Source organism: Salmonella sp. SJTUF15581 (assembly GCF_043356775.1).
Classification (GTDB): Bacteria; Pseudomonadota; Gammaproteobacteria; order Enterobacterales; family Enterobacteriaceae; genus Salmonella; species Salmonella enterica.
Map to the genome: position 1 here is coordinate 57672 of NZ_JBEUJY010000002.1, position 57671 is coordinate 115342.

The window sequence follows — 57671 nt, forward strand, 5'->3', positions numbered from 1 at the left end:
AAACGTTTTGGCGAAGTCAAACTGTTCATGTGGTCGACGGTCGCCTTTGCCGCGGCCTCCTGGGCCTGTGGCGTATCCAGCAGCCTGAATATGCTGATCTTCTTCCGCGTGGTGCAGGGCGTGGTCGCCGGGCCGCTGATTCCGCTCTCGCAAAGCCTGTTGCTGAATAACTATCCGCCTGCAAAGCGCTCCATTGCGCTGGCGCTCTGGTCAATGACCGTCATTGTCGCGCCGATTTGCGGCCCGATTCTGGGGGGCTACATCAGTGATAATTACCACTGGGGATGGATTTTCTTCATCAACGTGCCGATTGGCATCGCCGTCGTCCTGATGACGTTACACACGCTGCGCGGACGTGAAACGCATACCGAACGGCGACGTATTGACGCCGTCGGGCTGGCGTTACTGGTGATTGGCATCGGCAGCCTGCAAATTATGCTCGATCGCGGTAAAGAGCTGGACTGGTTCTCCTCGCAGGAAATTATCATCCTGACCGTGGTCGCCGTCATCGCCATCAGTTTCCTGATCGTCTGGGAACTGACCGACGATCACCCTATCGTCGATCTTTCTCTTTTTAAATCGCGTAACTTCACGATTGGCTGCTTGTGCATCAGCCTTGCCTATATGCTCTATTTCGGCGCCATTGTTCTACTGCCGCAGCTTTTGCAAGAGGTGTACGGCTATACCGCAACGTGGGCAGGTCTGGCGTCGGCGCCAGTCGGCATTATTCCGGTAATTTTGTCGCCGATTATCGGACGCTTCGCGCATAAACTGGATATGCGCAGGCTGGTCACGTTCAGCTTCATTATGTACGCCGTCTGTTTTTACTGGCGCGCCTGGACGTTCGAACCGGGTATGGATTTCGGCGCTTCCGCATGGCCGCAGTTTATTCAGGGATTTGCCGTCGCCTGCTTCTTTATGCCGCTGACCACCATTACGCTCTCCGGGTTACCGCCAGAACGGCTGGCGGCGGCATCAAGCCTGTCGAACTTCACGCGAACGCTGGCAGGCTCCATCGGCACCTCGATTACCACCACTATGTGGACCGATCGTGAGTCGCTACACCATGCTCAGCTCACGGAGTCGATTACGGCGTATAATCCAAACGCTCAGGCTATGTACGATAAACTGGAAGGCTTAGGGATGACGCACCAACAGGCGTCAGGCTGGATAGCCCAGCAAATCACGAATCAGGGGCTGATTATTTCCGCCAACGAAATCTTCTGGATGTCGGCGGGGATCTTCCTGGTGCTGCTCGGCCTGGTGTGGTTCGCCAAACCGCCCTTCGGTGCGGGCGGCGGCGGTGGCGGCGCGCACTAACTATCTGATAAAAGGGATCTGCGGATCCCTTTTTTAGTAGACCAACAATCAGAAGAAATATTTGAATCTCAGACGCCCGCCGTAACGCGCATCTTCACTGTTATCGCCATTATTCGGATTGGCCTCTACCCATGAAGCATAGGCGCCGAGGTAGATGTTAAAGTTTTTCATATCCATCACGTTGGGGAATAAATATGAGGCATGAATAGTGTGAATGTCATAATTGCCGGGATCGGTGATCCAGCAATCGTCCTCACAAACGGCATCGATATTAGTAGCATTGAAGGCTTCGATTTTGTTATGCGCATAGATATAACCCAGTTCAAATCGATGCCACAGCGCATTCACCCCAGCGGTAAAATCTGTCTCATCGGTCGCATCCATATAGGCGGTATTCAGGTTAATCACTGCGCCATCTTCCGGGTCAGTTTTTTGACCATTCCAGGTCATGGTAAAACCATAGCCCGTACGATCTGACTGATCGATCCACTTCCCATTCTCATAATAGCCATAGGCGTTGTTAACGACGTTACTTTCCATCGCTATCGCCGTTGAAAAACGCCCGTTTTGCCAGGCGATAACCGGACGGACGTAAGCCACGTTTTTATCGTTGGTTAAATCCATTCCGTGGTACTGCTTCTCGGTATATAACGTACTGCCATTTTCCAGCAATGTGTTAACTTCGAAATACCAGTTGTCGATGGTTTTACTCAGCAGGAAGTTACCCCCACTGTCGCTACGTCCCCGTCCTTCTTTCATCATATAGATATAGCCGTAACCGTCACTGTAAAGATCGTTCGCTGTATTCCCCGAATATTCAATAAACGTATCCTGATTCAGCGGGAACATATCGTAGGCTTCAAAACGACCAACCTTAATTTTCCAGTCATTCTCACGACCAAAGAAGAAAACGGCATCATCAAGGTTCATTTTTCCGGTCAGGTCCGCCAGAGGCTGTACAGAGAATCCGGCAAAATTACCGTTGTCCAGCCGCTGGTAGCCATCAAAGCCCAACAACAGGCGTCCGTTAATATCCCAGCGTTCATTGGTTCCTGGTGCCCAATCTTTATTCGCTGACGTTCTCGTCGATGTCAGACTACCGGAACGGCTTGCCGCATCCATATTAAATTCGACATCGCCATAGAACTTAATATCGCTGAATCCGGATAAGGTCAGCTTCGGCGGCGTTTTATCTGCTGCAATGGGCTCGGCGGACTGGACATTCACCGTCGGCGTAGCGGCGACCTGCTGCTGTTTCAGCGAGCGAATTTGCGCCTCGGCATCGGATGCCCGTTTTTCAGCATTAACAACACGTTGCTCCAGTTCAGCCAGACGCTGCTCAATAGTGATATTATTCGCTGCCCAAAGGTTATGAGAAAAGCAAGCACCGATCATCAGCGCCAAATATTTAGCCTTCATTTTTTATCCCTTAAGTTTGATGTATACCAGATAAGATTTGCTAAAAACCCCATCGACCGGCTATTAGTAGAGTCTTGTTATTACCTGGATATCTGGCGCATTCCATTATGTTTTTCTATTAATTATTTATGATTTTTAGTTTATGTGATCAATACACTCTGGCATCGTGAGTTATCCGCCTTTTCTGTTTGCCAGATCACATTTTATTATTTAACAGGCCAGGCATTACTTAATTTAAAATGTATTCTCGCCGCAAATATAATAAACGCAAATTATATTAAGAAATAAAAAACCCCGGCCATAAACCGGGGTTAATTTAAATACTGGAAACGCTTATCAATAAGACTAAATATGCAGTTCCTGCAGTTTTTCTTTCGGCAGCGCCAGCTCTTTATTGCTGTTCACGCGCACATCACGCTCCAGAATATGACGGGCAATGTCCTGCGCTTCACTGAGCGAGTGCATCTGATACGTACCGCACTGGTAAACGTTCAGCTCCGGGATCTGGTTTTGATCCTGCACTTTCAGCACATCCGCCATCGCCGCTTTCCAGGCGTCGGCAACACGCTGCTCGTCCGGCGTGCCAATCAGGCTCATGTAAAAGCCGGTGCGGCAGCCCATCGGCGAGATATCGATAATCTCAACGCCGTTACCGTTGAGGTGGTCGCGCATAAAGCCAGCAAACAGATGCTCAAGCGTATGAATCCCTTTTTCCGGCATCACTTCTTTGTTCGGAATGCAAAAACGCAGATCAAACACGGTGATTGCGTCGCCATGCGGGGTGTTCATCGTTTTTGCAACCCGGACCGCCGGCGCTTGCATCCGGGTATGATCGACTGCGAAGCTATCTAATAATGGCATTTAGTCACCTCCGATAATTTTTTAAAAATAAACTGAACTCTTTGTTCCGGGGCGAGTCTGAGTATATGAAAGACGCGCATTTGTTATCATCATCCCTGTTTTCAGCGATGAAATTTTGGCCACTCCGTGAGTGGCCTTTTTCTTTTGGGTCAGGCGTGTTTCGCAAGCCACGCGGCAAACGGCTCGGTATCCGCCGCCTCAATCTCCTGCTGACGACGTACTGAAGCGTCACGTTCAGCAATAAACTCTTCTTCCTGTAAAATCTCCAGCGGCTCTTCGCGTAACAGATTACGGTAAGCCTCACCGAACGCTTTCCCGGTGCCGCCAATGCCTTCATCAATCATAGACCGTAGGATCCGGGCGGAGAATGTCAGTTCAGGATTATCAAAGCAGGCGACCAACTCATCACACACCTTTTGATACTCTTCTCCCCCGTGGATACTGTCCAGCGTTTGCGCCACGCGTTTCAGATCGCGGAAGAGATCTTTCCCGACTTTGGGCAGCGGGAACTGCGCAGTTTCACAGCCAATGCCTAACGTCAGGCCCGGCTTACGCCCTTCCAGAATAACGCGATTCCAGTTAGTACGCGTACATAACAGCTCATCGCTACTCATTTCCGGCGCATCGGCCAATACGCACCAGACCATAAACAGATCGAGGAAGCGCACCTGTTGCTCGTCTACGCCGATCGGTGAGAACGGGTTAATATCGAGAGAACGAACTTCGATGTACTCAATACCACCACGCAGAAGCGCGTCAGAAGGCGATTCGCCGCTGCGCGTCACGCGCTTGGGACGAATGGGCGCGTACAGCTCATTTTCAATTTGCAGAACGTTGCTGTTAATCTGTAGCCGCTTACCGTCTTTTTCCACACCAATCCGCGCGTACTCCTCGGAAGGGGTTTTAATCGCGCGCTTCAGACCTGCCACATACTCATGCAAATCGTTAAACGTAATTCCGAGATTGCTTTGCGACTTATTGGTATAGCCCAAATCACTCAAACGCAGAGACGTCGCATACGGCAGGTAGTACATGCCGCAGTCCGTTTTTTCAAACGGTAATGTGGTTGGCTTTCCTTGCAGGAAAGAGGAGCAAATGGCCGGAGACGCGCCAAACAGATAGGGGATGACCCAGCCAAAACGGTAATAGTTGCGAATCAGACGAAAATAGCCGGCAGAAATTTTTTCTTTTGCCGCTTCGCCTTCCGTAACGCCGCATTTCGCCTGCCAGAACGCCATCGGTAATGAAAAATTGTAATGTACGCCGGAGATGGTTTGCATCAAGGCGCCATAACGATTTTTCAGCCCTTCGCGATAGAGCGTCTTAAAGCGCCCGGTATTGGATGTGCCGTACTGCGCCAGCTCTATGTCCTGCCCTTCCGCAATATAGCAGGGCATACTTAATGGCCACATCCGCTCATCGCCCAGTTTCCTGGCCGTATACCGATGGAGATCGCGCATAAAAGTGAGCATATGCTGGATATCGCCATCGACTGGCGTAATAAACTCCAGTAGGGCTTCCGCAAAATCCGTGGTAATCCATTTATGGGTCAGCGCTGAACCTAACGCTTCAGGATGACCTGTTGTCGCCAGCGTGCCATCAGCATTGACACGCAGCGTTTCGCGCTCTAACCCGCGCTGTATCCCCTTTAACGCCTGAGGATGTTTTTCCAGCCAGGCCAGAGCCTGTGATACGTCCGGGATCAAATTGACCTCCCGCCTGTCCAAATCGTTTTAATAAGCATAACTGTAATGGCGGCCATACATGCCAAACCTACAATTATTACCACCACATCATGCCCTGAACCGTCGCCGCTGCGAGCGCAACATAGCGCAGCGCCTTACCAAGACACAAAAAAAAGATCGTCCGCCCCCACGGGATGCGCATCCATCCCGCTAACAGGCACAACAAATCACCGATGACCGGCATCCAGCTTAATAATAGTGTGGCTGCGCCATAACGCTTTAGCCAGCCAGTCGCTTTTTCCTGCCAGCGCGACGTTTTGCGCAGCGGAAAGAAACGCCCAAGAATAACGTTAGTTACCCCTCCAAGGCTATTACCCATTGTTGCTGTTAAGACTAAGACCCAGGGATGGCTGACGCCGGAGACCAGCATAGCAACCAAAACCACCTCAGAATTACCGGGTAACAGCGTCGCGCTGAGAAAACTACTGGCAAACAGAGACAGGAGCGACAGTCCGTCACTCACAATAGTCGGACATCCACGGCATCCATTCCCGCCGCCCGCGCCGCCTGTAAACCAAAATCGGCATCTTCAAATACCACGCACTGCGTCGGCATGACGCCCATCTGCTGGGCGCACAGTAGGAAGGTGTCAGGCGCAGGTTTGTGATGCTGTACGTGATCTGCCGCCACAACCGCATCAAAATAACGACGCAGCCCCAGATGCGCTAACAAGGCTTCCGCGATAGCGCTTTCGCTACCGGTACCGACCGACATGGGACGCCGCCCATGCCACGCTTTAACCACCTCAACCAGCGGCAGCGGTTCTACGCAGTCCAGCAGGATGCTTTTTACCGCGTCGGTTTTCTCACGCGCCAGTGACAGGGGATCAAGATCGGCATGGTTAAGCTCAATGATTGACTGGGCGATAAGCCAGGTTGGCGAACCGTTAAGCGCGACCATTGCCTGTTCATCAAAACGAAGACCATAGCGCCCCAAAACCTCACGCCACGCTTTGCGATGCGTGGGTTCGGTATCCAGGAGAGTACCGTCCATATCAAAAATCAAACCAGCATAACGTGCGTACATCGTGTTCTCGCAAACCGAATAACCAGACAGTACTTTATCGCAATTGGTTGATTTTGTCGCTAATAGAGATGAAGAGGTATATTCAGGATAAGGGGAAAAGCGATTGCGGGGCAGTGACGTATCCGGGAGGATTATTCGCCTTATGGGCCGTTGCTGACGCAACGTTATCCTTCTGATGCCAGCGGTGATTACCGCTATCTTATCTGCATTGCTGAAAGTACGGAGAATATGGTGCATCCGGGAGGATTCGAACCTCCGACCGCTCGGTTCGTAGCCGAGTACTCTATCCAGCTGAGCTACGGATGCATTGGAAATGATGTTTACTACAAGATTTGATGTCGCATTTACTGCCACACTAAATAAGATGGTGCATCCGGGAGGATTACTCGCCTTACGGCTCGCCCTTCGGGCCGTTGCTGACGCAACGTTATCCTTCCTGGTGCCAGCGGTGATTACCGCTATCTTATCCGTATCTTCATCACTGAAAGTACGGAGAATATGGTGCATCCGGGAGGATTCGAACCTCCGACCGCTCGGTTCGTAGCCGAGTACTCTATCCAGCTGAGCTACGGATGCATCGGAAAACTTGCTTTACTGCCGATATTGATACCGCGGTGAAAGCCGTATCAAGTAAGAGATGGTGCATCCGGGAGGATTCGAACCTCCGACCGCTCGGTTCGTAGCCGAGTACTCTATCCAGCTGAGCTACGGATGCATCGGGAAACTTACTTTACTGCAGATTTTGATACCGCGGGAAAGCCGTATCAAGTAAGAGATGGTGCATCCGGGAGGATTCGAACCTCCGACCGCTCGGTTCGTAGCCGAGTACTCTATCCAGCTGAGCTACGGATGCAAATGGCGGTGAGGCGGGGATTCGAACCCCGGATGCAGCTTTTGACCGCATACTCCCTTAGCAGGGGAGCGCCTTCAGCCTCTCGGCCACCTCACCACACGCCTCTTACGAGTGCTTCGAAGAACTTGTTCTGCTCATCGTCGCTGCGTGGCGCACATATTACTTTCTGGGACTTATAAGTCAAACAATTTTTCCAGAGCTTTTATCGTTTGCACACTTCACGCTCAATTAGTCTGTAAAAAAGCCAAAAAGAGTGTTTTATCAACAGATAATTTGATGACACGCTGGCCTCCAAAAGCGCACCATATCAACAGTGAGGTTGAAAAAAGTCATGAAGGGACAACGCGGGCGAGCGAGAAGAGAGGCTGCGCCTCACCCGAAAAGTGAGACGCGAAAACCTTAGTAACTGGACTGCTGGGATTTTTCAGCCTGGATACGCTGGTAGATCTCTTCACGATGGACAGAAACTTCTTTCGGGGCGTTCACGCCAATACGCACCTGGTTGCCCTTCACCCCTAAAACTGTCACGGTGACCTCATCGCCAATCATGAGGGTCTCACCAACTCGACGAGTCAGAATCAGCATTCTTTGCTCCTTGAAAGATTAAAAGAGTCGGGTCTCTCTGTATCCCGGCATTATCCATCATATAACGCCAAAAAGTAAGCGATGACAAACACCTTAGGTGTAAGCAGTCATGGCATTACATTCTGTTAAACCTAAGTTTAGCCGATATACAAAACTTCAACCTGACTTTATCGTTGTCGATAGCGTTGACGTAAACGCCGCAGCACGGGCTGCGGCGCCAACGAACGCTTATAATTATTGCAATTTTGCGCTGACCCAGCCTTGTACACTGGCTAACGCTGCAGGCAGAGCTGCCGCATCCGTACCACCGGCTTGCGCCATGTCCGGACGACCACCACCCTTACCGCCCACCTGCTGAGCGACCATACCAATCAATTCCCCTGCTTTAACCCGGTCGGTCACATCCTTCGACACGCCCGCAATCAGAGAAACCTTACCTTCAACAACCGTTGCCAGTACGATAACGGTAGACCCCAGTTGATTTTTCAGATCATCAACCATGGTTCGCAGCATTTTCGGCTCAATACCAGCAAGCTCGCTAACCAGGAGCTTCACGCCGTTGAGATCGACCGCTTTACTGGAAAGATTTGCACTCTCCTGCGCTGCGGCCTGGTCCTTCAACTGCTGCAACTCTTTTTCCAGCTGACGTGTACGTTCCAGCACGGCACGCACTTTGTCGCCCAGATTCTGGCTGTCGCCCTTCAGCAGATGCGCAATATCGTTTAAGCGATCGCTTTGCGCATGAACGGTGGCCATAGCGCCTTCACCGGTTACCGCCTCAATACGACGAATGCCCGCTGCGGTGCCGGACTCAGAGATAATACGGAATAGACCGATATCACCGGTACGACTGGCGTGAGTACCGCCGCACAGTTCGGTAGAGAAATCGCCCATGCTCAGAACGCGTACACGTTCGTCATATTTCTCGCCAAACAACGCCATGGCGCCTTTCGCCCTGGCCGCGTCGAGATCCATGATGTTCGTTTCAATCGGCAGGTTGCGGCGAATTTGCGCATTCACCAAATCTTCAACCTCACGAATCTCCGACGGCTTCATCGCTTCATTGTGCGAGAAGTCGAAGCGCAGCACTTTATCGCTAACCAGCGAACCTTTCTGCGCAACGTGTGTCCCAAGCACCTGGCGCAACGCCGCGTGCATCAGGTGCGTGGCGGAGTGGTTCAGACGGATACGTGCGCGGCGCGCTTCATCTACGTCAGCCTGTACCGCATCGCCCACTTTCAGAGCGCCCGCAGACAATTTGCCGAGGTGACCAATCGCCTGACCATATTTTTGCGTGTCGTCCACAGCGAAAGTAAATCCAGCGCCTTTCAGCTCGCCTTTATCGCCAACCTGACCGCCTGATTCCGCATAGAATGGGGTCTGATCCAGCACGACAACCGCTTCCTGTCCCGCGTTAATCACTTCAACCGCTTTACCATCGACAAACAGCGCGGTCACTTTGCCGTTCAGTTCCAGATGGTCATAACCTTTAAATTCAGAAGCGCTGTCAACGCGGATCATCGCGTTGTAGTCCGCGCCAAAACCGCTAGCTTCGCGCGCGCGACGGCGTTGCTCTTCCATAGCGGCTTCAAAACCGGCTTCATCGACTTTGATGTTGCGCTCACGGCAGACGTCCGCCGTTAGATCGACCGGGAAACCATAAGTATCATACAGACGGAAAGCTGTTTCGCCGTCCAGGGTGTCGCCCTGCAATTTCGCCAGCTCTTCATCCAGCAGCGCCAGACCGCGCTCCAGCGTACGGGCGAACTGCTCTTCTTCCGTTTTCAGAACCTGCTCGACCTGCGCCTGCTGACGTTTCAACTCTTCGCCTGCGGAGCCCATTACCTCAATCAGCGGCCCAACCAGCTTGTAGAAGAAGGTCTCTTTCGCGCCCAGCATGTTGCCGTGACGAACCGCGCGACGAATAATGCGACGCAGCACATAGCCACGGTTTTCATTCGACGGCAGCACGCCATCGGCAACCAGGAATGCGCAGGAACGGATGTGGTCGGCGATAACACGCAGCGATTTATTACCCAGATCGGTGGCGCCGGTGACTTTCGCTACCGCTTCAATCAACGTGCGGAACAGGTCGATGTCATAGTTAGAGTTAACGTGTTGCAGTACCGCGGCAATACGCTCCAGCCCCATACCGGTATCTACAGACGGTTTCGGCAATGGTTCCATCGTCCCGTCAGCCTGACGGTTGAACTGCATAAAGACGATGTTCCAGATCTCAATATAGCGATCGCCGTCTTCTTCCGGGCTTCCCGGAGGGCCGCCCCAGATGTGGTCGCCATGATCGTAGAAGATTTCGGTGCACGGACCGCAGGGACCGGTGTCGCCCATCTGCCAGAAGTTATCCGATGCGTATGGCGCGCCTTTATTGTCGCCGATACGGATGATACGCTCGCGCGGGATGCCGACTTCTTTTTCCCAGATCTCATAGGCTTCGTCGTCGGTTTCATAAACGGTGACCCATAAACGCTCTTTTGGCAGAGCAAACCAGTTTTCACCGGTCAGTAATTCCCATGCGAACTGAATGGCGTCGTGTTTGAAGTAATCGCCGAAGCTGAAGTTGCCCAGCATTTCGAAGAAAGTATGGTGACGTGCAGTGTATCCGACGTTTTCCAGATCGTTGTGTTTACCCCCCGCGCGTACGCAACGCTGGGAAGTGGTTGCACGGGAATAATTACGTTTATCGAGCCCAAGGAAAACATCCTTGAACTGGTTCATCCCGGCATTGGTAAACAACAGAGTGGGGTCATTGTTAGGCACCAGGGAACTGCTGGCAACTACCTGATGCCCTTTACTATGGAAAAAGTCGAGAAACGCCTGACGGATCTCAGCGGTGCTCTTGCTCATAATTATCCTGAAATCAAGCTACACTTCATCCTTCAGGCCGCCTCTGCGTTGGCTGCGAGTTTCCCGGTCACGCGTTCCCGAGGCTCACTTGCCGCTTTGATGCGGCTTGAATGATTTTGTGTATTTAAGGAATATTCGTCGCAGACGCTGTTCGCCGTTAAGCAACCCGCGTCCAGACGGAAAAAGTGGGAATAAGATAAGTTTTCTTTACCGGGAAGTAAAATCCCGTATGCGCTCAATCTGCAAAATTTCGCCATATTTGCTGGATATCGTCCATCAGATACCCGCGATAGAGCAAAAAGCGCTGTACCTTAACCTTTTCTGAAAAGTTTGAAGGGAGCGGCTCGCCATATTTGCGAACGGCCTGTTCACGTGCCATTTCACTCCAGTCAATTTCACATTCTCGCATCGCTTTTTCAGTCGATTCACGGGAAATGCCTTTCTGATTCAACTCCTGGCGAATACGCGCCGGGCCATAGCCTTTGCGGCTACGACTGGCGATAAAGCGCATCACGAAGCGCTCGTCATCAAGATAGTGATGTTCGTGGCACCAGGCGATCACGCGTTCATAATCGTCTGCCGTCGCATCAATCTCTTCCGGCCCATTTTTGCCCATCACCGGCGCGGAGAGTTTACGCCGTAATTCCTGCTCGCTGTGATCGCGGACAGCAAGAATACGTACCGCACGATCAAGGAGACGAGCATAAGCGGGACGGCGCGATGTGGGTTCACTCATAAAAAACCTTAACAGGGAGAAATGCCAAAAGGGCCGCATAAATGCAGCCCTTGATGGTAATTTAACGTTTTGCTGAATGGCGGCTTCGTTTTGCCCGACCCACCATCACCTGATGATTAAAAATCTTCGTTGGTTTCTGCAACGCCTTCGCTATCGTCAACGGCGAAATCGGGCGTGGCATTCTGATTACTCAACAGTAATTCACGAACCCTTTTCTCGATCTCTTTCGCTGTCGCCGGGTTCTCTTTCAGCCAGGTAGTCGCGTTCGCTTTGCCCTGGCCAATCTTCTCGCCGTTGTAGCTGTACCATGCGCCCGCTTTCTCGATCAGCTTCTCTTTCACGCCCAGGTCAACCAGTTCGCCATAGAAGTTGATGCCTTCACCGTAGAGGATCTGGAACTCGGCCTGCTTAAACGGCGCGGCGATTTTGTTTTTCACCACTTTCACACGCGTTTCGCTACCCACGACATTATCGCCCTCTTTCACCGCGCCAATACGACGGATATCAAGACGAACAGAGGCGTAGAATTTCAGCGCGTTACCGCCGGTGGTGGTTTCCGGGTTACCGAACATCACGCCAATCTTCATACGGATCTGGTTGATGAAAATCAACAGCGTGTTGGACTGTTTCAGGTTCCCCGCCAGCTTACGCATCGCCTGGCTCATCATACGCGCCGCGAGGCCCATGTGAGAGTCGCCAATTTCGCCTTCGATTTCCGCTTTCGGCGTTAGCGCCGCTACGGAGTCGACCACAATGACGTCCACCGCGCCTGAACGCGCCAGCGCGTCACAGATTTCCAGCGCCTGCTCGCCGGTATCCGGCTGAGAACAGAGCAGGTTATCGATATCGACGCCCAGCTTGCGTGCGTAAACAGGGTCAAGCGCGTGTTCCGCATCGATAAACGCACAGGTTTTACCTTCACGCTGCGCAGCGGCAATCACCTGCAGCGTCAGGGTCGTTTTACCGGAAGATTCCGGCCCGTAAATTTCGACGATACGCCCCATCGGCAGACCGCCCGCACCGAGTGCGATGTCCAGTGAAAGCGAACCGGTGGAGATAGTTTCCACATCCATAGAACGGTCTTCACCCAGACGCATGATGGAGCCTTTACCAAATTGCTTTTCAATTTGGCCCAGTGCTGCCGCCAACGCTTTCTGTTTGTTTTCGTCGATAGCCATTATTACTCCTGTCATGCAACTTGGTATTGAACCGGATAGTGAATTCGTACTGTTGAAGCAATTATACTGTATGCTCATACAGTATCAAGTGTTTTGTAGAAATTGTTGCCACAGGGTTTGTAGCGCGTACGTCGTCGCCTGTCGACGCACCGATTCACGGTCGCCGCTGAAGCATTCCCGACGCGTAATCCCTTCTCCGCTGACGCTGGCGAAAGCAAACCACACCGTACCAACCGGCTTTTCTTCACTGCCGCCATCCGGCCCGGCAATTCCGCTAATAGCGACAGCAAAATCGGCGCGAGCGGCCTTCAGCGCCCCGATCGCCATTTCGACCACTACGGGTTCGCTGACCGCGCCATGCTGCGCCAGAGTCTCTTCACGCACGCCAATCATCTGCGCTTTGGCATCATTACTATAGGTGACAAAGCCGCGTTCAAACCAGGCGGAGCTTCCGGCGATGTCGGTAATGGCTTTCGCCAGCCAGCCGCCGGTACAGGACTCTGCTGTCGTTACGGTCGCCCCGCGCGCTTTTAACGCCAGCCCGACCTGCTCGCTAAGCCGCATCAGTTCACTGTCAGTCATCATGACCTCTGTCAGTTAGAAATCCTGCCGCACAAGATAGCACTTTCTCACCAGAGATGGGGACGAGCAGTCGATTTTACGAGTCGGATTCCGAAAAAATGCCAGCAGGTTATTTATGCAGAATGAAATGAGGTAGCACATGACTAAATAGCAGTACCATGTCGCTAAATTTACACGCACGGAGAGAAAGCAAGGATGTCACTCAAAAAAACGGAAAGCACACAGCACAAACTGAAACAAACCTGTCAACTACGGCTGTGGTTAATTGTGGGTGGAGTATGTTCATTAGGAATGGGAGTACTGAATATATTGTCGTCAGGCTATTTTGAACCGTATGATGGCGGTCAAATTATCTTAGGCCTGGGATGTCTGGGATATAGTCTGGCACTATCAAAGAAGATATCCCACTTGCAGGCAGAGAATCAGCCCAAAAAGCCATAATAATAGCGGAGGGGGGACTCCCCTCCCTAAGCGTAAATTAGCGCACCCGCGCCAGCGCTACCGCCTGGCCCAGTTGCCAAACCGCCATCGCATAATGCGTGCTGTGGTTATATCGGGTAATGGTGTAGAAGTTCGGCAGGCCGTACCAGTACTGGTAGCCCGTACCGATATCCAGACGCAGCAGGCTGGCTTCCTGATGATTGCCCAACGATTGCTGCGGCGTTAAGCCTGCGGCGGCAAGCTGAGAGAGGCTGTATTTTGTTTTGAAACCATTCGCCAGTCCCGGCGCCTGACCATTCGCCGGCACCGCAACCGTATCGCCTTTCACCCAACCATGCGCCTTGAAGTAGTTCGCCACACTGCCGATGGCATCTACCGGATCCCACAAGTTAATGTGCCCATCGCCATTGAAATCGACCGCATATTCTTTATAGGAAGATGGCATAAACTGGCCGTAGCCCATCGCGCCCGCAAAGGAACCTTTCAGATTGAGCGGATCGTCTTGCTCATCGCGCGCCATGAGCAGGAAGGTTTCCAGCTCGCCGGAGAAATATTCCGCCCGGCGCGGATAGTTAAATGACAGCGTCGCCAGCGCATCCAGAATCCGCGTTTTCCCCATGATACGTCCCCAGCGGGTTTCCACGCCGATAATCCCCACGATGATTTCCGGCGGTACGCCGTATACCTGCCAGGCGCGGTTCAGCGCGTCTTCATACTGATTCCAGAACGCGACGCCGTTTTGCACGTTATCCGGCGTAATAAATTGTTTGCGGTAGCGCAGCCAGGCGCCATTTGGTCCGGCGGGCGGCTGAGTGGTCGGCGCTTGTCTGTCCATCAGACGCAGGACGTAATCCAGTCTTTTAGACTGCGAGAGGATCTCCTGCAGCTGCTGACGGTCGAAACCGTGTTTGCTGACCATTTTATCAATGAACTGCTGCGCATTAGGGTTGTTGGCGAAGTCGCCGCCCATTTGCATGACGTTATGCTGCGGCTCAAGCAGGAAGCCGCCGGAAGACGTGCCAGTCGTCGCTTGAGTCTCGGAAGATTTTGGCGTGCTGCTACAGGCAGCAAGCAATACGCAAAGTGGAAGTAACGCTACATAACGACGCTTGAACATGAGAGATCCATTAAACAAATTCAGCCAGGAAGAAGTATGGTAAAGCATCCCCCGCCGCACAAGGAAGCGGCACAAGAGAATAAATCACCTTTCTCCTCTTTTCAGTTTGTATCCGCTCCCCCACTCCCGCAATCTTTCAACTTAAAATATTTTTCTTTTATTTTGCGATCACAATAACACTTTTTAATCTTTCAACATGATTACAATGAACAGGAAATTAGCAAGAAAACTAAAAACCCTACAGGAGAGAACAATGATCGAAACCATTACACATGGTGCGGAGTGGTTCATCGGGTTATTCCAGAAAGGCGGAGAGGTGTTTACCGGTATGGTGACAGGTATTCTTCCGCTACTGATAAGCCTGCTGGTTATCATGAATGCGCTCATCAATTTTATCGGCCAGCAGCGTATTGAGCGTTTTGCCCAACGCTGCGCCGGAAATCCGCTATCCCGCTACCTGCTTTTACCGTTTATCGGAACGTTTGTTTTTTGTAATCCGATGACCCTGAGCCTGGGACGCTTTATGCCGGAGAAGTACAAGCCGAGCTATTACGCGGCGGCCTCCTATAGCTGTCACTCCATGAACGGTCTGTTTCCGCATATCAATCCCGGCGAACTGTTTGTTTATCTGGGTATCGCCAGCGGACTCACCACGTTAGGGCTTCCTCTCGGCCCGCTCGCGGTGAGCTATCTGCTGGTAGGTCTGGTGACGAACTTCTTCCGCGGTTGGGTAACCGATCTCACCACCGCTATTTTTGAGAAAAAAATGGGGATTCAACTTGAGCAGAAAGTTCATCTGACAGGAGCGGTATCATGACACGGGTTCGTATTGAGAAAGGCGCCGGCGGCTGGGGCGGCCCGCTTGAACTGGACGTTACGCCAGGCAAAAAGATCGTCTATATCACAGCCGGTACGCGCCCGGCGATCGTCGACAAACTGGCGCAACTAACAGGCTGGCAAGCGGTGGACGGCTTTAAAGAAGGCGAACCGCCGGAAGCGGAAATCGGCGCGGCCATTATCGACTGCGGCGGTACGCTGCGCTGCGGTATCTATCCGAAACGCCGGATTCCAACCATTAATATTCACTCGACGGGTAAGTCCGGCCCACTGGCGCAGTATATTGTTGAGGATATTTATGTCTCCGGCGTAAAAGAAGAAAACATTACTCTTGTCGGCGAAACGCCTGCCAGTCCCCAGCCTGCCAAAACGACATTAGGACGTGACTACGACACCAGCAAAAAAATCACCGAGCAGAGCGACGGGCTGCTGGCAAAAGTCGGTATGGGAATGGGCTCCGCCGTGGCGGTACTGTTCCAGTCCGGTCGCGACACCATTGATACGGTCCTGAAAACAATCCTGCCGTTTATGGCGTTCGTTTCGGCGCTGATCGGCATCATTATGGCCTCAGGTCTTGGCGACTGGATCGCCCACGGCCTGGCGCCATTAGCCAGCCATCCACTGGGGCTGGTGACGCTGGCATTGATCTGCTCTTTCCCGCTGCTGTCGCCCTTTCTCGGCCCTGGCGCGGTTATCGCTCAGGTCATTGGCGTCCTGATCGGCGTTCAGATAGGCCTGGGCAATATCCCCCCGCATCTGGCGCTTCCCGCCCTGTTCGCGATTAACGCACAGGCGGCCTGCGACTTTATCCCGGTCGGCCTGTCGCTGGCGGAAGCGAAACAAGACACCGTTCGCGTCGGCGTACCTTCTGTGCTGGTCGGACGCTTCCTGACTGGCGCGCCCACGGTACTTATCGCCTGGTTTGTTTCCGGCTTTATCTATCAATAAGAGGTTCAGACATGAGCGTGATTTATCAAACCACCATCACCCGTATCGGCCAGAGCGCGAAGGAGGCGCTCGGCGAACAGATGCTGATTACGTTTCGGGAAGGTGCGCCGGCGGATATCGAAGAATTTTGCTTCATCCATTGTCATGGCGAACTGACCGGCGCGCTGCAGCCTGGCGCGCGGTGTGAATTGGGCCAACATTGCTATCCGGTCACGGCGGTCGGCAGCGTAGCCGAGCAAAACCTGCGTGAACTGGGGCATATCACTTTGCGCTTCGATGGTCTGCGTGAAGCGGAATTTCCCGGCACCGTACACGTTGCGGGGCCTGTACCGGACGATATCGCGCCGGGCTGTATTTTGACGTTTGTCGCTTAAGGAGAAAAAACATGAATCAAGTTGCCGTTGTCATTGGCGGAGGCCAGACCCTGGGGGCATTCCTTTGCCGTGGGCTTGCAGAAGAAGGATACCGCGTGGCGGTCGTTGATATTCAAAGCGATAAAGCCGCGAATGTCGCCCAGGAAATTAACGCCGATTTTGGCGAAGGTATGGCGTACGGTTTTGGCGCCGACGCCACCAGCGAGCAGAGCGTGCTGGCGCTTTCCCGCGGCGTAGACGAGATTTTCGGGCGCGTCGATCTGCTGGTTTACAGCGCGGGTATCGCCAAAGCGGCGTTTATCAGCGATTTCCAGTTGGGCGATTTTGACCGCTCGCTACAGGTGAATCTGGTGGGCTATTTCCTCTGCGCCCGTGAGTTTTCCCGCCTGATGATCCGCGACGGCATTCAGGGGCGCATTATTCAGATTAACTCTAAATCCGGCAAAGTGGGCAGTAAACACAACTCCGGCTACAGCGCGGCGAAATTCGGTGGCGTGGGGTTAACCCAGTCTCTGGCGCTGGATCTGGCGGAATACGGCATTACCGTACACTCGTTGATGCTCGGCAACCTGTTGAAATCGCCGATGTTCCAGTCACTGCTGCCGCAATACGCCACTAAACTGGGCATTAAGCCCGACGAGGTGGAACAGTATTACATTGATAAAGTACCGCTCAAACGCGGGTGTGATTATCAGGATGTGCTGAACATGCTGCTATTTTATGCCGGCCCGAAAGCGTCTTATTGCACCGGGCAGTCGATCAACGTAACCGGCGGTCAAGTGATGTTCTGACCGTGAATTGCCGGATGGCGCCGTAGGCCGGATAAGACGGTTACGCCGCCATCAGGCAAAACAACAGGAGCACATTATGGTTTCCACTCTGATTACCGTCGCCGTTATCGCCTGGTGTGCGCAGCTGGCGCTGGGCGGCTGGCAGATTTCCCGCTTTAATCGAGCTTTCGATAAACTTAGCCAACAGGGGCGGGTCGGCGTCGGGCGCTCCGGCGGGCGTTTTAAGCCCCGGGTGGTGGTTGCCGTGGCGCTGGACGAACAGCAGCGGGTGACGGACACTTTATTGATGAAAGGCCTTACGGTATTCGCCAGACCGGTTAAAATTGCCGCAATGCAAGGAAAACATTTGCATGAATTACAGCCTGATGTGATCTTTCCCCATGATTCGCTCGCGCAGAATGCACTATCATTGGCGCTTAAACTGAAACATGGGTAATTTCGTTGTGAATGCGTATAGCTTGCGAAATTATCATTTTGCAACCAATACCCTAAATAATTCGAGTTGCAGGAAGGCGGCGACGCAGTGAATCCCAGGAGCGTACATCAGTACGTGACCGGGGTAAGCGAGGAAAGCCAACGCACATGCAGCGTGAAGTATGACGGGTAAATACATAAGTCAGGGTAATCACGCCTATGAAACCTCGTCAGCGTCAGGCCGCGATTCTGGAGCACCTGCAAAAACAGGGAAAATGCTCGGTTGAAGAACTGGCCCAGTACTTTGACACGACAGGCACCACTATCCGTAAAGATCTGGTCATTCTGGAAAATGCCGGAACCGTCATCCGCACCTATGGCGGCGTGGTGTTGAATAAAGAAGAGTCCGATCCGCCTATTGATCACAAAACGCTTATCAACACCCACAAAAAAGCGCTGATAGCCGCAGCCGCTGTGAAATATATCCATGATGGCGATTCCATTATTCTGGACGCCGGAAGTACCGTGTTACAGATGGTGCCGTTGCTTTCGCGTTTTAGCAACATCACGGTGATGACCAACAGCCTCCATATTGTTAACGCGCTATCGGAACTGGACAACGAACAAACTATCCTGATGCCCGGCGGCACCTTCCGTAAAAAATCGGCGTCGTTTCACGGTCAACTGGCGGAAAACGCCTTTGAGCAATTCAGCTTTGATAAACTGTTCATGGGAACTGACGGTATTGACCTGAATGTCGGTGTGACCACGTTCAATGAGGTTTACACCGTCAGTAACGCAATGTGCAATGCAGCACGCGAGGTGATTCTGATGGCGGACTCCTCAAAATTTGGTCGTAAAAGCCCCAATGTGGTGTGCAGTCTGGAAACCGTCGACAAACTGATCACGGACGCGGGGATCGATCCGGCATTTCGTCAGGCGCTGGAAGCAAAAGGGATTGAAGTAATCATAACCGGAGAAAGCAATGAGTGATGCACTACTAAACGCGGGCCGTCAGACCTTAATGCTGGAGCTACAGGAAGCCAGCCGTCTGCCGGAGCGTCTGGGCGATGATTTTGTCCGCGCCGCCAATATCATTATTCACTGTGAAGGCAAAGTGATCGTTTCCGGCATTGGCAAGTCAGGTCATATTGGTAAAAAAATCGCCGCGACGCTTGCCAGTACCGGTACTCCCGCTTTTTTTGTTCATCCGGCGGAAGCATTGCATGGCGATCTGGGGATGATTGAAAGCCGCGACGTGATGTTATTTATCTCCTATTCCGGCGGCGCAAAAGAACTCGACCTCATCATCCCGCGTCTGGAAGATAAATCCGTCGCGCTGCTGGCGATGACCGGTAAACCTCACTCTCCGCTGGGGCGAGCGGCAAAAGCCGTTCTGGATATTTCCGTCGAGCGTGAAGCCTGTCCGATGCATCTGGCGCCGACATCCAGTACCGTCAATACGCTGATGATGGGCGATGCGCTGGCGATGGCGGTCATGCAGGCGCGCGGTTTTAACGAAGAAGATTTCGCCCGTTCGCATCCGGCTGGCGCACTGGGCGCGCGTTTGCTCAATAATGTGCATCACCTGATGCGCCAGGGCGATGCAATACCGCAGGTGATGCTCGCCACCAGCGTGATGGATGCCATGCTGGAACTTAGCCGTACCGGGCTGGGGCTGGTGGCGGTTTGCGATGAGCAACATGTTGTGAAAGGCGTCTTTACCGACGGCGACCTGCGCCGCTGGCTGGTGGGCGGCGGCGCGCTCACCACGCCGGTAAGCGAAGCCATGACGCCCAACGGTATTACGCTCCAGGCGCAAAGCCGCGCCATTGACGCCAAAGAGCTCCTGATGAAGCGCAAAATTACCGCCGCGCCAGTGGTCGATGAAAACGGCAAACTCACCGGCGCCATTAACCTACAGGATTTCTACCAGGCGGGGATTATCTAATCCTTCAGTCCCAGACGCTTCGCCAGCCGGTGCAGGTTGGCGACGTCGGTTTCCAGCGCCCGCGCGCTGGCCGCCCAGTTGTGATTATTTTGCGCCAGCGCCTGGCGAATCATCTCTCGCTGGAAGTTCTCCGTCGATTCGCGCAAATTGCGGCAAGTCGGCAGCGCCAGAAAGCTTTCCGCAGGCGGCGCGGGTAAAACGTCCTCTGACAAGGCAAAATGCTGCGCCTCCAGTATCACCTCATCCCCTGCCCGGGTCGCTCTCGCCAGTACAACCGCACGGTGAATGGCATGTTCCAGCTCCCGGACGTTGCCCGGCCAGCCATAGTTGAGCAAATGGCGGCGCGCGCCGGGACTCAGCACCACGCGGGACAGCCCCAGCCGCAGTCGGCACTGCTCGCAAAAATAGCCCGCCAGCAGCACCACATCATCGCCGCGCTCGCGCAGCGGCGGCACAAAGAGCGGGAAAACGCTCAGGCGATGGAACAGATCGGCGCGAAAACGCCCCGCCAGCACCTCTTCACGCAGGTCACGGTTGGTCGCCGCCAACACCCGCACATCCACGCGCAGGCTACGATCGTCGCCGACGCGCTGAATATCGCCATACTGCAACACGCGAAGTAGCTTGGCCTGTAGCGCCAGCGACAGTTCGCCAATCTCATCCAGAAACAGCGTGCCGTTATCCGCCATTTCAAACTTACCGCTACGATTACTGATAGCCCCGGTAAAAGCCCCTTTTACATGACCAAACAACTCGCTCTCCGCCACGCTTTCCGGCAGCGCGGCGCAGTTGAGATAGACCAGCGGATTGACCGCTCTGGGAGAGCCCTGGTGAATAGCTTTCGCCACCAGCTCTTTACCGGTCCCCGTTTCACCGCCGATCAGCACGTTAAGATCGGAGCCCGCCACAATCTCGATCTCTTTTTTCAACTGCGTCATCGCCGGCGACAGGCCGATCATGTGCGTCTCTTTTATCGGTTCAAACACGCCTGACGACCCCGGCAGCATGTTCTGGCTTTCCAGTTGTTCAATTAACAGCGCATTACTCAATGCCCCGGCGGCCAACGCGGCGACAAGCCGTAGCTCTTCATCGCTAAATACCTCGAACTGCTCCGGCGTCATAGCATCAAGGGTCAGCGCACCGATGAGGTTCTGTCCGGCAAACAGCGGCAGACCAACACAGGCGTGGACTTTCAGGCTTTCCTGTCCGGGAATTAACCCGTCATACGGATCGGGTAAATCGCTATCAGCCGGAAAACGCACCACGTCCCCCGCGCGGGCGATGGCTTCCAGGCGCGGATGCCCTTCCAGGGTAAAACGTCTGCCGAGGACGTCCTGCGCCAGGCCATCAATCGCCAGTGGAATAAATTGTCGTGATTCATAGCGCAACAGCGCCGAGGCGTCGCACGCCAGCACCTGACGCAGCGTAGTAATCAGCCGCTGAAAACGATCCTGATGCCCAATGCCGCGTTGTAACTCAATGGCGATGCCCGCCAATACCTCCACGGAAAAACTCATGGTTACCTCATTGTCATTTTGACAACCTATAGTGTCATATTGACAGCATCATTTATAGTCTTTTTGACTATATCAAAAATACAAATCATCATAAATATATATAAATCAATAATATAAAAAGTTGGCACACTACCTGCAATAAGCAAAACAACTTTTTGTAAACGTTGAATGAATTGAGGTGGTTATGTCTATTCTGGTTAAAAATAATATTCATTGGGTTGGCCAACGCGACTGGGAAGTACGTGATTTTCACGGCACTGAATACAAAACGCTGCGTGGCAGCAGCTATAACAGCTATCTCATTCGTGAAGAAAAGAATGTGCTGATCGATACTGTGGATCATAAGTTTAGCCGTGAGTTTGTGCAAAATCTGCGCAGTGAAATCGACCTCGCGGATATCGACTACATCATCATTAACCATGCCGAGGAAGACCATGCAGGCGCGCTGACCGAACTGATGGCGCAGATCCCGGACACGCCTATCTACTGTACCGCCAACGCCATTGATTCTATCAACGGCCATCACCATCATCCGGAATGGAATTTTAAGGTGGTGAAAACCGGCGATACGCTGGATATCGGCAACGGCAAGCAGTTGATCTTCGTGGAAACGCCGATGCTGCACTGGCCGGACAGCATGATGACCTATATGACCGGCGACGCGGTGTTATTCAGCAACGACGCCTTTGGTCAGCACTACTGCGACGAGCGCCTGTTCAATGATGAAGTGGACCAAACCGAACTGTTTGAACAATGCCAGCGCTACTACGCCAATATCCTGACGCCGTTCAGCCGTCTGGTAACGCCAAAAATTACCGAAATCCTCGGCTTCAACCTGCCGGTGGATATGATTGCCACCTCACACGGCGTGGTATGGCGCGACAACCCAACGCAAATCGTGGAACTGTATCTGAAATGGGCGGCAGATTATCAGGAAGATCGTATCACTATTTTCTACGATACCATGTCGAACAATACTCGCATGATGGCGGATGCCATCGCGCAGGGTATCAACGAAGTGGACCCCAACGTGGCGGTCAAAATCTTTAACGTCGCCCGCAGCGATAAAAATGAAATATTGACCAACGTCTTCCGTTCGAAAGGCGTGCTGGTCGGCACTTCTACCATGAACAACGTGATGATGCCGAAAATCGCTGGTCTGGTGGAAGAGATGACCGGCCTGCGCTTTCGCAACAAACGCGCCAGCGCCTTCGGTTCTCATGGCTGGAGCGGCGGCGCGGTGGATCGACTGTCCACGCGCTTACAGGATGCCGGTTTTGAAATGTCCCTGAGTCTGAAAGCGAAATGGCGTCCGGATCTGGATGCGCTGGAGCTGTGCCGTCAGCACGGTCGCGACATCGCGCGTCAGTGGGCGCTTGCTCCGCTGCCGGAAACCACACAGAAAACCACGCCAGCCGAAGAAACCACAACCTGCGCCGCCGCAGACCTCGGTCCTAAAATGCAATGCAGCGTATGCCAGTGGATTTACGACCCTGCGCTGGGCGAGCCGTTGCAGGATGTCGCGCCGGGTACGCCGTGGAGCGACGTGCCGGATAACTTCCTGTGCCCGGAATGTTCATTAGGTAAAGACGTGTTCGACGTACTGGCGACGGAGGCAAAATGAGTCGGGGAATCATCATTATTGGGTCGGGCTTCGCCGCCCGCCAGCTCGTCAAAAATATCCGTAAACAAGATGCGCATGTGCCGTTAACCCTGATTGCGGCGGACAGCATGGATGAGTACAACAAGCCCGATCTCAGCCACGTTATCAGCCAGTCGCAGCGCGCCGATGATCTCACCCGCCAGTTAGCGGGGGAATTTGCTGAACAGTTTAATCTGCGACTGTTCCCGCATACCTGGGTTGCTGACATTGATGCCGATGCCCATGTGGTGAAAAGTCAGGATAAGCAGTGGCAGTACGACAAGCTGGTACTGGCGACCGGGGCGACAGCCTTTGTGCCGCCGATTGCAGGACGTGAGTTAATGCTTACTTTGAATAGCCAGCAGGAGTACCGAGCCTGTGAGACACAACTGCGCGACGCGCAGCGAGTGCTGATTGTCGGCGGCGGTCTCATTGGCAGTGAATTAGCGATGGATTTCTGCCGCGCCGGGAAAACGGTAACGCTGATGGATAACGCCGCCAGCCTTCTCGCCTCACTGATGCCACCGGAAGTGAGCAGTCGCTTACAGCATCACCTGACCGATATGGGGGTGCATCTGCTGCTGAAATCGCAGTTGCAAAAACTGGAGAAAATCGAAGCCGGTATCCGCGCTACGCTGGCAAGCCAGCGTAGTATTGAGGTCGATGCGGTGATTGCCGCCACCGGCTTACGCCCGGAAACCGCTCTGGCGCGCCGCGCTGGGGTAGTCGTCAACCGCGGCGTCTGCGTGGATAGCTATCTACAGACCAGTCACCCGGATATTTATGCGATCGGCGATTGCGCGGAGATCAACGGTCAGGTGCTGCCCTTCCTGCAACCGATCCAGTTAAGCGCGATGTACCTGGCGAAAACTCTACTTGGTGGCAACGCGCCCCTGAAGCTACCGGCGATGCTGGTCAAAGTCAAAACGCCGGAACTGCCGCTGCATCTGGCGGGAGAAACTCAGCGCCGCGATTTGAGCTGGCAGATTACCGCAGAATCTGACGGTATGATTGCCAAAGGCATGAGCGGAGAAGGCCAACTACGCGCCTTTGTGGTGAGTGAAGACCGCATGAAAGAGGCCTTTGCACTGCTGAAAACGTTGCCCGTATAAGCCTGTGATGCCGGATGGCGCCGCTTCGCGTCTTATCCGGCCTAAGAATGAGCATCTGTTTACACGCCGGATAAGGCGCAGCCGCCATCCGGTGCCCTACACTTCCCTTAATGCTCGCGCTGCGGCAATCACGCCCTGTCCAAACGACAGTCCGCCGTCGCCCGCCGGTAACCGCTGCGGAAATAACAATTTAAAATCAGAAAGATAAAAGGCAAGACGCGCGCGCAGTAAGCGGTTGTGTATCACCCCGCCGCTGAAGACCAGAGTGGTTATCCCCCGCGCCGTAGCCTGCTGGCGCATTAGCGTGGCAAACCCGCACGCCAGCGCATCATGAAAAGCCCAGGCGCGTTGCGCGGGCGTGGCCTGCCAGTTCAACCATTGCCGCCAGAAAACGGCGACGTCCAGTTGAGCGCCGTTAAGCGGCATCGTTACCGGATGCTCAACGTTAGCGCATTGAGAGGCCAGCGCCTCCAGCGCGCAGGCGGCCTCACCCTCATAGCTAAGCGATGCTGGCGCGCAGCGAAGCGCGGCAGCCACCGCGTCGAACAACCGCCCGCAGGAAGAGGCCAACGGGGCATTGACGCCGCGCTCAATGGCGCGCGCCAGGACACTCCAGTTTTGCTGTTGCAGCCCCGCTGTCTCCGGGTAATCCAGCCAGTCCGGCACAAAGCGCAGGCACTGCGCCAACAGATTACGCCACGGCTGTTTGGCAGCCAGATCGCCTCCCGGCAGCGCCACGGCGGGTAAACCGCCTAAATGTTCGCATTCGCGATAATTGACCCGCAAACATTCTCCGCCCCATAGCGCGCCATTCTCACCCATGCCGATACCGTCTACCGTCAGGGCAATCACCTCTCCGCCGTCCAGCGGCCAACCATGCTCGGCCAGGCAAGCCGCCGCATGGGCATGATGGTGTAACACCGTCTCTGTCGGCAGACGCATCTCACTGGCCCACTGACTGGAAACATAGCCCGGATGCGCATCACAGACGATACGCTCTGGCGTAAAATCGTAGATTGACTGGATCAAACGCAATGCCTCGCGCCACTGCGCCTGGATACCGTCATCGCTGAGATCGCCTAAATGTTGGCTGACAACCGCCTGTTCGCCGCGTACCAGACAGAACGTGTTTTTCAGATCCGCGCCCAGACAAAGCATCGGCGGCACATCGCGAAATCCGGGCGGCAACGCAATCGCGTCCGGCACGTATCCCCGCGAACGACGCAGCATTTCGCCGCTGTCGCGTACGACAGAGTCGTCCATGCGCTGTACAATGTCGCGATTGTGCAACAGAAAACCATCGGCAATATCGTGTAAATCGTCCAGCGCCTGTTCGTTGGTGATGGCGGGCGGTTTGCCGCTCAGGTTGCCGGATGTCATCACCAGCGGGTAATTGAGCTCCTGCAACAAGAGGTGTTGCAATGGGTTGGCTGGCAGCATCACACCCACCTCCGTAAGTCCTGGCGCGATGCCCTCACTCAGCGAAGGTACATACTGCTTATCCACCAGTACAATCGGGGCCGCTGGCGTGGTCAGCAGCGAACGCGCCGCGGTCGGCAGCGTTTGCGCCGTGGGCAACATCACCGCCAATGGTTTCGCCGGACGATGTTTACGCGCCCGCAGCATCGCCACTGCGTTAGCGTTGCGCGCATCGCAGGCCAGATGAAAACCACCCAGCCCTTTAACGGCAATAATGCCTCCGGCGTTCAGTTGGGCGACCGCCGCCTGCAAAGCCGCCTCTTTTTCCGCTCGTTCATGTTGGCTCAGCCACTCAAGATGCGGCCCGCATGACGGACAGGCAACGGGCTGGGCATGAAAACGGCGATCGTACGGATCGCGGTATTCGCTGTCGCATTCCGGACACAAGGGAAACGCCGCCATCACCGTAAATGGCCGGTCATAGGGCATAGCGCGAATAATGGTGAAGCGTGGTCCGCAGTGGGTGCAATTGATGAAAGGATAACGGTAGCGCCGCTCGCCTGGGGTATTCATCTCGGCAAGACATGCCGGGCAGGTCGCCGCATCCGGCACGATTTGCGTGTTCATCGAACCGCCTGCGCTCTGACGAATGGTGAAATCCGTCGGTGCGCGCTCCCATACCAACGACGCGTGTTCAACGCTGTCAATGCGCGCCAGCGGCGGGCAATCCTGATAGAGCGCGGCAATAAATTGCGACGGATCTTCCAGCAGCCGAACGACGACGCCGTCGCCGTCATTACACACGTCGCCGTGTAATCGCAACTGCTGCGCCAGCTGCCAGACAAAAGGACGAAAACCGACGCCCTGTACTTTGCCCCGAATGCGTAGCTGTACGCCGGAAGGTGTGTCTATCGCCATCTTATTTTCCCGCCATCATCGAACCCGGATGCCTGATGGCGCGACGCTTATCAGGCCTACAACCGCACGGACCGTAGACCGGATAAGGCATTGATGCCGCCATCCGGCAATGCTTTGTGGCGTATTCTACGCGCAATCGCAGAAATCAGAAAAGCAGCGATGCCGTTGAATCCAGCGCCGCACGACGGCGTTTTTCCGCGCTTAGCTGTTCGAGCTTATTGCGGTCCACGCAGATGAGGGCGTGCGTTGGGCAAGCGGCCATACAGGCCGGACCGGCTTCACGGTGGTGACACAGATCGCACTTGTTGGCTTCGGCTTTTTCGGCACGCACGTTCAGCCCCGCGCCGCTATTGCGAACCACCGGACGTACCACCACTTCCATGGCGCCGTAAGGACATGCCACTACGCAAGTTTTACAGCCAATGCAGCGTTCCTGCATCACATGAACAAAGCCTTTGTCACGGCTGATGGCGCCATTCGGGCAAACGTTGGCGCACGGCGCGTCTTCACACTGGCGACACAGCGTTGCCGTGGAAACATTCACGCCTTTGATGACATGGATACGAGGTAAAAAGGTTTCAGGGGTCAGCGATGCGCAATCCTGATTTTCCTGATGGGATACGACGCAAGCCACTTCACAGGTACGGCAACCAATGCACTTACTCGCGTCTGCAATGATGAAACGGTTCATCAAATTCTCCAGCAATAACAGATGATGTGCCGATATATACACGAATCGTGCCAATTTTTATTTCATTGTTATTTAAGAATATTATTTCTATTTTCGTGAGCATTTACGTGTCATCGTCACAAGTGTCGATGACACGTAATGTCGCCAGTGGTGGTCAAGATTTGCAGTGATAGCCAGTCAACTCTGCACCGCAACTGACATCAATCCTGATTAACGCCTGGCAATACGTTACCGCGTATTAAACAGCGCTGCGTAAGGGAAAGATCGTCCGTTTGCGGATTCCTTCCGGCAATAGGTTTGATAATTAATTTACGGCCAGGATAGTGATTAAAACGGGTCAGCGCCGGATAACTCAACCGGCCAAACCAGCCGTGTACGCGCTGCCAGCGGGCGTCCTTCACCTGATATAAATTGGTTATCCAGTAGCCTGAGTCAAACTGCATATCCAACAGTTGCGTGCGCCCATTGCCCTGTAAATCAAGCAAATCATCGACGCCAGTATCGGTCGCGGTATAAAACCCCCACGGTTCAAAGACGCAGGGGCGGCCATTCTTGAGAAAGGTGAAAATGATGTATTGCGCGCTCGGCGCCAGGCCCAACCCAGGATTGCCCAACCAGATAACCAGGTCCTGAATGCCGTTACGATCGAGGTCAGCACGATAAAATTGCGCATTACCCGCCAAATTAATCAGCATTCCCACCGGGACAACCCACGAATTACCGGCTCTGTCTTTTCCGCTAATCCGCCATTCGTTATCTTTTTTCGGCTCCGGCAGTAGCGTCACGCCACTGACTCCGACCTGGCGAAAATGCCAGGTCTGGTCGGGCGATACAGAATAAGGCAGGGTCAACAGCGGCTTCAGCGCACGCTTTTGCGCATATTCACCGTCGCTCATCGGCAGGTAACCGACAAAACCGGTGGCCAGTGCGCGCGCGGCGATGCAGAAAAATAGCAGTCCGCTCCATACGATAACCTTCACGTTCTTCTTACCGCCTATGCCGGGGAACACAAATCCGTCCAATGGGTACGCATTTTACGCCTCCGGCGCTTCCAGCGCGGCAAATCCGCCGTTTCCCTGCCAGCCTTCCAGGCGCTGATAGACAGTGTTTACCGCGTCCTTAATCGGTTGAGTCATCGGATAATAAAACCCGACGATATCCGGCTGGATACCAACAAAAATCACCTCGCCGACATCCTCTTTGAGCTGATCGACCAGGTAGTTGAGCGGCATATTGTGGGTGGTCATCATAAACATTTCGGCGATATCATCCGGATCGATAATGCGGATCTCGCCCGGATTAAGTCCCATATCGGTGGCGTCGACAATCAACAGACGCTGCGGGCGCAGTTCGCGAATCGCCACAATGTCGTTTTCCGGCGCGCTGCCGCCATCGATGACAACCCAGTTGCCCTTCGGCTGCGCCGCGCACATTTCCGCCAGTAACGGGCCTGCGCCGTCGTCGCCCATCATGCTGTTGCCGACACAGAGTAAAACGTCAGTCACGAAGCCTCCTCACCATCAGGTAGATGGCGCTTTCCTGATGAATGTCATGCAGCATACTGAGCATCAGTTTGCTCCATTCTTCCTGCTGCGGGGTCTGCGCGGCGCGCGCCTCATCAAACGCGCGCGCCAGCATTTGCACATGGTTGAAATCGATGACGATCTCGCCATACTTCGGCACGCCTTCCATTTTACGCCGGGCATCGCTACCGGCTTCCAGGGTGGCGATCCACGCCAGATACTCATCCCATGGGCAGGTGAGCGCGGCCTCCAGACAATCGATAACCCCCAGGTGGTGACCAATCGCCAGGCTGTAATAGACAACCTGCTGCGCCTCGGCAGGCGTCGCATCGTTCTCATCAATAAACTTACGGCTCAGTTGACTGAACACCACCTGTTCGCTCATCGGATACGCGCCTCTTCAACAACATGATTGAGATGGGTGACAATTTCGGTTAAACGCGGATCGTTTTCCGCTTCCAGCCAACGCGCCACTTGCTGCTCGCCCTGCCCCAACTGTGTCAGGTAATCATCGGCGATCTGACGACCATAGCGATAACCCGCCAGCCGGCGCGCCGCGCGATCCACCTTCACGCGCAGCGGCTGCACCATATCCGGATGCAGGATCTCTGCGGGCTGATCGTCCAGCTCACCCGGCGCGCGGGCGTGGATTTTCTGCTCCAGCAGGCCAAGCGCCATTGCAAATCCGTACAGCGTGGCGGCAGGCGTTGGCGGGCACCCCGGAATGTACACATCCACCGGTACGATTTTATCCGTACCGCCCCAGACGCAGTACAGATCATGGAAGATGCCGCCGCTGTTGCCGCAGGCGCCGTAAGAGATACAGATTTTCGGGTCCGGCGCCGACTGCCAGGCGCGCAGCGCCGGAGAGCGCATGGCGCGGGTCACCGCGCCGGTAAACAGCAGAATATCGGCATGACGCGGCGACGGTACCACTTTGATACCGAAACGCTCGGCATCAAACAGCGGCGAAAGCGTCGCAAAGATTTCGATTTCACAGCCGTTACAGCCGCCGCAGTCCACGCGGTAAACGTATGCCGAACGCTTAATATTTTTCAGTAGAGACGCCTTCATGCTGGCGATGGATTCATCCACCGTCATCGGTACCGGAATGCCGTTGGCGTCACGCGGGCCTAATAAATTGCTCATTAGCTGACCTCTTTCATATGGCGAGTCAGTTCAATACGGTCGGACGGCACCAGGCATTTCTGACGCTTACAGTCCGGGCAGGTCTCAAAGCTTTCGCGGTGGTTTTCCGCGCGGCTGTCGCCGTTGTGCGCAAGCAGCGCAATGGCGTAGTCAATCTCTTTCTGTACGGCGAAAGGACGATTGCACACGCGGCAATTGCACAGCGCAAAGCGGGACTGTTGCAGGAAGTCTTCTTTCTTCCACACTGCCAGTTCGTACTCTTGCGACAGTTTGATCGCCGCCGTCGGGCACACCTCTTCGCAGCGGCCGCAGAAGATGCAGCGGCCAAGATTGAATTGCCACGCCAGCTCATTGGTCGCAAGATCGGTTTCCACCGTCAGCGCGTTCGACGGGCAGGCATTAACGCAGGCGGCGCAGCCGATGCACTGCTGCGGATTATGTTCCGGCTTGCCGCGGAAGTTTTTATCAACCGCAATCGGCTCCAGCGGATAAGACGAGGTCGCCGTGCCGGTTTTGATAACTTTTTTGATAAAGGTAAACATGGCGATTCCTTATTTCAGCGGCGAGTTTTTACGCTCAATGCTGTAGCGCTCAAGTTCTTTGTACGGCACGACTTTGCTCTTCTTCTTACGCACATCGACCACGGTCATCCGGTCGGTACAGGAGTAGCAAGGGTCGAGGCTGCCGATAATCAGCGGCGCATCGGAGACGGTGTTGCCGCGCAGCATATAGCGCAGCGTCGGCCAGTTGGCGTAGGTCGCCGCACGACAGCGCCAGCGGTACAGCTTTTGGTTGTCGCCGGTCATGCTCCAGTGGATATCATCGCCACGCGGCGCTTCGGCAAAGCCGAGCGCAAAACGGTGCGGAATATAGGTAAAGCCTTCCACCATCAGCGGGCCGCCCGGTAGATTATCCAGACCGAAATCGATCATATTCAGCGAGGTGTAAACTTCGTTGATACGGACTTTCAGACGAGAAATCACATCGCAGCCCTGCTCGCTATGTACTTCCATCGGCAGCAGACCGTAACCGACAAACGGGTGGTCGGCGCGGGTGTCGCGGGCGTGACCGCTGGCGCGCACCATCGGGCCGACATTACTGAAGTCGCGGGCAATTTCCGGGTCCAGACGACCGATACCCACGGTACGCTGTTCCATATTCGGCGTGCTCAGCAGCATGTCCACCAGCTCCTGCACGTCACGACGCATCTGCTGCGCCAGTTGACGGGTCTGGATCATGTCCTCTTTGAGCAGATCGCGGCGAATCCCGCCGATCAGGTTCAGTCCGTAAGTTTTGCGCGCCCCGGTCAGTATCTCCGCCATTTTCATGGAGGTTTCACGCACGCGGAAGAACTGCATAAAGCCGGAGTCAAAGCCGGTGAAGTGACAGGCCAGGCCAAGGTTGAGCAGATGCGAGTGCAGGCGTTCCACTTCCAGCAGAATAGCGCGGATCATCTGCGCACGTTCCGGCACCTGAATGCCCATCGCGTTTTCCACGGAAGTGGTGTAGGCGGTGCTGTGGGCGAAGCCGCAGATACCACACACGCGATCCGACAGGAAGGTGACTTCGTTATAACCCATGCGGGTTTCCGCCAGTTTTTCCATACCACGGTGGACGTAGAACAGGCGGTAGTCGGCGTCGATAATGTTTTCACCATCGACGAACAGACGGAAGTGGCCCGGTTCATCGGAGGTGACATGCAGCGGGCCAATCGGCACCACGTTATTTTTCTTGTCACCCAGCTCGTTAATGAACTCGTAGGTTTCCGCATCGGTGGTCGGCGCCGGGCGCTGACGATAATCCATGCTGTCTTTACGCAGCGGATAGAGTTCATCCGGCCAGTCGTCCGGCAGCACCAGACGGCGCTCGTCCGGCAGACCGACCGGGATTAAACCGTACATGTCGCGTACTTCGCGCTCACCCCACACGGCAGCCGGCACGCGCGGCGTAACGGATGGGAATTCCAGCTTATTGGCATCCACTTCAACGCGGACGGTAATCCAGCACTTCGTGCCCTGCTCCATCGACAGCACGTAATAAACGGCATAGTGGCCGCACAACTGGCGTTCGTCATTACCGAACAGCACCGACAGCCACCCACCCTGCTGGTAGTAAAGAAACTCCACCACTTCCGGCAGATAGTTTACTTTCACCGTAATAGTCAGCTGATCTTTGGTCTGCCAGGCTTCGTCCAGCACTACGCCCGGAAACGCCTGGTGCAGCGCCGCAAGGTATTGTTGACCTAATTTTTCTTCAGACATGCTCAAACTCTCTTAAATCACGCCGCCAGCAAGGAGACGAAGGCTAAAAACGCAAACCCAAAACCGGCCCAGGTCACGCGTGAAGTGGCGCAAAAACGCAGTCGCGCCATGCTGTTTTCAAACAGGGCGATCACCAGTACGCCGACAATCAGCTTGACGACGGCAATCACCAGCGCCAGCAACAGTCCGCCTGCGCTGAAGGTTTCCATTTGTCCCCACGGCAGAAACACGCCGACGAACATTTGCAGCACCACCAGTTGTTTCAGGCTGATGCCCCATTTCAGCACCGCAAAGCCGCTACCGCTGTATTCGGTCAACGGCCCTTCCTGCAACTCCTGCTCCGCTTCCGCCAGGTCGAACGGCAGCTTGCCCATTTCGATAAAGGTGGCGAAGGCGCAGGCGCACAGCGCCAGAATCAGCGGAATACTGCGCGCGACAGGCCAGTGATAAATGGTGTCGGCGATATTGCTGATATGAGTTGAACCCGCCACCTGCGCGGCGACCCACAGACCCAGCAGCAGAATCGGCTCCACCAGCACGCCGAGCATCGCTTCACGGCTGGCGCCGATCGCGGTGAACGGGCTGCCGGTATCCAGGCCTGCAATAGAGAAGAAGAAGCGCGCGATGGCGAACAGGTAAATCAGGGTGATTAAATCACCCAGTTGCGGCAACGGAGATCCAACGGTGACGACCGGCAGCGCGGTGGCGATAGTCAGCATCACGCCGACCATCACAAACGGCGTCAGGCGAAAAACCCAGCCGGAATCCGCGGGCGCAATACTCTGACGACCGAGCAGTTTGATAATGTCGCGGTACTCCTGCAACACACCCGGCCCTCGGCGATTGTGTAGACGGGCGCGCGCCACGCGAGTAATACCGGACAGCAATGGCGCAACGGCAAATAGCACCAGCGCCTGAATTAACGGATAAAACACACTCATTTTCAGGCTCCTCGTGAAACCACAATCACCACCAGCACCGCCAGCTCAATCAGCGCCAGACGACGGAACAGCACCGCGGCCGCCGCGTTCTGCCAGCCCGGTACCAGCGATACCGGGTTAAGCCATTTACGCAGTTTAAGTACCGGGGCAAAGGCCTCTTTCACCGGCATGGCAAAACCGTGCGCGGTGACCACCATCGACTGCTCATGGTCGTAGCCGCACACCCAGGCCGCGCCGCGAGAACGCGACGGCAGACGGTTGCCTTTGAACATCGCCATAATGATGAACGGCAGTAGCGGACAGGCGACCAACAGCAGCGTGATCATCGGCTGCGATACGGTGGTGTGCGCGGTTTCCAGCGGCAACGGTACCGCAGTGGAAATCATCGGCAGCAGCCACGGCGCGGCAACCCCGCCCAGTACGCAGCAAATCGCCAATGCCACCACGCTGACGCCCATCAGGATCGGCGCGCAGCTGGCGTTTTCAGCTTCCTTCGTGCGCGGCGCGCCAAGGAACGTCACGCCGTAAACTTTCGCCATACACATCACCGCCAGCGCGCCGGTAATCGCCAGGCCAACCGCCAGCAGCGGTCCTAACAGACGACCAACAAACGCGCCGCTGTTGCCCAGTTTGAAGAAGGACTGATAAATCACCCACTCGCCGGCAAAGCCGTTCAGCGGCGGCAGCGCAGCCATCGCCATCAGACCGACCAGCATGGCGATAGAAATAACCGGCATCCGTTTACCAATACCGCCCAGTTTTTCGATATCGCGATGACCGGTACGGAACCAGATGCTGCCCGCGCCCAGAAACAGCACGCTTTTGAACAGGCTATGGTTCAGCAGGTGATAGAGCCCGCCGGTCAGACCCAGCGCGATCAGTACCGGCTGATTGAGAGCAATCCCGGTAACGCCTGCGCCCAGACCGAGCAAAATGATGCCGATATTTTCCAGCGTGTGATAGGCCAGCAGGCGCTGAATGTTATGCTCCATCAGCGCGTACAGACCGCCGACAAAGGCGGTGATCATCCCAAGCACCAACAGCGCCACGCCCCACCACAGCGGCGCATTGCCGCCAAGCAGAGATAGCGTGAGAATGCCCAGCAGCCCGATTTTCATCACCACGGTCGAGAACAGCGCGGCGGCGGGAGCGCTGGCGTTGGCGTGCGCCTGCGGCACCCAACCGTGTAGCGGGATAATCCCGGCCAGCAGACCAAAACCGATAACGCCGAGCAGCCAGATATCGGAGCCCAGCGGCAGTTGCTGAGCGCGTTGATCCAGCAGCCCCAGATCCAGCGTGCCGTAGCGCTGCCACACCAGCCAGCAGGCGATTGCCAGCAGCAGCGTACCGAGACGGCCCAGCGCAAACCACAGTTTGCCCTCTTTGCTACCGCCGGTGAGGAACACGGCGCAGAGCGCCATGATTTCCGCCATCACCACCATCGTCCCCAGATTACTGGCGACCACGGCGCAGACGGCTGCCGCCATCAGCAGGTTGATCAACAGTCCGTTGGCTTTTACCTGTGGATGGCGATGCCAGTCGATATTGAACAGGCTGACGAACAGACCGCACAGCCCCAGCGTAATCAGCCAGATAGCATTCAGCGGCGTTATTTGCAGCATGTGACCGGTAAACGGCATCACGCCGCTCACCGTAACGGCGCTGGTCAGCGCGGTGAACCCCGCGCCAGCCGTACACAGGCTGCCGACCGCGCCGCCGATACCGGCAATCCAGCCGCTCAGCGCTTTATGAAACGAAAACAGAAACGCCAGAACGGCGGCGGCGGCAAACCACGCGACGCCGCTAGTAATCAGTGAAAGTGAACTCATTATGCATCCCCACTCTGAGCCTGCTGAAACAAGGTGAGATCGCCAAAATCGGTATTAAACGTCAGCTCACGTTTACGTTTGCTGGCGCGGGCGATATCCGTGTTCTCCACCAGGTGTAGCGCTTTAGTCGGGCACATCCGCACACAGGCCGGGCCTTGCTCGTCAAAGCTGCACAGGTCGCATTTCACCGCGATAGCGCGTACGCCCGGCACCCAGTCGAGCAACGTACTGACGCGCGCAGGCGCTGGCGGCGCGGGCGGCGCTTTCGGCGTATTGGCGTTCGCCGGAATATGCAGCGGACGGCTGCCGGAAAACTCAATAGCGCCAAACGGACAGGCAATACCGCACAGTTTGCAGCTCACGCACAGGCTTTCATTAAGCTGGACAGCGCCGTCAACGCGATTAATCGCGTTGACCGGGCATACCGTGGCGCATGGCGCATCTTCACAGTGGTGACAAAGCTGCGGCGCAGATTCTTTTTCATTCAGCATCACTTTCAGGCGCGGCATTGACTGCAGGCCATGCTGGCGATGCGTCTCTGAACAGGCGGCCTCACAGGTGTGGCAGCCGATACAGAGAGTGGAGTCAGCAATTACAAAACGATTCACCAGGCATTCCTCAGGTGATTGTCATTTTTGACGAAAACATGCCGTTGAAATGTCATTTTCGACACTTATCGACACGCCCATCCCCAAAACATTCATGACATGGCGCAACGCCACATCGCGAATCAAAGCGGGCAACGCCTCAGGCTTATACCGCCGGGCTGTTTCCCTTTACCAATTGACGCAAATTAACCGGCGAGTTGGTTTCTATAGCGGTATAGAGGCTGTCGTAAACGCTGGCGATTTTTTCCAGATAGTGCTCCAGCACCTGCTCGCGATCGCGGTTGTTAACCCGTTCATCAACCTTGCCGTCGATATCGAGCTGCGCCTGTGCAATCAATTGCTTATCTTCGCCATCTTTGGTTTCAACGTAGTACTCAATGGTGTGGCTGTTAAAACCATCCGCCAACGCGACGTAAATACGAAAGTGCTCAAACAGGACAAAGCAAAGATCCCTTTCCGGCGCGCAGCTCATTGCGTGATGCAGGCGCGCTTTCGAGAGGGTGATCCCCTGAACCAGCGAGTTGCAGTAAATATGCCACTGGTCCTGTAGGCGACGATGCCGTTGCGCGATGTAATCGGCCTTTTCGCTTATTTCCCAAATAGTCATGTCAGGTTACCCGTTTAACAGAGATGCCTGCGTTAAGCATTTTCCATGCCAATTTTTAACTTATTGTTTTTAATGGCAGACGAGCACAGTCACTGCCGTTTCGACGCGGTGACGACATGTCATTTCGTCATCGTCGACATTAACCTGCCAGGGGATAAAAATATTGGCATAAATATTGCTTTACAGGGGCAACCACTACGGGAGGCGATATGCACGAAATCACCCTCTGCCAACGGGCACTGGAATTGATTGAACAACAGGCTTCAGCATACGGTGCAAAACGTGTGACAGCCGTCTGGATCAAAATTGGCGCATTTTCTTGCGTGGAAACCAGCGCTCTTTCCTTTTGTTTTGATCTGGTATGCCGCGGCACGATAGCAGAAGGTTGTAAACTGCACCTCGAAGAACAGGAAGCCGAATGCTGGTGTGAGCATTGTCAACAATATGTCACGTTGTTAACCCACCGTGTACGTCGTTGTCCGCAATGTCATAGCGATACACTGCGAATTGTGGCCGATGACGGCTTACAAATTCGGCGCATAGAGATTGATGAAACTGAAGATTAATGCCGGATAGACGCTCGCGTCGCCATCCGGCAGAAAGCCTGTAACAAGAAAAAGATCAGGAGTAAGCGATGTGTACGACTTGCGGTTGCGCTGAAGGCAACCTTTATATAGAAGGCGATGAACATAATCCGCACTCAGCGTTTCGTAGCGCGCCCTTTGCCCCAGCGGCTCGCCCGGCGCTGAATATTACCGGCATTAAAACGCCTGACTTTGCCCCAAGTCAGACCGCAGAAGGCGATCTGCATTACGGCCACGGCGAAGCCGGAACCCACGCGCCTGGTATGAGTCAGCGGCGGATGCTGGAGGTTGAAATCGACGTGCTGGACAAAAATAATCGTCTGGCTGAGCGCAACCGCGCCCGTTTCGCCGCCCGCCAGCAACTGGTGCTCAACCTGGTGTCCAGCCCCGGGTCCGGTAAAACCACCCTGCTGACCGAAACGCTGATGAAATTGAAAGACCGTGTACCGTGCGCGGTGATTGAAGGCGACCAGCAGACAGTGAACGACGCCGCCCGCATCCGTGCTACCGGCACGCCCGCCATTCAGGTCAACACCGGTAAAGGCTGCCATCTTGACGCGCAAATGATCGCCGACGCCGCGCCGCGCCTGCCGCTGGATGACCACGGTATTCTGTTTATCGAAAACGTCGGTAATCTTGTCTGCCCGGCCAGCTTCGATCTGGGCGAAAAGCATAAAGTCGCAGTGCTTTCCGTGACCGAAGGTGAAGATAAGCCGCTGAAATATCCCCATATGTTTGCCGCTGCGTCGCTCATGCTGCTCAATAAAGTCGATCTGCTGCCCTACCTCAATTTTGACGTTGAGAAGTGCATCGCCAGCGCGCGTGAAGTGAACCCGGAGATTGAAATTATCCTGATTTCCGCCACCAGCGGCGAAGGCATGGATCAGTGGCTGGCCTGGCTGGAGGCGCAGCGATGTGCATAGGCGTGCCGGGTCAAATCCGCGCCATTGACGGCAATCAGGCAAAAGTTGACGTCTGCGGCATTCAGCGCGACGTCGATCTCACATTAGTCGGCAGTTGTGATGAAAACGGTCAGCCGCGTCTGGGTCAGTGGGTGCTGGTTCATGTCGGATTCGCCATGAGCGTCATTAACGAAGCGGAAGCGCGCGACACGCTCGACGCGCTACAAAATATGTTTGATGTTGAGCCGGACGTCGGCGCACTGCTGTATGGTGAGGAGAGATAATGCGTTTTGTTGACGAGTACCGTGCGCCGGAACAGGTAATGCAGCTCATTGAACACCTGCGTGAACGCGCCGCCCTTCTTCCTTACACTGCCGAACGTCCGTTGCGCATTATGGAAGTCTGCGGGGGTCATACCCACGCAATTTTTAAATTTGGTCTCGATCAGTTACTGCCCGAAAACGTGGAGTTTATTCACGGCCCCGGTTGTCCGGTCTGCGTGCTGCCGATGGGACGTATCGACAGTTGCGTGGAAATCGCCAGCCATCCGGAGGTGATTTTCTGCACCTTTGGCGATGCCATGCGCGTGCCGGGGAAACAGGGTTCGCTGTTGCAGGCTAAAGCGCGCGGCGCGGATGTCCGTATTGTTTACTCTCCGATGGACGCGCTGAAGCTGGCGCAGGATAACCCGACCCGCAAAGTGGTATTTTTCGGGCTGGGCTTTGAAACCACCATGCCGACCACCGCCATCACGCTACAGCAGGCAAAACAGCGTGACGTGCAAAACTTCTACTTTTTCTGCCAGCACATTACGCTGATCCCGACGCTGCGTAGCCTACTGGAGCAGCCGGACAACGGCATTGACGCCTTTCTTGCGCCAGGCCACGTCAGCATGGTCATCGGCACCGAGGCGTACCAGTTTATCGCCGCCGATTTTAATCGCCCGCTGGTGGTGGCTGGATTCGAACCGCTTGATCTACTGCAAGGCGTGGTCATGCTGGTTGAGCAGAAAATAGCGGCCCTAAGCCAGGTTGAAAACCAATACCGTCGCGTGGTGCCGGATGCCGGAAACATGCTGGCGCAGCAGGCCATCGCCGATGTGTTCTGCGTTAATGGCGATAGCGAGTGGCGCGGTCTGGGCGTAATTGAATCCTCCGGCGTCCACCTGACGCCAGAGTATCAGCGCTTTGACGCCGAAGCGCATTTCCGCCCAGCGCCGCAGCAGGTCTATGATGATCCGCGCGCCCGCTGCGGCGAAGTGCTGACCGGCAGATGCAAGCCGCATCAGTGCCCGCTATTTGGTAAAACATGTAATCCAGAGACCGCGTTTGGCGCGCTGATGGTCTCTTCCGAAGGCGCATGCGCCGCCTGGTATCAGTATCGTCAGCAGGAGTGTGAAGTTTGAACAATATACAACTCGCCCACGGCAGCGGCGGCCAGGCTATGCAACAGTTGATTAATAGCCTGTTTATGGAGGCCTTTGCCAACCCGTGGCTGGCGGAACAAGAAGATCAGGCGCGTCTGGAGCTGGCGCAGCTGACGGCGGAGGGCGACCGTCTGGCGTTTTCTACCGATAGCTATGTGATCGATCCGCTCTTTTTCCCCGGCGGCAATATCGGCAAACTGGCGATTTGCGGTACGGCGAACGACGTAGCGGTGAGCGGCGCGATCCCCCGCTATCTCTCCTGCGGCTTTATCCTTGAAGAAGGGCTGCCGATGGAGACGTTAAAAAGCGTGGTCAATAGCATGGCGGCGACCGCGCGGGAAGCGGGTATCGCCATTGTAACCGGCGACACCAAAGTTGTGCAGCGCGGCGCGGCGGATAAATTGTTTATCAACACTGCCGGCATGGGGGCGATTCCCGCCGATATTCGCTGGGGCGCGCAAACGCTGAGCGTTGGCGATGTGCTGTTAGTCAGCGGTACGCTTGGCGATCACGGCGCCACTATCCTCAACCTGCGTGAGCAACTGGGACTGGATGGCGAGCTGGCGAGCGACTGCGCAGTATTAACGCCGCTTATTCAGACGCTGCGTCATATTGACGGAGTGAAGGCATTGCGTGACGCCACGCGCGGCGGCGTGAATGCGGTCGCCCATGAGTTTGCGGCGTCCTGTGGTTACGGTATTGAATTGTCCGAATCCGCACTGCCGCTCAAACCTGCCGTGCGCGGCGTCTGCGAGCTGTTGGGGCTGGATGCCCTGAACTTTGCCAACGAAGGAAAACTGGTGATTGCCGTTGAACGGCAGGCCGCAGATCGGGCGTTGGCGGCATTACGCGCGCATCCGCTGGGACGTGATGCAGCGCTGATTGGCGAAGTCGTGGAACGCAAAGGCGTTCGCTTAGCCGGACTCTATGGCGTGAAGCGAACCCTTGATTTGCCACACGCCGAACCATTACCTCGTATATGCTAGCAGCCTGTTGGCAGCATACTGTAGGCCGGATAAGACGCATTTGCGTCGACATCCGGCATTAACGCTGCATTAACGCCTGATGGCGCTTTGCTTATCAGGCCTACGGAGTGTGTGACCAGCGAGTTTGCGGTCAGCCATCCGGCAATAACTTACGACTTATACCTATAATTCATTTACCGTTTTCGCACCGTTTTGCGGTATTTTCCTGGAAAAGCAACATGTCGTATACACCCATGAGCGATCTTGGACAGCAAGGCTTGTTCGATATCACTCGTACCTTATTGCAGCAGCCCGATTTGGCGTCGCTCAGTGAAGCGCTTTCGCAACTGGTAAAGCGTTCAGCGCTCGCCGACAGCGCCGGCATTGTGCTATGGCAGGCGCAGTCGCAACGCGCACAATATTATGCGACGCGAGAAAATGGCCGTCCTGTTGAATATGAAGATGAAACCGTACTGGCGCACGGCCCGGTACGTCGCATCCTTTCTCGCCCCGATGCATTGCACTGTAATTTCCATGAGTTTACCGAAACCTGGCCACAGCTTGCCGCGAGCGGCCTCTATCCTGAATTTGGTCATTACTGTCTGCTTCCTTTAGCCGCGGAGGGCCGTATTTTCGGCGGCTGCGAATTCATCCGTCAGGAAGATCGCCCCTGGAGTGAAAAGGAATATGACCGTCTGCATACGTTTACCCAAATTGTCGGCGTGGTCGCCGAGCAAATTCAAAACCGGGTAAACAATAATGTCGATTATGATCTGTTGTGCCGCGAACGCGATAACTTCCGTATTCTGGTTGCGATTACCAACGCCGTCCTGTCGCGTCTGGATATTGATGAGCTGGTAAGCGAAGTCGCAAAAGAGATCCACCACTATTTCAATATCGACGCAATCAGCATCGTGTTGCGCAGCCATCGCAAAAATAAGCTGAATATCTACTCCACCCACTACCTTGATGAGCATCATCCGGCGCACGAACAGAGCGAAGTCGACGAAGCCGGCACGCTCACGGAGCGCGTCTTTAAAAGTAAAGAGATGCTGCTTATCAACCTCAACGAACGCGATCCGCTTGCTCCCTACGAACGCATGCTGTTCGATACCTGGGGCAATCAGATCCAGACGCTTTGCCTGCTGCCGTTGATGTCCGGCAAGACGATGCTTGGCGTGCTCAAACTGGCCCAGTGCGAAGAAAAAGTGTTTACCACCGCCAACCTCAAGCTGCTGCGTCAGATTGCCGAACGAGTAGCCATTGCCGTGGATAATGCGCTGGCCTATCAGGAAATCCACCGACTGAAGGAACGCCTGGTCGACGAAAATCTGGCGCTCACGGAGCAGCTTAATAACGTCGACAGCGAGTTTGGCGAGATCATCGGACGCAGCGAAGCGATGTACAACGTGCTAAAGCAGGTTGAGATGGTGGCGCAGAGCGACAGTACCGTGCTGATTCTGGGCGAAACGGGAACCGGTAAAGAGTTGATTGCCCGCGCCATTCACAACCTGAGCGGACGTAGCGGGCGCAGGATGGTAAAGATGAACTGCGCCGCGATGCCGGCGGGGCTGCTGGAAAGCGATCTGTTTGGTCATGAGCGCGGCGCGTTTACCGGCGCCAGCGCGCAACGGATTGGCCGTTTCGAGCTGGCGGATAAAAGCTCGCTGTTTCTGGATGAAGTGGGCGACATGCCGCTGGAGCTACAGCCTAAGCTGCTGCGTGTCCTTCAGGAGCAAGAGTTTGAACGTCTCGGCAGCAATAAACTGATCCAGACCGACGTGCGGCTGATCGCCGCGACTAACCGCGATCTGAAAAAAATGGTCGCCGATCGCGAATTCCGTAACGATCTCTACTATCGGCTGAATGTTTTTCCGATCCAGCTTCCTCCGTTGCGCGAACGTCCGGAAGATATTCCACTACTGGTCAAAGCGTTCACCTTCAAAATCGCCCGCCGAATGGGGCGTAATATCGACAGCATTCCCGCCGAAACGCTGCGCACGCTCAGCAGCATGGAATGGCCGGGGAACGTTCGCGAGCTGGAGAATGTCGTCGAGCGCGCCGTGCTGCTGACGCGCGGCAATGTGCTACAACTGTCGCTGCCGGATATTACCGCCGTAACGCCCGATACCTCGCCTGTTGCGACTGAAAGCGCCAAAGAAGGCGAAGATGAATATCAGCTTATTATACGCGTGCTGAAAGAGACCAATGGCGTAGTGGCTGGACCAAAAGGCGCGGCGCAGCGTCTGGGGCTTAAACGAACCACCCTGCTGTCGCGTATGAAGCGATTGGGTATTGATAAAGACGCGTTAGCGTAACGGGTTGCCGGATCTGCTCCGGCCAGGAGATGATGCGCGCCGTAGGCCTGGCGCTTCCCCTTCACTTCTTGCGCTGATATTTTTCCGGCAATTCCGGAACGGGGCGCTTATCGTCGATAAGGTGCCGCACGGTCAGGACAGGATGCCGCCAAAGCATTCGCGGACCTGCCCAACGCATAATCTGCTTCATCTCCTCGCGTTTAGCCGGCTGATAGCAGTGCACCGGGCACTGCTTACAGGCGGGTTTTTCCTCGCCAAATACGCATTTATCAAGACGTTTTTGCGCGTAGGCGAACAGCGCCTCGTAATGCCCCTGCACCGCTGACGCCTGTGGGCACTGGCTTTCATACAGCGCGATCATTTTTTTGATCGTCAGTTTTTCACGAGCGATACGTTTACCAGGCATCGTGCTCTCTCCGAACATTAAGGTGTATTTATTTTACACCTTATCCCTCTTTAGCACTATCACTGCATATCGTCGCCATTTCGCAAATAAGAATTATTTTCATTTATTCATGCCTTGTGCTATATAACATAGCAAAGGCTATATTCGATGATTAATTAACCACATTGTTGCGAGGGATACTATGACGAATCTACATCGTCTGAAAACACTCCTGATTGCCGGTATTGTCGCGATACTCGCGCTATCGCCAGCCTATGCAAAAGAGAAATTTAAAGTCATCACCACGTTTACCGTTATTGCCGACATGGCGAAAAACGTGGCGGGCGACGCAGCGGAAGTCAGCTCGATTACCAAACCCGGCGCTGAAATCCATGAGTATCAGCCAACGCCCGGCGATATTAAACGAGCGCAGGGGGCGCAGCTTATCCTCGCGAATGGTCTGAACCTGGAGCGATGGTTCGCCCGCTTTTATCAGCACCTTTCCGGCGTACCGGAAGTCATCGTCTCCACCGGTGTCAAACCGATGGGCATTACCGAAGGCCCGTATAACGGTAAACCGAACCCGCACGCCTGGATGTCGGCAGAAAACGCGCTGATTTATGTCGATAACATTCGCGACGCCCTGGTGAAGTACGATCCGGATAATGCGCAGATCTATAAGCAAAACGCCGAACGCTATAAAGCGAAAATTCGCCAGATGGCCGATCCGTTGCGTGCCGAACTGGAAAAAATTCCCGCCGATCAGCGCTGGCTGGTCACCAGTGAAGGCGCGTTCTCTTACCTGGCGCGCGATAATGACATGAAAGAGCTTTATCTCTGGCCAATTAACGCCGATCAACAGGGGACGCCAAAACAGGTGCGTAAAGTGATTGATACCATTAAAAAGCACCATATTCCCGCCATCTTTAGCGAGAGTACGGTTTCCGATAAACCCGCCCGCCAGGTCGCGCGTGAATCCGGCGCGCATTATGGCGGCGTGCTGTATGTCGATTCTCTGAGCGCCGCTGACGGCCCTGTGCCAACCTATCTGGATCTGCTGCGCGTCACGACCGAAACCATCGTCAACGGCATTAACGACGGACTGAGGAGTCAACAATGAGTCAATCTGCGATTACCGTTGATCAAGTCACGGTGACGTATCGCAACGGTCATACCGCCCTACGGGACGCCACTTTTCAGGTGCCTGGCGGTTCAATCGCCGCGCTGGTAGGCGTAAATGGCTCCGGTAAGTCTACGTTATTTAAAGCGTTAATGGGCTTTGTGCATCTTGCGCAGGGCGATATCACTATCCTGCAACAGTCAGTCAACAAGGCGCTGAAAAAAAACCTCATTGCTTATGTTCCGCAATCGGAAGAAGTGGACTGGTCATTTCCGGTGCTGGTAGAAGATGTGGTGATGATGGGACGCTACGGCCATATGGGCTGGCTACGCCGTCCCACAGCGCATGATCACGCCTGTGTTGACGCCGCGCTGGCGCGGGTGGATATGCAAGAATATCGTCACAGGCAGATTGGCGAGCTGTCCGGCGGGCAGAAAAAACGTGTGTTTCTTGCCAGGGCCATCGCTCAGGATGGACAGGTAATCCTGTTGGATGAACCTTTTACCGGCGTGGATGTAAAAACCGAAGCGCGAATCATCGATCTACTGCGGGAACTGCGCGATGAAGGCCGCACGATGCTGGTCTCAACGCATAATCTCGGCTCCGTCACCGAGTTTTGCGACTATACGGTAATGATTAAAGGAACCGTACTGGCCAGCGGCCCTACCGAAACCACGTTTACCGCCGCGAATCTGGAACAGGCGTTTAGCGGCGTTCTACGTCATATCGCGCTAAGCGGAGGCGAAGAGCACATCATCACCGATGACGAGCGCCCCTTTATTTCCCGGCGCGTGGCCAGCGGAGGAAAATCGTCATGAACTGGCTTGTTGAGCCGTTTGGCTACCAGTATATGCTCAACGCGATGTGGGTCTCCGCGATGGTGGGCGGTCTGTGCGCGTTTCTCTCCTGCTATTTGATGCTCAAAGGCTGGTCGCTCATTGGCGATGCGCTATCTCACTCTATTGTGCCTGGCGTCGCTGGCGCCTGGATGTTAGGGCTGCCTTTCTCGCTCGGCGCGTTTCTTTCCGGCGGACTGGCGGCAGGCAGTATGCTCTTTCTTAACCAACGCTCACGCCTGAAAGAAGACGCGATTATCGGGCTTATCTTCTCCTCTTTTTTTGGCGTCGGCCTTTTTATGGTGTCGCTCAATCCGATGTCGGTGAATATCCAGACGATTATTCTCGGCAACGTGCTGGCGATCGCGCCAGCGGATATTGCGCAACTGGCGATTATCGGCGCAGTCTCGCTGACGATTCTGCTGTTAAAGTGGAAAGATCTGATGGTCGTCTTTTTCGATGAGACCCATGCGCGTTCTATCGGGCTTAATCCGGGTCGACTAAAGCTGTTGTTTTTCACTCTATTGTCCGTCTCTACCGTGGCGGCCCTGCAAACCGTTGGGGCGTTCCTGGTGATCTGTCTCGTCGTCACGCCGGGCGCGACGGCCTGGTTACTCACCGACCGTTTTCCACGTCTGCTCATGATTGCCGTCGTGATTGGTAGCCTGACCAGTTTTCTGGGCGCATGGCTTAGCTACTGGCTGGATGGCGCCACTGGCGGAATTATTGTCGTCATGCAAACCTTACTGTTCATCACAGCCTTTATTTTCGCCCCGAAACACGGTCTGTTAGCCAACCGTCGACGCGCCCGCCTGCAGAAGGAGCCGACATGTTCTTAACAACGTTACTGGAACCCTTTCAGTTTGATTTTATGGTGAACGCCCTTATGGTTTCGGTCATTGTGGCGATTCCCTGCGCCTTACTGTCCGTGTTTTTAGTGTTAAAAGGCTGGGCGTTAATGGGCGATGCAATGAGTCATGCGGTATTCCCCGGGGTCGTGCTGGCATATATTGTGGGGATCCCCCTGGCGATTGGCGCTTTCATTGCCGGATTATTTTGCGCTATCGCGACCGGCTATCTGGACGATAACAGCCGCATCAAACGTGATACGGTGATGGGCATCGTCTTTTCCGGGATGTTTGGCGCAGGTCTGGTGCTCTATGTTTCTATTCAATCGGAAGTGCATCTGGATCACATCCTGTTTGGGGATATGCTGGGCGTATCGCTGGGGGATATCGTACAAACGTCGGTTATTGCACTGGGTATTGCGTTAATCATAGGGCTGAAATGGAAAGATCTCCTGCTACACGCTTTTGACCCGCACCAGGCGAAAGCCAGCGGGCTGAATACCACGCTACTGCATTATGGCCTGCTATGTATGATTGCGCTGACTATCGTCGCCACGCTGAAATCGGTGGGCATTATTCTGTCAATCTCACTACTTATCGCCCCCGGCGCAATTGCCATTTTGCTGACGCGACGCTTTGCGCGCGCGCTGGGATTAGCGGTGAGTCTGTCAGTTATTACCGCTTTTGCGGGCGTCTATCTGTCTTTTTATCTTGATAGCGCGCCAGCGCCGACCATCGTGGTATTATTTGCCATCGTGTTTATTGCGGCATTTATTTACGCAACATGGCGCGACAGGCGTAATGAAATCGTACCAGAGGCGCAAGGTTAACACTTTTTTGCCTGCTATTCAGGAAACATACGGTCATAATATAGAGTAGTTTTATGGCGCTGGAAGGATTTCCTCTGGCAGGCAACCTTATAATTTCATTACGGTTTAAGTAAAGACTTATATTCAGCTATCCTTTTTTTATGAGCGGATATAGAGAGTTTTTTATCGTTTAGCATAACGGCATTGTTATCGAATCGCTCATAAAGCGTTTCATTCTTTTTGTTTACTATACTGCTTCCCGCCGCCGGATTGGCCTGCACATATTCATTTAATCGTTGTACGCCTTGAGTATGTTTGTAAAAACTCACCGGCAGATAACGGTCTGCTTTATCAGACGGGAGAAAAGGTTCCTCACCACACAGACGTTCACAAATATTATCTTCATGAATTTTTACTAAGTTCATAAATTCAAGATGAAGTTTTTTGGCGAGCGCCAGGCTAAAAATACCGCATTCAGAAGAGCTTCGTTGAATGTCCAGCTCGACCATAGCAAAATAACAATCAGGCAGTTGTTCACGTTCAAGAGCTGCTTTGGTCCTCAACGCCAGTAAAGCAGGTCCAAAAGCGCTACACGCTGCTGGTTCGAACAAAATCACCGATGTCTTTCCGTCCATAACTCTAAAATCGACGACTGAAATATGGATACCTGAACTTCCCATATTTACGAGAAATCGGGCAGATTCAACGCCTTCCATTCTGGTCTCCTTTATAGAGGAAACAAGCTCATGGACTGACATAACAAATTTAAGATTTAACTCTGGATACTTCTTATTGGCCTGTGCAACAAGAAAAGGCATCATTTCGAGATCGGTTTCCTCGTAACTGATATGAATCCAGCTGCCATCTATAATTTCACTTTCCAGACGCTCAACAATACAGGTCAATGCTTCGGTGTTTAGCTCCCCGCTGACGTCAGGCTGAGGCGATAAACTCGCCCCCATATTACGAGTCGTAGGACTTAGCATACTTTTCCCTCCACATGATAGCTCCTGCACCGAAAATATCATCTTTAACTTTTCAGATTCAATATATTGCCTGCAAAAATATGCCTCAATGCTTGAGCCAGGCTACCAACCACCTCCGGATGATTATATATAAGAATTACTACTCAAAAAATCTTTTTTATAATAAAAGCTCAACACATGGTCATAAATGATAAAAAATATTTTAATTCATTCCTACCGCAATCGGTAACGCGCAATTATCGTCAGGTACACCAGGGTTATGTGCAAAAGCAGTGCGCTGTAAATGCGCGTCTAGTTTCAGCCCCCGGAACAGCGATAGCGGTGAAGAGTCCATCCCCAAACGATACATAACCTTCTTACGATAAATACTGACGGTTTTTGTTCCCAGACCAAATTTTTTCGCCAGTTCAATTGCCGGATGTCCGGAGGATAATAATATCAGCAGCGCATATTTCGCCTGAGTGACGCCGGGAGGTAGATTCCACCAGGCGTATTGATTGATATTAAACAATACCTCTTCCGGCGTCTCGCCGGCATTAAAAGCATACGTAGCAACCACGGTTTTCTTTTGTGGCCTGTGGCAGAAACGCAGCCAGGCTTCCGGAAGACGGAGCTTCTCTCGATCCGAGCGGATAGCGCAGGATAGTTCGTCTTTTAAAACATAATCCATAACGCCAAAATATTGCAGCACACAGCGATCGATATAATACAAGCGATCTGCCACTACCAAAACTTTACGGTTCTGCAACCGCGTTTGCAACGCATGAAAAAGATAAACATGCTCATGCGGGTTCAAAGCTAAAATCAGCCCGGCGTCCGGCATATCGGATAGAGAATGCAAAAGTGCGGTTAATGAGTTACACGTTTTAACGCACTTTTCCGGATATTTTTGCTTAAAAATAGACTGAAGGGCATAACAATTAGTCCAGTTAATACCGTATATAATTACATTTCTCATTTATTTATCCTTTTTTGAAAACTGACCACAGCTTCGGTAATGATTTTTCTTCCTGGGCGACTACTGCGCAAGTAGATAACGCCTTCTTACTACAAAGGTAATAAGACCAGATACGTTATTACATGCGCAATGTCGTTACCGAAATGAATTCCTTTTACAAATCTGATAATGATTAAATTTGCTGTTTTACTTTACTGTAATCTCTTAGAGTACAACCATTGCCCGGCGCCTGGCGGCCATGTATGTCTGACAATGAACGCTTTCGATTCCCTTTCATTAACTATATATCACTGGTGTAGCGATACTGAAATATACACTACGATTAAAAAAATATTTGGTATCTGTAACGCAAACAGATAGTAACGTTTAAAATAATTTCACAAATCAATGGTTCATCGTACGCATAAAGCTAAGCGGTGTAATCTTAAAATGCCGTTTAAAAATAGCGATAAAATAAGAAGGCGTATCATAGCCACACATCGTCGCGACTTGTGAAATATTTCCAGCCCCCATACGTAATAATTTTATAGCCTGATTCATACGAGCATCCAGATATATTTTGCTAAAACTCACCTCTTCAGCGGCCAGTTTTCGCTTCAAACTTGATACGCTCATAAACAGCTTTCCTGCCACCTCAGCCTGTGACCATTTGCGGGTGAGATCGCTGATAATAATGTTATAAACTTTCTCTTTTGTCGTAATTTTTATTGCTCGCTCAAGGAAATCAAACCCACCGGGCTTACGTACAAATGCCGATATAAGATACATCAATGAGAAATATGAATAATCATGATCATCAATACTCACATTACTACAAACCCGTGGACATGCCATACCATGCAAAATAGAGTCAAAAGTATCACTCATCCCGGGCAACAAGTCCGCATGAAAAAAATACTTTGGTTTCGTTTTTAATGATAGCTCTCGATCATTATAGTTTCTTGTACTGTAAAAAACTTTGTAGAACTTTTGCATTAAGTCATAGGAAACTTCCAGTGAAGAAAAATCAATATGCCCTTCTATTTCGCTCATACTAAGCGTGATTGTTTGATCTTTTTCCAATAAAAATAAACACGGCGCAGATTGTTCGATGAACTCCCCAAATTCGTTTTCAATTCGCAAACTGCCTTTATTAAGTTTAAATAATAAGCAGTTTGCGACATAATAGTCTCTTACGTCAGCTAATCCATTTATTAATGGAAATTTGTTCGGCTGTTGAAGGTGATTATTGCTAATGGCCTCAACTGATTTATTCATTGAAGGCAATACCATATTTTATCCTGTGTGCTATAAGGAACTCAAAATCGTTATATTCTTATAAACAAATAATTAAAACTCACAGAGATGATTTAAATCCGATTTTTTTATTATTATAGCCAATAATTACATTCCAACGCGCGTTCATTTCGTCACAAAAAGATACTCTTACAAACTTTATGCACAATTTTGTAATGGAAGCTTACAATATTAATATAATCATTTCAGAATAAAACGCCTGGTAGATACCTTAATAATCCATATGCATCAATAAGATAGATACACTGGCATGGTGCATTTTCTGCATTATTTGCTAATATATACACCATACCTTATCACAAATCGCCAGCAATGGGGGGTTCACCAGTCAATTGCCTCTTTGTTTTCCCCGCCCGATAAAATAATCTCCTGCATCCAGGAGGTCATTTGTGACTGCGCATTCATTGTACCAACTAATACCCCGTTTAAAGCCTCATATAAATGGGTGCCCGGTTCAACTTTTGCTAACATGTTTTGTAGCATAGCCGTTTGCTGCTCAAAAGAAACAAAAGCCGAATCACCACTTTTAGGATCTTTGAAGGCATTCATCTCTTGATAGATGCTATCTTTAAGCGTTTCAGAAGAGGCTGACTCAGGAAGCGCCAAAAGTCGTTGGTAGAATGCATCATAAAGCTCAACGTCGCCGCCATTGCTTAAAGGCGCGCTATCCACATTATTCAGCATAGCGGCCCTGGCACTCAACGAAACCACACCCGTCGCTTCAGTATCCGCTGTCGGGACCAAATAAGAAGTCGGAATCGTACCCGGTATCACCTTATAACCTCCATTTTACAATGCTTGCGTTTTTGTCTTCCATTCATCAATAAGTGCGTTAATGGCGTTATCAGAAATCGTCCGGCAGTCTTGTGGAAGTTCATCAAGATGATGCTTAATGACGCCTACTGCCGTTTCAACAAATTGTTCAGGTGAAAATTCTGCGATCTGATCGCCGCAACTCATGATAAAGCGCTGTTCCTGATGATATTTAAGATTAAAAGTGCCTGGCCAGTTCTCCATAAGCAACACCATCAGTTTTTGGTGATCTTTTTTCGCATTAACTGGTAGTGTTAAAAAAAGTTGCCCCTCAGGCTTATCGAAATCCCTTAGCCACTCATCCAGGACGGTTAAAAGCGTTTCGGGATGGTCGACCGCAGCTGAAAATAACTCGCGGGCATAAATCTGTATTTTTTCCATCCACTTCCAGGCCATTGTCTGATTATCAGTAAGATAAGCGGCGACCTGCTGTAACGCGTCTATCATTCCCTGCTCGTAACCTTCCTGATAGGCGTACATCCGCAAGGTCTTTGCCTCTTCTTCCGCCTCTCGCAAAATACGCTTAGCCCGTTGATGCGCCTGCTGTTCTAATCTTTCAATAGAGAAATAACGTTCCAGCGTTTTACGCTTTATCAGTATCCCCTCAACAGGCGAAAGCGGGGACGGAATTGGGATATTTTTGAGCATATTGTAAGGCCAGTAGCAAAATTGACATTTCTACAGCATCCTGCTTCGATGCCTCCTCAATAAATGGAGGAAAAAGCAAAGGAAAACGCTGTGCTAAAGATTCAGGTAAAAATTCATTCAGGGCATTTAACTGTGCATACCCGACGCTAAGTAAAAACCGGTGATTCGGCGCCTTATTGCAGACAGATAAACTTGTTCCCTGATGCATTGCCAAAAATGCTTGCGCCCAATCCGGCAGGCCAAGCAAGGCTCCCTGCCTTGCCAGATCGGCTCTCAGTTTATGGCAACCGAGTAAATACGCTACTTGCGGCAGTCGGCGCCACTGACGCAGCCACAGCTGCGTCAGTGAGTTTTGAATACACTCCTTTTCTCCATTCTTAAGCCGCCATGCCGCCAGTATTAACTCATTTGCCGCCGCCCTGGCGGCGGGTCTGACAATCATTTCCGGCGCTATCTGCAACCGCTGAGGATGGATATACGATAACGGATCAAAAATGATTCTTTGCCAGATAATGGGTAATGGCTGCCTATTCATTTGACGATTTCGCCTTATCATCAGCCGTTATGCCTTTCTTATTGCGGGCATAATGGTTTTTGTAATACCAGACGCCAAAGCCTGCTGACATCACGGATAACAAAATAATCAACACAATCCAACTGGTTGCAAAAGAATTACGTTTTACTGGTGTGCCGGGAGCCTGTAATTGGGCATCAGAACGTTCTGACAACACAACAGAAATGTTGTCATAATCCACATCGGCAAAACTATTCTTTAAGAAACGCTTGATATCGCTGATCTGATGCGCAAGCGGCGAACCTCGTTCATATACGGCTAATGCCGACAGATGAACAGGTTTTGGCGGACGGCCATTTTCACCAGCATCAATATCATAACTAATATGGACCCTGGCGGAGAGCACGCCCTCCATCGTCTGTAATGACTGTTCCAGTCGCTGTTCAATAGCCGAATATAACCTGGCCTTTTCAGCTCGCGGAGACGATACCAGCGAATCCGCCGGGAACATCTGCGCTATTTCCACCCGTGGCCGGGGAGGAAGCTGATAAGTTTTAATCCAGTACACCGCAGCGGTAAAATCAGGCTCAGCAACAGTAATGCTATAGCCCAATTTTCCGCTATCAATTTTATTCGCCTCTATATTGTGCATTTGCAGAACGGCAATGACCTCATTAGCCTGTTCCTGGTCCAGTCCTTTTAAAAGATCCTTATCCTTACAGCCGGCAAGGGTCATTACCAGCAGAAAGGTATATAGATATCGACGAATCATGAGCGTAATAGCGTTTCAACAGCCCCGACTCCTTTACGAGTAAGGGTACTTACCATAGAAACATACAGGTTATAATCTGAAATCATCTCTTGCGAAATAGCCAGCTCTTTAGGATCCGTCACCAGATTAGGGTCCTCAATCCTGTTGGTAATCGTCTGTTTATCCACAGCCGTGGCAATCGCCGAACCAGAAAAAGCCTGGAGTAGCCGGTCATCCAGCGAGACAATGTCCGTTTCCATAGACCTGATATTGACCGCCTGCCCTATAACGGCATTCTCAGGGACAATAGTTGCAATCGACATAATCCACCTTATAACTGATTAACGGAAGTTCTGAATAATGGCAGCATCAATATCCTTAAAGACTTTTACCGTGTTCGATTGCGCGTTACGGTACAAGTTATATTCCGAGAGCTTACTCTGATACGCCGCCAGTAGCGCCGGATCGGAGGGTTTTGCTGCTAATTTATCCAGCGCATCTGTTACCTGCGTTTGTAGATCCTGAACGCCCGTATCAAATTTTGCTGAGACGTCATCCAGATAGCCTGACCAAGGTGTTGCCATAATGACTTCCTTATTTGCGTTAAATTAAAGTGGGCTTGGGAAATACCAATGGCCTGGGCTCATTTTGATATAACCTTCCGCCCCGTACTGAAATGAGCGCCCCTTGAGCCAGTCATCTTTTAATTCGATCGCAAACTGCACATAGCGTCCTCCCCATGTGCGGTAATAGCTATCGACAAATTGACGGGCTCTGAGTATTTCTACATCATCGAGCGCCCCCTGAATAACAAACGTTACGCCCCCCTTATGATTCCTGCGGGAATAAGGTAACGCCTGCTGTTTTAGCCCCGCTTCCGCCTGGCCTGCGGCGGTAACATCGTCCATCAACGTGATGTTAACCGAATCCGCGTAAGGCATTAGCGCTCTCAGCTTTTGACTTAACACCTCGAGCTCTTTCTTGCTCATCGTGTTTCGCTGGCGGCTTAGCCAGAAAACGGGTTTACGCGGCTCATCGAAATGAAGCCGATAATAAGCCAGCTGCGGATAATAGGTATCCAGCCAGGTAGAGATACGCTTATTTTCTTCGTTTTCGTTAATCACTCGCGCATTTTTATCATAATCGCCCCTCGCTAAAACCTGACGAGCCCACAGCGTATCTCTTTCATTTTGCGCAGCGACATAGAGCATTTTGTCCCGTCCTGGCAACACCTGAAAGCGCTCCTTCTCCTGCCCCAATAACGAATCGAGCTCTGCGGCCTGCCGCTGCGGCGAGTTAAGTATCCATAACGTCCCCACCGTCCCAATTCCCAATATAAAAAACCCGGCCAGTGCGGCTACAATTCCGTTTTTAAAACGCGGCTCGTTCTTTTTTGCAGACGTTTCTAACTTCTCAGGCTGCTCGGGCACCCACGGCTCGCTTTCCGGGCGAATCAGGATAAGCAATTCACCGACCTGTATTGGCGTATTTAATTGCACCGAACGAGATTCAGAATTTCCTTCTTTCAGCTCATGGAGTATAATTTCGGTCGCATCCGTATCCACCTGGATTTCAAAATTTACTCCGCCATGGTCCAGCGGGATAAAAAAGCTATCGGCAGGTATATCAGGGAGTTGGCCTGAAGCAGTGAGCGCATCACTCTGACCTACCACAAAGAGTGTTCGGCCTGTCAGCAATGGAAACTCACAGCCGTTCAGTGAGCTGTTAAGTAATCGAACTATGTATGGCCCAGGGCTTGTTATCGTCTTCTCTTTTGATGTTTCCATATATACTGTTAGCGATGTCTGTCGTTCTCGATAGCAGCAGATTACCGCACAGGACACAGGGATTCCTGATGAAAATAGAATGAAAAGTGAGAAATAAAATCAATTTATTCTGTATAATGCGTCTCAACACATATTAAAAGAACCATCATCCCCATTGGGGCTTAAACTACTGTAGATAAATTACCCAAATTTGGGTTCTTTTGGTGTAACAATCAGACCATTGCCAACACACGCTAATAAAGAGCATTTACAACTCAGATTTTTTCAGTAGGATACCAGTAAGGAACATTAAAATAACATCAACAAAGGGATAATATGGAAAATGTAACCTTTGTAAGTAATAGTCATCAGCGTCCTGCCGCAGATAACTTACAGAAATTAAAATCACTTTTGACAAATACCCGGCAGCAAATTAAAAGTCAGACTCAGCAGGTTACCATCAAAAATCTTTATGTAAGCAGTTTCACTTTAGTTTGCTTTCGGAGCGGTAAACTGACGATTAGCAATAATCACGATACGATTTACTGTGACGAACCTGGGATGTTGGTGCTCAAAAAAGAGCAGGTAGTTAACGTGACGCTTGAAGAGGTCAATGGCCACATGGATTTCGATATACTCGAGATACCGACGCAACGACTTGGCGCTCTCTATGCACTTATCCCAAACGAGCAGCAAACCAAAATGGCGGTACCCACAGAGAAAGCGCAGAAAATTTTCTATACGCCTGACTTTCCTGCCAGAAGAGAGGTATTTGAACATCTGAAAACGGCGTTCTCCTGTACGAAGGATACAAGCAAAGGTTGCAGTAACTGTAACAACAAGAGTTGTATTGAAAATGAAGAGTTAATTCCTTATTTTCTGCTGTTCCTGCTTACTGCTTTTCTCCGACTCCCGGAGAGTTATGAGATCATCCTTAGCTCGGCTCAGATAACGTTAAAGGAGCGCGTTTACAACATTATATCTTCGTCACCCAGTAGACAGTGGAAGCTTACGGATGTTGCCGATCATATATTTATGAGTACGTCAACGCTCAAACGGAAACTTGCAGAAGAAGGTACCAGCTTTAGCGACATCTACTTATCGGCAAGAATGAATCAGGCAGCAAAACTTTTACGCATAGGCAACCATAATGTTAATGCTGTAGCATTAAAATGTGGTTATGACAGCACGTCCTACTTCATTCAATGTTTCAAAAAATATTTTAAAACTACGCCATCGACATTCATAAAAATGGCGAACCATTAACATTTTTTGTATCTGTCACTCAAGTAAAGATTTTTATTAAAATTGTAATAATTTAAAATTCAGACTGCGCATTAACACGCTATATCAGGATGGGAGGCTATTTAATATCATTGTTCTGTCCGGAAGACAGCTTATACTGATATCTCTGGTAATTTAAAGTAAGGCTGATTATATAACACGATTTTTGTGAACTTGTCATCGCTATGATGACTGGTAAACCGATATTGCCTTATTCACAGCGTAAGAATTCGTCCAGATGACACTATCTCCTTCCGGCTTTAACCCTGTGGATTAAGGCCGGCATTTTATTCATATTTATACATCATCCGTTCCCTCTGAGAACTATTTGCCTGAACGGTCTACACCGAAACAGTCACGCTTGTTAGCTTTCTGCCAGGTATACCTCTTCTCTTCATCCTGATATCGATATAATGCCTGGGGGCCAGCATGAGGATGATACTGCTCATAACCCCCCTGCCTTTTTGACGCTATAGCTGAAAGGAGTAAAGAAAAGACGATATCATTATTTTGCAAAAAAAATATAAAAATAAGCGCACCATTAAAAACAGTCTTTCATTTATATTTTGACACCTAAGACAAATTACACTCTTAAACTTTCAACGAATGGTCATTTAGTGGAAATCTTCGAGAAAAATGGTTCTGATGGTGTAATTATCAGACCATTAACCATGAAGATATAATAAGCAGCATTTACACCTCCCAAAAATGCAGTAAGATAGCTACAAAACTAATCTCTATTGCAATGAGGCCAAGTTAAATATGTAAATATTTAGATGCCCGGCGCTGACTCTCTGCTCCAGGATATACGACAGCGTCCATTCGATAATCACGGTTAGTTATAACAATATTATTACCAACATGTCAGTTATTTAAAGCACAGGCATAAGCTAAATAATCAAATGTTAAAAACATATAAACCCGAGCCCGTAGAATATGACATTAAGCTCATAATAAAAGCTCAACCTGACCGTTAGTACTAACAGCAGAATTACTGAAACAGTAGATTCTATCCTAACGACTTGTATTAGCTATTATAACTTTTCACCCTGTAAGAGAATACACTATTATCATGCCACATTTTAATCCTGTTCCTGTATCGAATAAAAAATTCGTCTTTGATGATTTCATACTCAACATGGACGGCTCCCTGCTACGCTCAGAAAAGAAAGTCAATATTCCGCCAAAAGAATATGCCGTTCTGGTCATCCTGCTCGAAGCCGCCGGCGAGATTGTGAGTAAAAACACCTTACTGGACCAGGTATGGGGCGACGCGGAAGTTAACGAAGAATCTCTTACCCGCTGTATTTATGCCTTACGACGTATTCTGTCGGAAGATAAAGAGCATCGTTACATTGAAACACTGTACGGACAGGGCTATCGGTTTAATCGTCCGGTCGTAGTGGTGTCTCCGCCAGCGCCGCAACCTACGACTCATACATTGGCGATACTTCCTTTTCAGATGCAGGATCAGGTTCAATCCGAGAGTCTGCATTACTCTATCGTGAAGGGATTATCGCAGTATGCGCCCTTTGGCCTGAGCGTGCTGCCGGTGACCATTACGAAGAACTGCCGTAGTGTTAAGGATATTCTCGAGCTCATGGATCAATTACGCCCCGATTATTATATCTCCGGGCAGATGATACCCGATGGTAATGATAACATTGTACAGATCGAGATAGTTCGGGTTAAAGGTTATCACCTGCTGCACCAGGAAAGCATTAAGTTGATAGAACACCAACCCGCTTCTCTCTTGCAAAACAAAATTGCGAATCTTTTGCTCAGATGTATTCCCGGACTTCGCTGGGACACAAAGCAGATTAGCGAGCTAAATTCGATTGACAGTACTATGGTTTACTTACGCGGTAAGCATGAGTTAAATCAATACACCCCCTATAGCTTACAGCAAGCGCTTAAATTGCTGACTCAATGCGTTAACATGTCGCCAAACAGCATTGCGCCTTACTGTGCGCTGGCAGAATGCTACCTCAGCATGGCGCAAATGGGGATTTTTGATAAACAAAATGCCATGATCAAAGCTAAAGAACATGCGATTAAGGCGACAGAGCTGGACCACAATAATCCACAAGCTTTAGGATTACTGGGGCTAATTAATACGATTCATTCAGAATACATCGTCGGGAGTTTGCTATTCAAACAAGCTAACTTACTTTCGCCCATCTCTGCAGATATTAAATATTA

Annotated in this window: 58 protein-coding genes and 5 tRNA genes (2 of these 63 cut by a window edge); 23 read left to right on the forward strand and 40 right to left on the reverse strand. The window is 52.3% G+C overall.

Features of this window, described 5'->3' with window-relative positions; all coding sequences use genetic code 11:
- Window positions 1-1320, forward strand: partial view of a multidrug efflux MFS transporter permease subunit EmrB gene (emrB, locus tag ABVN36_RS03730; protein ID WP_001187297.1) — the 3' portion only. Its footprint begins 219 nt before the window's first position; only the last 1320 of its 1539 coding nucleotides appear in the window; the start codon falls outside the window, past its left edge; it ends in the stop codon at window positions 1318-1320.
- Window positions 1321-1368: 48 nt separating this feature from the next.
- Here the strand turns inward: emrB and ABVN36_RS03735 are convergent, their stop codons facing one another.
- The 15 genes from ABVN36_RS03735 to pncC all read right to left on the reverse strand — a co-directional run bounded on the left by ABVN36_RS03735 (window position 1369) and on the right by pncC (window position 13170).
- The gene (locus tag ABVN36_RS03735) at window positions 1369-2739 is read right to left on the reverse strand and encodes a carbohydrate porin (RefSeq protein ID WP_017441158.1); all 1371 of its coding nucleotides are present in this window, start codon (window positions 2737-2739) and stop codon (window positions 1369-1371) included.
- A gap of 345 nt (window positions 2740-3084) precedes the next feature.
- Window positions 3085-3600, reverse strand: coding sequence for an S-ribosylhomocysteine lyase (gene luxS / locus ABVN36_RS03740; protein WP_001130194.1), 516 nt, complete (start codon window positions 3598-3600; stop codon window positions 3085-3087).
- 149 nt (window positions 3601-3749) lie between these two features.
- On the reverse strand, window positions 3750-5306 hold the full coding sequence (gene gshA, locus ABVN36_RS03745; RefSeq protein WP_000611821.1) for a glutamate--cysteine ligase: 1557 nt from the start codon (window positions 5304-5306) through the stop codon (window positions 3750-3752).
- 76 nt (window positions 5307-5382) lie between these two features.
- Window positions 5383-5808: a YqaA family protein gene (locus tag ABVN36_RS03750; protein ID WP_001279499.1), complete on the reverse strand. Its 426-nt coding sequence runs from the start codon at window positions 5806-5808 to the stop codon at window positions 5383-5385.
- The gene (gene yqaB, locus ABVN36_RS03755; RefSeq protein WP_000271291.1) at window positions 5805-6371 is read right to left on the reverse strand and encodes a fructose-1-phosphate/6-phosphogluconate phosphatase; all 567 of its coding nucleotides are present in this window, start codon (window positions 6369-6371) and stop codon (window positions 5805-5807) included. Before yqaB ends, ABVN36_RS03750 begins: the two co-directional genes overlap by 4 nt.
- Window positions 6372-6600: 229 nt before the next feature.
- Window positions 6601-6677: transfer RNA gene (locus ABVN36_RS03760), tRNA-Arg, on the reverse strand.
- Window positions 6678-6870: 193 nt separating this feature from the next.
- Window positions 6871-6947 (reverse strand) — tRNA-Arg (locus tag ABVN36_RS03765).
- Window positions 6948-7009: 62 nt separating this feature from the next.
- Window positions 7010-7086, reverse strand: a tRNA-Arg gene (locus ABVN36_RS03770).
- A 61-nt stretch (window positions 7087-7147) separates the two neighbouring features.
- Window positions 7148-7224, reverse strand: a tRNA-Arg gene (locus ABVN36_RS03775).
- Window positions 7225-7227: 3 nt separating this feature from the next.
- A tRNA-Ser gene (locus tag ABVN36_RS03780) sits at window positions 7228-7320 on the reverse strand.
- 303 nt (window positions 7321-7623) lie between these two features.
- Complete coding sequence (gene csrA / locus ABVN36_RS03785) at window positions 7624-7809, reverse strand: carbon storage regulator CsrA (RefSeq protein WP_000906486.1); 186 nt, start codon at window positions 7807-7809, stop codon at window positions 7624-7626.
- Between the two features lie 234 nt (window positions 7810-8043).
- A complete protein-coding gene (gene alaS / locus ABVN36_RS03790; RefSeq protein ID WP_023138955.1) occupies window positions 8044-10674 on the reverse strand; it encodes an alanine--tRNA ligase in 2631 nt (876 codons plus the stop codon).
- A 235-nt stretch (window positions 10675-10909) separates the two neighbouring features.
- The gene (gene recX / locus ABVN36_RS03795) at window positions 10910-11410 is read right to left on the reverse strand and encodes a recombination regulator RecX (protein ID WP_001294863.1); all 501 of its coding nucleotides are present in this window, start codon (window positions 11408-11410) and stop codon (window positions 10910-10912) included.
- 116 nt (window positions 11411-11526) lie between these two features.
- Window positions 11527-12588 (reverse strand): recombinase RecA, encoded by a 1062-nt coding sequence (gene recA / locus ABVN36_RS03800; protein WP_000963150.1) that lies wholly within the window; start codon window positions 12586-12588, stop codon window positions 11527-11529.
- Window positions 12589-12672: 84 nt separating this feature from the next.
- Window positions 12673-13170: a nicotinamide-nucleotide amidase gene (gene pncC, locus ABVN36_RS03805; RefSeq protein WP_001519172.1), complete on the reverse strand. Its 498-nt coding sequence runs from the start codon at window positions 13168-13170 to the stop codon at window positions 12673-12675.
- A gap of 195 nt (window positions 13171-13365) precedes the next feature.
- Here pncC and ABVN36_RS03810 point away from each other — a divergent pair, with 195 nt between their 5' ends.
- Window positions 13366-13611, forward strand: a complete 246-nt coding sequence (locus ABVN36_RS03810; protein ID WP_001519391.1) for a hypothetical protein — start codon at window positions 13366-13368, stop codon at window positions 13609-13611.
- A gap of 37 nt (window positions 13612-13648) precedes the next feature.
- On the opposite strand, the gene mltB is transcribed toward ABVN36_RS03810, so the two are convergent.
- The gene (gene mltB, locus ABVN36_RS03815) at window positions 13649-14728 is read right to left on the reverse strand and encodes a lytic murein transglycosylase B (protein WP_000476826.1); all 1080 of its coding nucleotides are present in this window, start codon (window positions 14726-14728) and stop codon (window positions 13649-13651) included.
- Window positions 14729-14981: 253 nt separating this feature from the next.
- On the opposite strand from mltB, the gene srlA reads away from it, so the two are divergent.
- The 7 genes from srlA to gutQ all read left to right on the forward strand — a co-directional run bounded on the left by srlA (window position 14982) and on the right by gutQ (window position 20043).
- Complete coding sequence (srlA, locus tag ABVN36_RS03820; RefSeq protein ID WP_000573335.1) at window positions 14982-15545, forward strand: PTS glucitol/sorbitol transporter subunit IIC; 564 nt, start codon at window positions 14982-14984, stop codon at window positions 15543-15545.
- Window positions 15542-16513 carry a PTS glucitol/sorbitol transporter subunit IIB gene (locus tag ABVN36_RS03825; RefSeq protein ID WP_000199039.1) on the forward strand — a complete coding sequence of 324 codons (972 nt, stop codon included), beginning with the start codon at window positions 15542-15544 and terminating at the stop codon, window positions 16511-16513. The genes srlA and ABVN36_RS03825 overlap by 4 nt, the downstream gene beginning before the upstream one ends.
- Before the next feature lie 11 nt (window positions 16514-16524).
- Entirely contained in the window at window positions 16525-16887 is a 363-nt protein-coding gene (srlB, locus tag ABVN36_RS03830; RefSeq protein ID WP_000111553.1) for a PTS glucitol/sorbitol transporter subunit IIA, read from the forward strand.
- An 11-nt stretch (window positions 16888-16898) separates the two neighbouring features.
- Complete coding sequence (gene srlD / locus ABVN36_RS03835) at window positions 16899-17678, forward strand: sorbitol-6-phosphate dehydrogenase (RefSeq protein ID WP_023138956.1); 780 nt, start codon at window positions 16899-16901, stop codon at window positions 17676-17678.
- 76 nt (window positions 17679-17754) lie between these two features.
- Window positions 17755-18114, forward strand: a complete 360-nt coding sequence (gene gutM / locus ABVN36_RS03840) for a transcriptional regulator GutM (RefSeq protein WP_000255198.1) — start codon at window positions 17755-17757, stop codon at window positions 18112-18114.
- Between the two features lie 197 nt (window positions 18115-18311).
- Window positions 18312-19085 (forward strand): glucitol operon DNA-binding transcriptional repressor SrlR, encoded by a 774-nt coding sequence (gene srlR, locus ABVN36_RS03845; protein ID WP_000804536.1) that lies wholly within the window; start codon window positions 18312-18314, stop codon window positions 19083-19085.
- Window positions 19078-20043: an arabinose-5-phosphate isomerase GutQ gene (gutQ, locus tag ABVN36_RS03850; protein WP_001278206.1), complete on the forward strand. Its 966-nt coding sequence runs from the start codon at window positions 19078-19080 to the stop codon at window positions 20041-20043. The genes srlR and gutQ overlap by 8 nt, the downstream gene beginning before the upstream one ends.
- Here gutQ and norR read toward each other — a convergent pair.
- On the reverse strand, window positions 20040-21560 hold the full coding sequence (gene norR / locus ABVN36_RS03855; RefSeq protein WP_000010814.1) for a nitric oxide reductase transcriptional regulator NorR: 1521 nt from the start codon (window positions 21558-21560) through the stop codon (window positions 20040-20042). The two genes, gutQ and norR, sit on opposite strands and share 4 nt — an antisense overlap.
- A gap of 184 nt (window positions 21561-21744) precedes the next feature.
- On the opposite strand from norR, the gene norV reads away from it, so the two are divergent.
- Entirely contained in the window at window positions 21745-23184 is a 1440-nt protein-coding gene (gene norV / locus ABVN36_RS03860; RefSeq protein WP_001527986.1) for an anaerobic nitric oxide reductase flavorubredoxin, read from the forward strand.
- Window positions 23181-24314: an NADH:flavorubredoxin reductase NorW gene (gene norW, locus ABVN36_RS03865; protein ID WP_023138957.1), complete on the forward strand. Its 1134-nt coding sequence runs from the start codon at window positions 23181-23183 to the stop codon at window positions 24312-24314. The genes norV and norW overlap by 4 nt, the downstream gene beginning before the upstream one ends.
- 96 nt (window positions 24315-24410) lie before the next feature.
- On the opposite strand, the gene hypF is transcribed toward norW, so the two are convergent.
- The 12 genes from hypF to hycA all read right to left on the reverse strand — a co-directional run bounded on the left by hypF (window position 24411) and on the right by hycA (window position 36260).
- On the reverse strand, window positions 24411-26651 hold the full coding sequence (hypF, locus tag ABVN36_RS03870; RefSeq protein ID WP_023138958.1) for a carbamoyltransferase HypF: 2241 nt from the start codon (window positions 26649-26651) through the stop codon (window positions 24411-24413).
- A 145-nt stretch (window positions 26652-26796) separates the two neighbouring features.
- Window positions 26797-27342, reverse strand: coding sequence for an electron transport protein HydN (gene hydN, locus ABVN36_RS03875; protein WP_001078791.1), 546 nt, complete (start codon window positions 27340-27342; stop codon window positions 26797-26799).
- A gap of 200 nt (window positions 27343-27542) precedes the next feature.
- Complete coding sequence (locus ABVN36_RS03880; RefSeq protein ID WP_001747661.1) at window positions 27543-28352, reverse strand: hypothetical protein; 810 nt, start codon at window positions 28350-28352, stop codon at window positions 27543-27545.
- Between the two features lie 24 nt (window positions 28353-28376).
- Window positions 28377-28847 carry a hydrogenase maturation peptidase HycI gene (hycI, locus tag ABVN36_RS03885; protein WP_000132987.1) on the reverse strand — a complete coding sequence of 157 codons (471 nt, stop codon included), beginning with the start codon at window positions 28845-28847 and terminating at the stop codon, window positions 28377-28379.
- A complete protein-coding gene (locus ABVN36_RS03890; RefSeq protein WP_023138959.1) occupies window positions 28840-29250 on the reverse strand; it encodes a formate hydrogenlyase maturation HycH family protein in 411 nt (136 codons plus the stop codon). Before ABVN36_RS03890 ends, hycI begins: the two co-directional genes overlap by 8 nt.
- Entirely contained in the window at window positions 29247-30014 is a 768-nt protein-coding gene (hycG, locus tag ABVN36_RS03895) for a formate hydrogenlyase subunit HycG (protein ID WP_000067419.1), read from the reverse strand. The genes ABVN36_RS03890 and hycG overlap by 4 nt, the downstream gene beginning before the upstream one ends.
- Complete coding sequence (gene hycF, locus ABVN36_RS03900) at window positions 30014-30556, reverse strand: formate hydrogenlyase subunit HycF (protein ID WP_000493767.1); 543 nt, start codon at window positions 30554-30556, stop codon at window positions 30014-30016. The genes hycG and hycF overlap by 1 nt, the downstream gene beginning before the upstream one ends.
- 9 nt (window positions 30557-30565) lie before the next feature.
- The gene (gene hycE / locus ABVN36_RS03905; protein ID WP_001288155.1) at window positions 30566-32275 is read right to left on the reverse strand and encodes a formate hydrogenlyase subunit HycE; all 1710 of its coding nucleotides are present in this window, start codon (window positions 32273-32275) and stop codon (window positions 30566-30568) included.
- A 17-nt stretch (window positions 32276-32292) separates the two neighbouring features.
- Window positions 32293-33216, reverse strand: a complete 924-nt coding sequence (locus ABVN36_RS03910) for a respiratory chain complex I subunit 1 family protein (protein WP_000110563.1) — start codon at window positions 33214-33216, stop codon at window positions 32293-32295.
- A 2-nt stretch (window positions 33217-33218) separates the two neighbouring features.
- Window positions 33219-35045, reverse strand: coding sequence for a formate hydrogenlyase subunit 3 (hycC, locus tag ABVN36_RS03915; protein WP_020899134.1), 1827 nt, complete (start codon window positions 35043-35045; stop codon window positions 33219-33221).
- Window positions 35045-35653 (reverse strand): formate hydrogenlyase subunit HycB, encoded by a 609-nt coding sequence (hycB, locus tag ABVN36_RS03920; RefSeq protein WP_001079164.1) that lies wholly within the window; start codon window positions 35651-35653, stop codon window positions 35045-35047. The genes hycC and hycB overlap by 1 nt, the downstream gene beginning before the upstream one ends.
- A gap of 145 nt (window positions 35654-35798) precedes the next feature.
- Complete coding sequence (gene hycA, locus ABVN36_RS03925) at window positions 35799-36260, reverse strand: formate hydrogenlyase regulator HycA (RefSeq protein WP_023138960.1); 462 nt, start codon at window positions 36258-36260, stop codon at window positions 35799-35801.
- Window positions 36261-36469: 209 nt separating this feature from the next.
- On the opposite strand from hycA, the gene hypA reads away from it, so the two are divergent.
- The 6 genes from hypA (at window position 36470) to flhA (ending at window position 42455) form a co-directional block, all read left to right on the forward strand.
- Window positions 36470-36826, forward strand: coding sequence for a hydrogenase maturation nickel metallochaperone HypA (gene hypA / locus ABVN36_RS03930; protein ID WP_000544461.1), 357 nt, complete (start codon window positions 36470-36472; stop codon window positions 36824-36826).
- 68 nt (window positions 36827-36894) lie between these two features.
- On the forward strand, window positions 36895-37767 hold the full coding sequence (gene hypB, locus ABVN36_RS03935; protein WP_000337636.1) for a hydrogenase nickel incorporation protein HypB: 873 nt from the start codon (window positions 36895-36897) through the stop codon (window positions 37765-37767).
- On the forward strand, window positions 37758-38030 hold the full coding sequence (hypC, locus tag ABVN36_RS03940; protein WP_000334871.1) for a hydrogenase 3 maturation protein HypC: 273 nt from the start codon (window positions 37758-37760) through the stop codon (window positions 38028-38030). Before hypB ends, hypC begins: the two co-directional genes overlap by 10 nt.
- Complete coding sequence (gene hypD, locus ABVN36_RS03945; protein WP_001212956.1) at window positions 38030-39151, forward strand: hydrogenase formation protein HypD; 1122 nt, start codon at window positions 38030-38032, stop codon at window positions 39149-39151. The genes hypC and hypD overlap by 1 nt, the downstream gene beginning before the upstream one ends.
- Window positions 39148-40158 carry a hydrogenase expression/formation protein HypE gene (hypE, locus tag ABVN36_RS03950; RefSeq protein ID WP_001059962.1) on the forward strand — a complete coding sequence of 337 codons (1011 nt, stop codon included), beginning with the start codon at window positions 39148-39150 and terminating at the stop codon, window positions 40156-40158. The genes hypD and hypE overlap by 4 nt, the downstream gene beginning before the upstream one ends.
- A 218-nt stretch (window positions 40159-40376) precedes the next feature.
- A complete protein-coding gene (flhA, locus tag ABVN36_RS03955) occupies window positions 40377-42455 on the forward strand; it encodes a formate hydrogenlyase transcriptional activator FlhA (RefSeq protein ID WP_000122692.1) in 2079 nt (692 codons plus the stop codon).
- Between the two features lie 61 nt (window positions 42456-42516).
- Here flhA and ABVN36_RS03960 read toward each other — a convergent pair whose 3' ends face one another.
- A complete protein-coding gene (locus ABVN36_RS03960) occupies window positions 42517-42861 on the reverse strand; it encodes a nitrous oxide-stimulated promoter family protein (protein ID WP_001117944.1) in 345 nt (114 codons plus the stop codon).
- Between the two features lie 181 nt (window positions 42862-43042).
- On the opposite strand from ABVN36_RS03960, the gene sitA reads away from it, so the two are divergent.
- From sitA to sitD, 4 genes are read left to right on the forward strand one after another with little or no spacing between them, the layout of a single operon-like run.
- Window positions 43043-43960: an iron/manganese ABC transporter substrate-binding protein SitA gene (gene sitA / locus ABVN36_RS03965; protein WP_000182929.1), complete on the forward strand. Its 918-nt coding sequence runs from the start codon at window positions 43043-43045 to the stop codon at window positions 43958-43960.
- A complete protein-coding gene (sitB, locus tag ABVN36_RS03970; RefSeq protein WP_000083153.1) occupies window positions 43957-44778 on the forward strand; it encodes an iron/manganese ABC transporter ATP-binding protein SitB in 822 nt (273 codons plus the stop codon). The genes sitA and sitB overlap by 4 nt, the downstream gene beginning before the upstream one ends.
- Window positions 44775-45635 carry an iron/manganese ABC transporter permease subunit SitC gene (gene sitC, locus ABVN36_RS03975; protein ID WP_001104336.1) on the forward strand — a complete coding sequence of 287 codons (861 nt, stop codon included), beginning with the start codon at window positions 44775-44777 and terminating at the stop codon, window positions 45633-45635. The genes sitB and sitC overlap by 4 nt, the downstream gene beginning before the upstream one ends.
- On the forward strand, window positions 45626-46474 hold the full coding sequence (gene sitD / locus ABVN36_RS03980; protein WP_000480208.1) for an iron/manganese ABC transporter permease subunit SitD: 849 nt from the start codon (window positions 45626-45628) through the stop codon (window positions 46472-46474). Before sitC ends, sitD begins: the two co-directional genes overlap by 10 nt.
- 98 nt (window positions 46475-46572) lie before the next feature.
- On the opposite strand, the gene avrA is transcribed toward sitD, so the two are convergent.
- From avrA to prgH, 10 genes are all read right to left on the reverse strand, one after another.
- Entirely contained in the window at window positions 46573-47481 is a 909-nt protein-coding gene (gene avrA / locus ABVN36_RS03985; protein WP_077684052.1) for a type III secretion system YopJ family effector AvrA, read from the reverse strand.
- Window positions 47482-47641: 160 nt separating this feature from the next.
- Complete coding sequence (sprB, locus tag ABVN36_RS03990; protein ID WP_023138961.1) at window positions 47642-48397, reverse strand: transcriptional regulator SprB; 756 nt, start codon at window positions 48395-48397, stop codon at window positions 47642-47644.
- Window positions 48398-48781: 384 nt separating this feature from the next.
- A complete protein-coding gene (hilC, locus tag ABVN36_RS03995) occupies window positions 48782-49669 on the reverse strand; it encodes an invasion transcriptional regulator HilC (RefSeq protein WP_023138962.1) in 888 nt (295 codons plus the stop codon).
- 345 nt (window positions 49670-50014) lie between these two features.
- The gene (locus tag ABVN36_RS04000) at window positions 50015-50467 is read right to left on the reverse strand and encodes a type III secretion system effector protein OrgC (protein ID WP_000612181.1); all 453 of its coding nucleotides are present in this window, start codon (window positions 50465-50467) and stop codon (window positions 50015-50017) included.
- Between the two features lie 15 nt (window positions 50468-50482).
- Window positions 50483-51154: a type III secretion system linker protein OrgB gene (gene orgB, locus ABVN36_RS04005; protein WP_000916655.1), complete on the reverse strand. Its 672-nt coding sequence runs from the start codon at window positions 51152-51154 to the stop codon at window positions 50483-50485.
- Window positions 51111-51710, reverse strand: a complete 600-nt coding sequence (gene orgA / locus ABVN36_RS04010; RefSeq protein ID WP_001591231.1) for an oxygen-regulated invasion protein OrgA — start codon at window positions 51708-51710, stop codon at window positions 51111-51113. Before orgA ends, orgB begins: the two co-directional genes overlap by 44 nt.
- The gene (gene prgK / locus ABVN36_RS04015) at window positions 51682-52440 is read right to left on the reverse strand and encodes a type III secretion system inner membrane ring lipoprotein PrgK (RefSeq protein WP_000621238.1); all 759 of its coding nucleotides are present in this window, start codon (window positions 52438-52440) and stop codon (window positions 51682-51684) included. Before prgK ends, orgA begins: the two co-directional genes overlap by 29 nt.
- Entirely contained in the window at window positions 52437-52742 is a 306-nt protein-coding gene (gene prgJ / locus ABVN36_RS04020; RefSeq protein WP_000020431.1) for a type III secretion system inner rod protein PrgJ, read from the reverse strand. Before prgJ ends, prgK begins: the two co-directional genes overlap by 4 nt.
- An 18-nt stretch (window positions 52743-52760) precedes the next feature.
- Window positions 52761-53003, reverse strand: coding sequence for a type III secretion system needle filament protein PrgI (gene prgI, locus ABVN36_RS04025; RefSeq protein WP_000235229.1), 243 nt, complete (start codon window positions 53001-53003; stop codon window positions 52761-52763).
- A 24-nt stretch (window positions 53004-53027) separates the two neighbouring features.
- Complete coding sequence (prgH, locus tag ABVN36_RS04030; RefSeq protein ID WP_000450196.1) at window positions 53028-54206, reverse strand: type III secretion system inner membrane ring protein PrgH; 1179 nt, start codon at window positions 54204-54206, stop codon at window positions 53028-53030.
- Between the two features lie 315 nt (window positions 54207-54521).
- Between prgH and hilD the strand changes: the two genes are divergently transcribed.
- Window positions 54522-55451 carry a transcriptional regulator HilD gene (hilD, locus tag ABVN36_RS04035; RefSeq protein WP_000432699.1) on the forward strand — a complete coding sequence of 310 codons (930 nt, stop codon included), beginning with the start codon at window positions 54522-54524 and terminating at the stop codon, window positions 55449-55451.
- Window positions 55452-56541: 1090 nt separating this feature from the next.
- Window positions 56542-57671: the 5' portion of a transcriptional regulator HilA gene (gene hilA / locus ABVN36_RS04040; protein WP_001120085.1), read on the forward strand. Its footprint extends 532 nt past the window's final position; only the first 1130 of its 1662 coding nucleotides appear in the window; its start codon is at window positions 56542-56544; its stop codon lies beyond the right edge, outside the window.

Coding starts and splice junctions, on each gene's coding strand:
- ABVN36_RS03735 (WP_017441158.1), bottom strand. CDS start 2,739: ATGAAGGCTAAATATTTGGCGCTGATGATCGGTGCTTGCTTTTCTCAT.
- luxS (WP_001130194.1), bottom strand. CDS start 3,600: ATGCCATTATTAGATAGCTTCGCAGTCGATCATACCCGGATGCAAGCG.
- yqaB (WP_000271291.1), bottom strand. CDS start 6,371: ATGTACGCACGTTATGCTGGTTTGATTTTTGATATGGACGGTACTCTC.
- csrA (WP_000906486.1), bottom strand. CDS start 7,809: ATGCTGATTCTGACTCGTCGAGTTGGTGAGACCCTCATGATTGGCGAT.
- alaS (WP_023138955.1), bottom strand. CDS start 10,674: ATGAGCAAGAGCACCGCTGAGATCCGTCAGGCGTTTCTCGACTTTTTC.
- recX (WP_001294863.1), bottom strand. CDS start 11,410: ATGAGTGAACCCACATCGCGCCGTCCCGCTTATGCTCGTCTCCTTGAT.
- recA (WP_000963150.1), bottom strand. CDS start 12,588: ATGGCTATCGACGAAAACAAACAGAAAGCGTTGGCGGCAGCACTGGGC.
- pncC (WP_001519172.1), bottom strand. CDS start 13,170: ATGACTGACAGTGAACTGATGCGGCTTAGCGAGCAGGTCGGGCTGGCG.
- ABVN36_RS03810 (WP_001519391.1), top strand. CDS start 13,366: ATGTCACTCAAAAAAACGGAAAGCACACAGCACAAACTGAAACAAACC.
- mltB (WP_000476826.1), bottom strand. CDS start 14,728: ATGTTCAAGCGTCGTTATGTAGCGTTACTTCCACTTTGCGTATTGCTT.
- srlA (WP_000573335.1), top strand. CDS start 14,982: ATGATCGAAACCATTACACATGGTGCGGAGTGGTTCATCGGGTTATTC.
- ABVN36_RS03825 (WP_000199039.1), top strand. CDS start 15,542: ATGACACGGGTTCGTATTGAGAAAGGCGCCGGCGGCTGGGGCGGCCCG.
- srlB (WP_000111553.1), top strand. CDS start 16,525: ATGAGCGTGATTTATCAAACCACCATCACCCGTATCGGCCAGAGCGCG.
- srlD (WP_023138956.1), top strand. CDS start 16,899: ATGAATCAAGTTGCCGTTGTCATTGGCGGAGGCCAGACCCTGGGGGCA.
- gutM (WP_000255198.1), top strand. CDS start 17,755: ATGGTTTCCACTCTGATTACCGTCGCCGTTATCGCCTGGTGTGCGCAG.
- srlR (WP_000804536.1), top strand. CDS start 18,312: ATGAAACCTCGTCAGCGTCAGGCCGCGATTCTGGAGCACCTGCAAAAA.
- gutQ (WP_001278206.1), top strand. CDS start 19,078: ATGAGTGATGCACTACTAAACGCGGGCCGTCAGACCTTAATGCTGGAG.
- norR (WP_000010814.1), bottom strand. CDS start 21,560: ATGAGTTTTTCCGTGGAGGTATTGGCGGGCATCGCCATTGAGTTACAA.
- norV (WP_001527986.1), top strand. CDS start 21,745: ATGTCTATTCTGGTTAAAAATAATATTCATTGGGTTGGCCAACGCGAC.
- norW (WP_023138957.1), top strand. CDS start 23,181: ATGAGTCGGGGAATCATCATTATTGGGTCGGGCTTCGCCGCCCGCCAG.
- hypF (WP_023138958.1), bottom strand. CDS start 26,651: ATGGCGATAGACACACCTTCCGGCGTACAGCTACGCATTCGGGGCAAA.
- hydN (WP_001078791.1), bottom strand. CDS start 27,342: ATGAACCGTTTCATCATTGCAGACGCGAGTAAGTGCATTGGTTGCCGT.
- ABVN36_RS03890 (WP_023138959.1), bottom strand. CDS start 29,250: ATGAGCGAACAGGTGGTGTTCAGTCAACTGAGCCGTAAGTTTATTGAT.
- hycG (WP_000067419.1), bottom strand. CDS start 30,014: ATGAGCAATTTATTAGGCCCGCGTGACGCCAACGGCATTCCGGTACCG.
- hycF (WP_000493767.1), bottom strand. CDS start 30,556: ATGTTTACCTTTATCAAAAAAGTTATCAAAACCGGCACGGCGACCTCG.
- hycE (WP_001288155.1), bottom strand. CDS start 32,275: ATGTCTGAAGAAAAATTAGGTCAACAATACCTTGCGGCGCTGCACCAG.
- ABVN36_RS03910 (WP_000110563.1), bottom strand. CDS start 33,216: ATGAGTGTGTTTTATCCGTTAATTCAGGCGCTGGTGCTATTTGCCGTT.
- hycC (WP_020899134.1), bottom strand. CDS start 35,045: ATGAGTTCACTTTCACTGATTACTAGCGGCGTCGCGTGGTTTGCCGCC.
- hycA (WP_023138960.1), bottom strand. CDS start 36,260: ATGACTATTTGGGAAATAAGCGAAAAGGCCGATTACATCGCGCAACGG.
- hypA (WP_000544461.1), top strand. CDS start 36,470: ATGCACGAAATCACCCTCTGCCAACGGGCACTGGAATTGATTGAACAA.
- hypB (WP_000337636.1), top strand. CDS start 36,895: ATGTGTACGACTTGCGGTTGCGCTGAAGGCAACCTTTATATAGAAGGC.
- hypC (WP_000334871.1), top strand. CDS start 37,758: ATGTGCATAGGCGTGCCGGGTCAAATCCGCGCCATTGACGGCAATCAG.
- hypD (WP_001212956.1), top strand. CDS start 38,030: ATGCGTTTTGTTGACGAGTACCGTGCGCCGGAACAGGTAATGCAGCTC.
- flhA (WP_000122692.1), top strand. CDS start 40,377: ATGTCGTATACACCCATGAGCGATCTTGGACAGCAAGGCTTGTTCGAT.
- ABVN36_RS03960 (WP_001117944.1), bottom strand. CDS start 42,861: ATGCCTGGTAAACGTATCGCTCGTGAAAAACTGACGATCAAAAAAATG.
- sitA (WP_000182929.1), top strand. CDS start 43,043: ATGACGAATCTACATCGTCTGAAAACACTCCTGATTGCCGGTATTGTC.
- sitB (WP_000083153.1), top strand. CDS start 43,957: ATGAGTCAATCTGCGATTACCGTTGATCAAGTCACGGTGACGTATCGC.
- sitC (WP_001104336.1), top strand. CDS start 44,775: ATGAACTGGCTTGTTGAGCCGTTTGGCTACCAGTATATGCTCAACGCG.
- sitD (WP_000480208.1), top strand. CDS start 45,626: ATGTTCTTAACAACGTTACTGGAACCCTTTCAGTTTGATTTTATGGTG.
- avrA (WP_077684052.1), bottom strand. CDS start 47,481: ATGATATTTTCGGTGCAGGAGCTATCATGTGGAGGGAAAAGTATGCTA.
- sprB (WP_023138961.1), bottom strand. CDS start 48,397: ATGAGAAATGTAATTATATACGGTATTAACTGGACTAATTGTTATGCC.
- hilC (WP_023138962.1), bottom strand. CDS start 49,669: ATGGTATTGCCTTCAATGAATAAATCAGTTGAGGCCATTAGCAATAAT.
- orgB (WP_000916655.1), bottom strand. CDS start 51,154: ATGCTCAAAAATATCCCAATTCCGTCCCCGCTTTCGCCTGTTGAGGGG.
- orgA (WP_001591231.1), bottom strand. CDS start 51,710: ATGATAAGGCGAAATCGTCAAATGAATAGGCAGCCATTACCCATTATC.
- prgK (WP_000621238.1), bottom strand. CDS start 52,440: ATGATTCGTCGATATCTATATACCTTTCTGCTGGTAATGACCCTTGCC.
- prgJ (WP_000020431.1), bottom strand. CDS start 52,742: ATGTCGATTGCAACTATTGTCCCTGAGAATGCCGTTATAGGGCAGGCG.
- prgI (WP_000235229.1), bottom strand. CDS start 53,003: ATGGCAACACCTTGGTCAGGCTATCTGGATGACGTCTCAGCAAAATTT.
- prgH (WP_000450196.1), bottom strand. CDS start 54,206: ATGGAAACATCAAAAGAGAAGACGATAACAAGCCCTGGGCCATACATA.
- hilD (WP_000432699.1), top strand. CDS start 54,522: ATGGAAAATGTAACCTTTGTAAGTAATAGTCATCAGCGTCCTGCCGCA.